Below are 55620 nucleotides of genomic sequence, written 5' to 3'. Positions count from 1 at the left end.
CACACATCCTGGAACAGAAGCGCCTGGGCAAGCTCGTCCGACCGGCCGCCCTCTACACCGGCCCCGAACCCCGCACCCCCGAGTCCGTCGACGGCTGGGTGGCGCGAAACCCATCCTGAGCGGGAAGTTGGTGGTGTGGCGCTATCGTCGTGCTGATGGCTGGGAACGTGCGGAATCCCGGGGCCTCTGTGGCCTCGCGTCTGTTGGCGTTGCTGGCCGTGTTCGACGAGAAGTCCCCTGCGCTGACACTGACCGAACTGGCCGAGGGTGCCGATCTGCCCGTTGCCACCGCGCATCGTCTGGTGCGTGAACTGGTCGATTGGGGCGCGCTCGTCCGGGGCGACGACGGCCGCTACGTGGTGGGACGCCGACTGTGGACGTTGGGATTGTTGGCACGGGATCAAGCCGATCTGCGAGAGATCGCCTCGCCGTTTCTGCACGACATCTACGGCGCGACCCTCGCCACGGTGCATCTGGCCATCCGCGACGGCGACGAAGTTCTCTATCTCGACAGGTTGGCTGGACACGCGTCGGTGCCAGCGGTCAGCCGAGTCGGAGCTCGCCTGCCTCTCTATGCGACCGGAGTCGGCAAGGTGTTGTTGGCCTACGCCCCCCGCGAGGTGCACGATCGTGTGCTGAGGAACCTGGCCCGCATCACCCCGTACACGGTGACTCATCCGGGGAAGTTGGACGTCGAACTACGCCGAGTGCATCGTGAGGGGTATGCGCAGACGGTCGAGGAGATGACGTTGGGGGCGTGTTCGGTGGCCGTACCGGTCCGCGGCGAGGGCGAGAGTGTGGTGGCTGCGCTGGGCATCGTGGTACCGAGCATCGGCCGTGATCGAGCCAGAATGGTTGCCGCTCTGCAGGTTGCCGCCCGAGGAATCGAGCGAAGCCTGCGGGGGTGAGAGGCAGCTTTTCACTGAGTGGAAACTCCGCCTTGTTCGCGGCCAGAACGCGCGGTGTACTCGATGCATGCGTACACAGGTCGCCATCATCGGTGCAGGGCCCGCGGGTCTGCTGCTGTCCCACCTGCTCGGGGAGCAGGGAATCGACTCCGTTCTGATCGAGTCGCGCACACAGGAATACGTGCTCTCCCGAATTCGCGCCGGCATTCTCGAACATTCGACGGTCCAGTTGCTCGACGACCACGGCCTCGGTGAGCGGTTGCATCGCGAAGGCCACGAGCACCGCGGAATCTACCTGCAGTGGCCGGAAGAGCGGCACCACATCGACTTTCGCACCCTCGTCGATCGAAGCGTGTGGGTGTACGGACAGACCGAGGTCACCAAGGACCTCGTCGCCGCGCGCGAGAAGGCCGGCCAGCAGATCTTCTACGACGTCTCCGATACCGCGTTGCACGACGTCGAGTCCGACGCACCGTTCGTGACGTTCACAGACGCGTCGGGAACCCCGATGCGGATCGACGCCGACGTCATCGCCGGCTGCGACGGTTCCTTCGGGCCGAGTCGCGCAGCGATGCCGGATTCGGTGCGCAACACCTGGGAACGGGTGTATCCGTACTCCTGGCTCGGAGTTCTCGCCGACGTCGCGCCGTCGACGGACGAGTTGATCTACGCCTGGCATCAGGACGGATTCGCGATGCATTCGATGCGATCGTCGACGGTGAGCCGACTGTATCTGCAGGTGCCCAACGGAACCGATATCGACACGTGGTCCGACGATCGAATCTGGGATGCGTTGGCCACCAGGCTCGGTCACGGCCAGGACGGGTGGACGCTGAACCCGGGGCCGATCACCGAGAAGAGTGTGCTGCCGATGCGTAGTTACGTGCAGACCCCGATGCGACACGGGAATCTGTTCCTCGCCGGAGACGCCGCGCACATCGTCCCGCCCACGGGAGCAAAGGGTCTCAACCTCGCGGTGGCGGATGTGGCAATGCTCGCGCCTGCATTGGCGGCATTGCTGAAACAGGGCGACGCCGACAAAGCGAATGCCTACAGCGACACCGCCCTTCGTCGCGTCTGGCGCTGCACGCACTTCTCCTGGTGGATGACGACGATGCTGCATACCGGCGACGACCCCTTCGATGCGCAACTGCAACTCTCGCAATTGAAGTGGGTGGCCTCCAGCGAAGCGGGTGCGATGGGACTGGCCGAGAACTACGCCGGATTGCCGATCGGATTCTGACCCCTCTGGAGTGCCGAACTCGAAGTTATGGATGGAATCTGCCCGGAATCCATCCGTAACTTCGAGTTCGGTGGGAAATTCACTTGCGACGATCCAGGACGTAGGTGACCGCGACACCGGCGACCAATCCCCAGAACGGAGCGCCGAGGCCTCCGACGTCGGTGCCGGAGATGGTGACCAGCAGGGTGATCAGGGGCGCGAGCACCGGGCGACCGGTCGGGTCGGAGAATGCAGCCGTGAATGCACCGCGCAGTGCCTCGAGCATGGCGAGGCCTGCGAGTGCGGCGATGAATGTTGCGGGTACCACGGCCAGGCCACGCACCAGTAGCGGAGCGAGCACACCCACCACGATGGCCAAAGCGCCGCAAGTGATTCCGGCGATGTACTGTCGCGACCGTTCGCCGACGGCAACGAGCAGCGCGTTGGTCGGGCCGGCAAGACATGTCGACACCGCACCCAGTGGAGCCACCAGAAGTGACCAGACGCCGCAGGCGATGGTGAGGACGGTCATCGGTGGGCGATGGCCCGCAGAGTTCAGGACGGCAGCGCCCTGACCGTTCTGTACTGCGACCACGGTGATGGCGAGCGGTATGACCAACTGCGCCATTGCTGCCCCACTGAACGTGGGCGCAACGAGTTCGGGCAGACCGATCAGGGGTAGTTCTGTTGCGGGGCCGCTCACTCGGGTATAGCCGCCGGTGACCGCAAGAGCGGCGAGACCGGCGACCAATGCCGCGAGCACCGGGGGTATTCGTTTCGACCACGTATCGGATCGCGTCAGGGCCAACCACGCCGCGACCATGCTGCCTGCGACGAGCACGTGGGACGAAACAGACTGCACGAGTCCGGTTCCGAACGACAGGAATGCGCCGGCCACCATCGCCATCACCACGCTGTGCGGTAGAAACGCCATCAGCTTCGAGACGACGCCGGTGGCCCCGAGCACGATGATGAGAACCCCGGTCGCGAGATAAGCCCCGACGACTTCCGGCCAGGTCAGCGAGGCCAACGACTGACCGACCAGAACGGTGCCCGGAATGGTCCAGAAGAAGCTCAGCGGCATCCGGTAGGCCCAGCTCGCCACCACGGTCAGGATGCCGTTGAGCACGAACACCCCGAACACCCATGACGCCGTCTGCGCGGCGGTGAGCGAACCGGCTGTCGCGGCACCGATGATGACCGCAACGGGCCCGGTCGCGCTGAACAGAACACCGGTTGCACCCGCGCCGACGTACTGCCCGCCGAAGTCGGCGCGCAGAGCACGCAGACCGGGCGGGCGACGGTCGGGCAGTTCGTTCGAGGTGAGACGCTCGAAAATGTCGGTCATTCAGCCACTTTCACTGGCTCGCTCGGTTGTGGATCGGATCGGCGCAGGGACCGAACAGCGGGAACGGCGGTGGTGACGAGAGCTCCGAGCACGGCCACGACCGCAAAGATGTAGAACGCCGTGGACGACGCGATGCCGGCACCGAGCAAGATGCCGCCGAGCAGGGGCCCGAGGATGCCGCCGAGACGCCCGAATCCGGCGCACCATGCAACACCTGCGGCGCGGGCGGTGGTGGGGTAGTAGTTCGAGACGAATCCGTAGATCAACACCTGGGTACCGATGGCACCGATGCCTGCACCTGCCACGGCGACGAGCAGGACTCCGAGTGGGAAGTTCAGCGTCAGCAGAACCAACGACAGCGCGGCGAGACAGAACGTGACCGCAATGACGCGTTGCGGTCCGGTCCGGTCGGCGACACGGGATGCAATCAGACCGCCGACGATGGCACCGCCGTTGAGGACCAACAGGAACGACAGTGATCCCTTCGCGTTGTATCCGGCCTCGGACATGATCTGTGGCAGCCAGGTGTTGAGGCCGTAGGTCAGCAGAAGACCGGAGAAGCTCATCAGTCCGAGGAGGGCCGTCGGGCGCAGCAGTGGTTTGCGGGCCAGTGCGGCGAACCCGACGCGATCGCCGGCGACGACAGGCTCGGCCTCGGGCATCGGAATGCCGGTCCGAGCGCAGATCTGCTGCGCATCGTCGACGCGTCCGTGTGCCAGGAGCCACCGTGGGGACTCCGGCATCCGCAGCAGGGCGAGGGGGAGCAGTACGACCAACGGGAGTGCGCCGATCCAGAACAGCCCGCGCCAGCCGATCGAATCCTGCAGGGTGATCGCGGCCAGTGACGCCAGCACACCGCCGGCCGGTATGCCGCTGTAGACGATGGCATTGAACAGGTTTCGTCGTCCGGGCGGTGCGAATTCGGCAATCATGGCACCGACGGTGGCGACGAGTCCGCCGACTCCGATGCCGGTCAGGAACCGGAGAATGCCGAACATCGTGATGTTCTGCGCCAGTGCGGTTGCCGCCATCCCGACCGAGAACCAGACGATGCACGTCAACATCGTTCTGCGGCGACCTATCCGATCACCGAAGGCACCGGCTGTCAGTGCCCCGACCATGACTCCGATCAAGGCATAGGAGCCGAGTGCGCCTGCGGTTTCCGGATCCAGCGCGCCCAGCTGGGCGGAATCGGCGAGCAGAGTCGGCAGTACGGTGCCGTAGACGACGAGGTCGTAGCCGTCGAAAACAATTGCTGCAGTGGACAGTGCGACGATCCACAGCACGCTTCGGCGGTGTCGGTCGCTGGCCCAACTGGTGGTGGCGGTGGAGTCCGGTGCAGTCATCGGGGATCCTTTTCGGTCAGGGAGTACCGCAGGGAAGCTGAATCGGCGCTGACGGCCGAGCGGGTGAGACAACTGTCGCAAACTGTGTGCCGTGTCACACCAGGGCTTTGCCTAGTGCTTACCTCGACATTGCGAAACTTGTTGTGCTCCAATCATGTTGTCGAGGATTCGTCGGTCGAACGGGCAGCGGCCAATTCGGCCCTGGAACGGATGCCCATCTTGGCGTACACCCTGGTCAGGTGAAACTGAACGGTCTTGACCGACAGGAACAACTCGGCTGCTACCTCACGATTGGTCATTCCTGTGGCGACCAGGCCGGAGACAGCGTCTTCCTGTGGGGTCAGAGCATCGTGTGCGCGGTTCTTCAGAACAGCATGCACGCCACCCGCTTTGAGTTCACGGTCGCACCGTCGAACGTACGTGGTGGCACCCAGTGCGAGATAACCCTCGCGTGCCGCGCTGACGACGGCATCGGCCTCGCGCCTCTTGCCGGCCCTGCGCAGTGTCTGCCCGTAGGCGTAGTTGACTCGCGCGCGGTCGTACGTCAGGGGCAGCGGTGCCAACGAGGCGAGTGCATCCTCGAACGATGCTCGGGCAGAGTCGAGATCGCCCATCGCGCCGTGCAGCCGGCCACGAGCGCACGCCAGGCGCGCGTGTGCCGAGCGATGACCACGATCGCGCACTCTCGCCTCGTGCGGAATCAAGAATTCGTCGGCCTGCTCCAGTCGGCCCTCGACTATCAGCGCATTGGCGTACACGTCGGGCCACGCCCAGAAACCGGGCTCGGACACATCGGCGTGAGCCCACTGCTCGGTCAACGGGGCAAGGGCGCGGAGAACTCCGGCGTAGTCGGCTTGCGCCTCCGCGATGGCGGCTCGGCCGAGAGCCGCTGGCACGCGCATGATCTCGTAGTCACGAGCGCCGGAATCGCCGCGGTGTGCGCTGGTCGCAGCGGCCTCCCAGTCTCCGCGGAGTGCGTGGATCTGCGAGGCGGTCCACTGGAGCAGAGGAACGATCAATGCGGCTCCGGAACGGTCGGCCAGGTCGGAACCCGCTGCGACCAACCGCAGGGCCGCATCCCACTCGCCGGTGACGAAGTAGGTGCGCGCCAGCCAACCGTGTGCCCACAACGAGATTCGGGTCGAACCACCGAGAAAGTCGGTCGGTGCTGCGGCTTCGAGTTCGGAGCGTGCGAGATCGATGTGGTCCGTCGCGAAGTGCAGCCAGCCTGCGCCCATCTGCACCCGTTGTCCGACGGCCCCGGTGCTCGCGTGGCCCCACAGGTCCCGATAGCTGCTCAGTGCTTCGGCGACCCGGCCGGTGCCCGCCAGGCCGAGACCACGAATGGACTGCGCCTCCACCGCTGTTGCGTGGTCGGCTCCGACGAGTTCGACTGCGCGATCGGCCCACAGCACGAGGTTGGCACCGTCGCAGCGCGCCAGATTGTGCAGTACCTGCCGATGGCAGATGACGGCAGCGACCTCGGGTTCGTGCCGCGTCCGTACCAGCTGCCAGGCCCGGGTGAGTCGAGCTTCGGCCTCGTTGGGGCGGCCGCGCAGTATTGCCAGATAGCCGAGAACGGCATTGCGAGTCGGGGTCTCGCGCAGGCTTTCGATCTCGGCGAGGTAATCCGAGGCAGTGCGCATGTCCCCGGCACCGATCAGTGCATCCACCGCGCGAACCAGACGATCCTCGCGTGCGTGCGGTTCCTGGGTGGACCTACTCGACAGCAGGTAAAGGCGTGCTGCCGTTGCCCATTCGCCTATCCCGGCACGGGTCGCGGCCAGGGCGTCCAAGCGGTCCGACAGCAGCGGATCGGGTAGTGGCGACGCTTCGACCAGGTGCGCCAGCCGATCGGCCGGGTCGGCCTCGGCTGCGGCGGCAGCTCGATGTACCTGCGCGCGCTCGACTCTGCTCATCGTCGCGAGCACCGCGGCTCGGACCGCTGGATCGTGAACCTCGAGGATGGTCGCCGCGGAGCTGCGTCGAACGGTCACCAGTGCGAACTGTTCTGCGAGATCGACAGCAGGCCAGGGATCGTCGATGCCGGCGACCTCGCACACCGTGGTCAACGGTCGGCCGTCTTCGAGAACGGCGACGGCCGACACCAGACGTCGAGCTTCGTCCGTGCAGAGAGCGAGAGTGGTCCGAACGTCTGCCTCGACGAAGGCGGGCGCAGGTAGGTCGGGTCGAACACCCTTCCAGCTCTCGCGCGGCACCTCGTCCAGCAGCGCCAAGACGTGTCGAGGACGTCCACCGGTGTGACGTGTCAGGTGAGCAGTCGAGGACGGTGACAGGATGATCCCCTGCAATGCGGCGAGTTCGGCAACGGCCGACACCGTCATTGCCGGTACGGCCAACGAGAGGTCGGCGGCGCGATCGAGAACCCGATGGGCCTCGATGTTGCCCTGGGGCAGTGGTTTTCGGGTACACACCACCGCCAGGCCCGCTGCTCGGTGGTGTCGGACCGCGGAGGCGAGCGCACGGAGCGAGTCCGCGTCGGCGTCGTGCGCATCGTCGATCAACAGAAGTGTCGGACGATCCGGAGGCAACGCGTCGGCGATTCGATTGCCCCACTCGACCGCGTCGGAACTGTCGGCACGGCTTCCGGGTACGAGTTGGGTGACGAGGCCGAACGGGAGCTGTGCTTCCCACGGCACCGCACCGGTGCGCTGCACTTCGGCGTCGACTGTCCGCTCCAGCTCGCGCAGAATCGACGATGCGCCGATGCCCGCCGGGCCGTTCAGCACCACAAAAGCCGATGCCGTCGCGGAGGCGTCGACCGCCCGAACCAGGACGTCCAGCAGTTCACCGCGGCCGATCAACGGTGAGGGGGACATGACGTCACCGTATCCGCGGCGGAAGAGTGCGTCCGGCGATCGAGCCAACACGGTCATCACTCAGCCCGGGTCGCCGCCGGCCACCGGGAGCACGGTGCCGGTGATGTACGACGCCTCGTCGGAGGCGAGGAAGCAGATTGCTGCGGCTTGCTCGTCGAGTGTTCCGTAGCGCTTGAGCAGTGAGGACTCCACGGTCTGATCGACGATGGCCTGGTACCAATTCTTTTCCTGCTCGGTCGAGGGCGCAGGGCCACGGGCGACTCGTCGCGCCGGTGCGTCGGTACCCCCGGGGGCGGTGGCAACCACTCGAACACCGTGCGGCGCTGCTTCGAGGGCGAGCGTGGCGGTGATCGCGTTGACGCCGCCCTTCGCTGCGGCGTAGGGGACCCGGTGGATGCCGCGGGTGGCGACCGAGGAGACATTGACGATGGTGCCGCCGCCGCGTTCGATCATGTGCGGGATCACGGCGCGGCAGGACCACAGCGTCGGGAACAGTGACCGGGAGATCTCCTTCTCGATCTGTTCGGGCGGGTATTCGGCGAACGGTTTGGCCCAGATGGTGCCGCCGACGACGTGAATGGACACGTCGACGCGTCCATGTACCGCGAGTGCGGCGTCGACCACCGATGACGCGCCCTCCCAGGTTTCGAGGTCGGCGATAACGGGTGTGGCCTCGACACCGTCGTGCCGAAACTCCTCGGTGAGCGATTCGACCAACTCGGACCGGTCGGCCAGGATCAATGATCCGCCTTCGGCTCCGATGCGCCGGGCGACGCATTCGCCGATGCCCTGGGCCGCGCCGGTGATCAGCACGACCTTGCCTGCGAACCGACCAGGGCTGACGAACCTGGGGCGCTTGTTCGACCGGGATTCGTGCATGGCGCGTTTCATCGTCGCTTTCGAGCGGTCGGCGTGATCGGCGATCAGCGTTCGTGCGCGCTCACGGTCCCCGGCCTCGAACGCGTCGACGATGTCGAGGTGATCTTGGGCGCACAGCGGATCACACCAGGTCGCGTTGCGCAGCACCTCCTCCATCGCAGCCTTGACCCCGAGGGCCCGATAGGCCTGCAGCAGATGCTCGTTGCCCGTCTGGGTGAAGAGGTAATCGTGAAAAGCGGCATTGGTCTCGGTGTACGCGGCGGCATCGACGAACCGATCGCCGTCGACGTAGCGGGTGGTGGTCTCGGCCAACAGCCGGTATCCGGAGATCTGCTGCGAGGACAGTCGCCCGATCACGAGTTCGAGGGCACCGAGTTCGAGGGCGCGCCTGGCCTCGAACACCGCGTCCGACTCGTGCACGGAGGGATGTTCCTCGCCGATCTCGTACCCCGAACTCGAAGCAGACACCGGGGGAGCTTCGGAACTCCGCACGACGAGCGGCTGGATATCTCGTGAGGACCAGATGCGTTGCGCTGCAACGGAGTGTGCCTCCGATGTCAGGAGCAGATCGGAGCTCTCGTCCAACCCGCCCCGGTCGGCCGTCGAGCCGACCACGGCGACGCGCTGACCTGCGATCGCACGCATGGTTTCCGCCTCGTCGGACGCAGAGAAGCCCGTGTCCCGCTTGTGCAGGGGTTCCTTTACGCGACTTCCGAACACCGCTCGTCCGAAGATGCTCCTGCCATCGAGAGCGGGTTCGAGATCCGCCGACGCCGCAGGAACGACGTCGGCATCGGCCGTGGCGACTGCCGCATCGATGGTCGATGTCCGGTCGTCGTTCGCCAGAACCTCTGTCGCAGAATCGGTGTCGTCGTCGAGACTCTCCTTCGCAGCTGCCGAGGACGGCGCGAACTTCTCGTAGTAGAAGCCGGTCGGTTCGATTCCGGCCTCGGTGAAATGCGTTCTGACGGCCTCGACCATGGGAGGCGGACCGCACAGGTAGACCGCGACATCCCCGCCGTTGAGGTGTGCGTCGTTCAACAGGGTAGTGACGTACCCCTTGTTCGCAGCGGTGGTCGAGGGGTCCGAGACACAGTGATCCCACGTGAATGCGTCCAATGTCGAGGCCAGGCCAGCGAGCTCGTCCAGCTGGACGACGTCGTCGTCGGTGCCGACGCCGTACACGAGATGCACGGAACGAGTGCTGGATTCGGCCGCCATGGTGCGCAGTATCGACAGGATCGGAGCCAACCCGGTGCCGCCGGCCAGCAGCAGTGCAGGTCGCTGGGCCTCGCGCAGAAAGAAGCTACCGTGTGGGCCGGTGAACGAGATCTTGTCGCCCACGGCCGCCGTGTCGCTCAGGTAGGTGGACATCAGTCCGCCCGGGGTGAGCTTGACCAGGAATTCCAACTCGTCCGATCCTGAGACGCAGCTGAAGGAGTAGGACCGGGTTTCCTCGGAGCCGGGGACGGTGATGTTGACGTACTGGCCGGGAAGGAAGGCGAGCGTGCCACCTGCCGGTGCCTCGACAGCGAGCCTGACCGTCGTGGGAGTGAGTTTCTCCACGGCGGTCACGACCGTGTCATGGCTTGCCGCTTGGGTTTTCGCCACCGCCGAGGTGCTGGCGATCTGCAGCACCAGATCGGACGTGGGCTTCATGCTGCAGGGCAGGCAGTAGCCCTCGTCCGATTCCGACTGCGAGAGCGCGTCGTCGAGGTAGGTACCGCCGTCGTACTCACCCGATTCGCACAGAGCCTTGCAGGTTCCGCACGCGCCGTCCCGGCAGTCGAGAGGGATGTTGATCCGCGAGCGGTACGCGGCGTCGGCGACGGTCTGTTCGTCCTCGCACGTGATGAAGCGGGTGACGCCGTCCTCGAAGGACAGTGCGACGGAATGACTCACGATGGAACTCCTCGGGATTACGGCAGGTCGATCAGAAGTGATAGATGTCGACGACGTGGTGGATGTAGTCGTTCTTCAGCACCACGGTCTTGCGCCGAATGAGTGGCGAGTCGCCGGAGAAGTCGATCGTGTAGAACGAGGTTCCGTAATACGGATCGATGGTCTTGTACCGGAAATACATGGTGTGCCAGTTGAATCGGACGTCGACGATATCTCCTCGACGTTCGATGACCTCGACGTTGCTGATGTTGTGACTGGTCCGCGGCTCGGGTATCGATGTGGCACTGGAACGTTCGGTACGGATGCGGAACACGCGGTCTTCCAGGCCACCCTTGTTCTCGTAGTAGATCAGCGAGATGTCGGTCTGAGGATCCTCGGTGAGCAGGTCGTTGTCGTCCCAGCAGGGCATCCAGTATTCGACGTCGTCCGCGTAGCACGTGAGCCACTTCTCGAACTCGCGATCGTCGAGGTAGCGCGCCTCGCGGTAGAGGAACTGCTCGATGGAGGACTGGGTGATCAGCCGAGCCGGGGCGGTCTGCCGGCTGTCGGTGTTGTCGACGGTGGCAGTCATGTCAGACCTCCTGTGCTGCAGCGGGTGCGGAGTCGGCTGCACGCTGCTTGTCGAGGGCAGCGAGCAGGGTCCTGCGCCAGTAGCCGTGTTGAACGGGGAACAGGCCCTCGTCTTCGTTCTTGACACCCGCCGAGATGACACCGGGCATATCGAGTGCCTCGGCCACCGGATCGGGTCCGGTGAGCCAGTGCTCCGCGCCGCGGCTCATGTCGTTCCACGGCGCATTGGTCGCCTGGAACGTCAGCTGGCACGAGCGGAACTCCTCCAGGTCGTCGGGTGTCGCCATGCCGGAGGCGTTGAAGAAATCCTCGTACTGCCGGATGCGATGTGCGCGAGCCTCTTTGCTCTCACCCTTGGGTGCGATGCAGTAGATGGTGACCTCGGTCTTGTTGGGCGCGATCGGCCGGAAGTGCCGGATCTGCGTGCTGAACTGATCCATCAGGTAGACGTTCGGGTACAGGCACAGGTTGCGTGAACCCTTCACCATGAATTCGCCCTTGGCGTCGCCGAACTTCTCCTTCAGCGAGTCCATCTGGTCCCACAGCGGGCGGTCCTGAGGGTTGGCCGCCCAGGTCCACAGGCAGAGATGGCCGTTGGGGTAGGACCAGTAGCCGCCGCCGGACTTGCCCCAGCCACCTGCGTCGAGCGCCTTGGTGGTGTTCTTCGATTCGCCGTTGTTGCGGCGCGAGGTGGTCGCGGCGTAGTTCCAGTGCACGGCACTGACGTGATAACCGTCGGCACCGTTCTCCGCCTGCACCTTCCAGTTTCCGTCGAAGGTGTACGACGAGGATCCCCGCAGAACCTCCAGACCCTCGGGAGACTGGTCGACGAGCATGTCGATGACCTTCGTCGTGTCACCGAGATGCTCGGCGAGGGTCGAGACATCGTCGTTCAGGCTCGCGAAGAGGAAACCACGGTAGCTCTCGAAGCGAGGGACCTTGGTGAGGTTGTGCGAGCCGTCGACGTCGAATGTGTCTGGGTAGCCGGCACCGTCGGGATCCTTGACCTTGAGCAGCGTGCCGTCGTTTCGGAACGTCCAGCCGTGGAAGGGGCAGGTGAGCGTGGTGCGGTTGTCCGTCTTGCGTCGGCACAACATCGCACCGCGATGAGCGCAGGCGTTGATGAGGCAATGCAGCTCGCCGTCCTTGTCACGGGTGATGACAACGGGCTGTCGACCCATGTGCACCGTGAAGTAATCGCCGTTGTTGGGGAGCTGACTTTCGTGGGCGAGGTAGATCCAATTGCCCTCGAAGATGTGCTTCATCTCGAGCTCGAAGACCTCCTCGTCGGTGAAGATGCTTCGGTTGGCGCGGTAGATGCCTGCTGCGACATCGTCGATCACCGCTCTGTCGATCGTGTTCTGTACGTGATCAAGCATGTCGGTCATGTCGGGTTCCTCCAGGCGCTTCGAGTTCGATTACAAGCGACTGTGTCAGGGAGTGGCCGCCGTCACACCAGGGCTTTGCCTAGGCCCAACCTGGGTGGCTATTAATCGCTGTTGCTTATCAATCGACGCAAAATAGGTCTTTGTCAACGATGGATTCCATCCCTACTGTGGTCAGAGTCACCCACCCCGTACAGAAAGGCTCGGTCATGGAACTTCGGCACCTGTACCACTTCGTGGCCGTGGCCGAGACTCGGCACTTCGGACAAGCCGCCACGCGGCTGCACCTGGCTCAGCCGGCGTTGTCGCAATCGGTTCGGCAGTTGGAGGCCGAGCTGGGTGTGACGCTGCTGGCCAGAACGACACGCCAGGTGAGCCTGACTCCGGCGGGGGAGTTCTTCTATCGAGAGACACTGCGCAACCTGGACAACCTGGAGCAGAGTGCGCGGGGAGTACGACGGATCGCCGACGGCCGATACGGACTGGTACGTATCGGCTTCACCGGTACTGCGGCCTTCGATCAATTGCCGCCGATCGCGCGTGCGATCAAGCAGAGACTGCCCGGTATCGCGCTGGAGATCCACGGGGACCTACTCACCCCCGCGCAGGTGGACGGTCTGCGCTCGGAACAGCTGGACGTCGCGGTGCTGCGGCCACCTGTTGCGGGTGACGATCTGGTGTTACGGAAGATCACCACGGAATCCTTGGTGCTCGCGTTGCCCGTCGATCACCGGTTCTCCTCCGAACCGGCGCTCGACGTCGCCGATCTCGCGTACGAGGACTTCGTCATGTACGCCGACACACATTCTGTGGTCAACGAAGCCGTGGTGACGAGTTGTCGCGCCGCAGGCTTCAGTCCCAGGCGCGAGCACGAGGCCCCGGACACCTCGGTGCTGCTCGCGCTCGTCGCCGCCGGATTGGGCGTTGCGTTGGTTCCCGAATCCGTCCGCGCCCTGCAGTTGAACGGCGTCGTGTTCCGCGACATCGCCGGCGCAAGCACCATCGATCTGGCGTTGGCCTGGTGCAGAGACCGGCCGTCGGCCCTCGTCGATGCCCTTGTCGGTGCGCTGGAGGACGCGGGCGTGCTCCCTCGACTCGAATCATCCGTACCGTCTGCACAGCCGAAGGGCATGTCATGAAAATCGTTGCAGTCGAATCGATTCCATACTCGATTCCGTACCGAAAGCCGCTGAGGTTCGCTAGCGGTGAGGTCTCTGCGGCCGAGCACGTACTCGTTCGGGTACATACCGACGACGGGGTCGTCGGTATCGCAGACGCTCCGCCCCGGCCGTTCACCTACGGCGAGACCCAGCGGGGAGTGGCTGCGGTGATCGAGACCATCTTCGCTCCGGCGATCGTCGGCCTCACCCTCGTCGAGCGCGAGGTGGTGCATGCGAGACTGGCTCGTACCGTGGGCAATCCGGTGGCCAAATCGGCAGTGGACATGGCGATCTGGGACGCCCTGGGGCAGACCCTGGACCTACCCGTCACCGAACTGCTCGGCGGATACACCGACCGGATGCGAGTGAGCCACATGCTCGGGTTCGATACCCCGGCTGCGATGGTCGACGAAGCCACCAGGATGCGGGAGACATACGGAATCGAGGTCTTCAAGGTCAAGGTCGGCCGTCGGCCCGTCGACCTCGACACAGCAGTCGTACGTGCTCTGCGAGAAGGACTGGGCGACGGCGTCGAACTCTACGTGGACGGCAATCGAGGCTGGACCGCCGCCGAATCGGCGCGTGCCATGAAAGAGATGTCGGATCTGGGGCTCACTCTCGCCGAGGAACTGTGCCCGGCCGACGACGTCCTCGGCCGCCGCTGGCTCGTCCAGCAACTCGACATCCCGTTCGTGGCAGACGAATCCGCAACCACCCCGGCCGAGGTCACCCGCGAAATTCTCGGCGGATCGGCGACCGCGGTGAGCATCAAGACCGCCCGCACCGGATTCACCACGTCGCAGCGAACCCACCACCTGTGCGAGGGCCTCGGCATCGACGTGGTGATGGGGAACCAGATCGACGGACAGCTCGGCACGGCCTGCACGGTTGCCTTCGGCGCGGCGTTCGACCTGACATCGCGTCGAGCAGGCGAGCTGTCCAACTTCCTCGACATGAGCGACGACCTGCTCACCGAGAGTCTCGAGATTCGCGACGGCGCGCTCGGTGTCCTGCCGGGATCGGGGCTCGGCGTACGCATCGACCCGGACAAACTCGCGAAATACCGCACCGACCAGTGATTTTCAGCCTCCGACAACACGTACCAGACACAAGGAGTTCACCATGAGCATCGACCATGCAGCAACGACAGACCTCCCCGCCGAGGTGGCAACAGCTGCCGCGTCGGGTGCGAACGCCACCCAGCGCTTCACCTCCGACAAGCAGGCCGCTGCCGACACCCCGCCCGAACGCGTGAGTCTGCTCGCCCGTCAGGTGATTTCGGCAATCCACGACACGGTCCGCGAACACAAGGTCACCTACGACGAGTACAACGCCCTCAAGGCATGGCTGATCAACGTCGGTCAGACCGGAGAGTGGCCGCTGTTCCTCGACGTATGGGTGGAACACGTCGTCGAGGAGGTGGCCGGAGAGTCGCGCGAGGGCAGCAAGGGCACCATCGAAGGTCCCTACTACGTTCCCGACGCACCCGAACTCGGTTCCGCGGCGATCCTGCCCACCCGCGACGGGGAGAAAGGCACCCCGCTGCTGTTCCAGGGCCAGGTGAAGGCAGTGGACGGCACACCGCTGGCGCACGCCGTCATCGAGATCTGGCATGCCGACTCCGACGGCTTCTACTCTCAGTTCGCACCCGGCATCCCGGAGTGGAACCTGCGCGGCACGGTTACTGCAGATGATCAGGGGCAGTTCTGGATTCACACCATGAAGCCGGCGCCGTACCAGATTCCGACCGACGGAGCGTGTGGAAATCTGATCTCTGCGGCCGGTTGGCACCCGTGGCGTCCGGCGCACCTTCACCTCAAGGTCGCGGCAGCGGGCCACCAGCAGATCACCACCCAACTCTATTTCCCCGGTGACGCCCACAACGACGACGACGTCGCGAGTGCGGTCAAGCCCGAGCTCATTCTCGACCCGCGTGACGTCGACGGCGGACAGGAAGTCACGTACGACTTCGTTCTCGACAAGGCCTGAGCGGCATGCTTTTTGCAGTGAAGATGGACGTCGCACTTCCGCAGAATCTGGACCCGGATGTGCGAACCGACACTCTCGCACGGGAGAAGGCCTACTCGCAGCAGTTGCAGCGCGACGGCGAATGGGTGAGCATCTGGAGACTGGTGGGCCAGTACTCGAATCTGAGTATCTTCGACGTTCGAGACAGCGAGCGACTTCACGAGATCCTGTGGAATCTACCGCTGTTCCCGTACATGAGCATCGACGTGAGTCCGCTGGCCCAGCACCCGTCGGACATTTCGGCGGTGTGAGGGAGCCAGGAAACCGTTCGCTACGAAGCGTCGGGCAATCAGTTCGTGTGTCGCCTGGTCGGGGTGAAGGTTGTCCGGCAACGGATGCTCCTCGGAATCATTGTGTCCGTACAGGTCCAGTCCGTTCAGGTAGTGCAGGTGAGGATCCTCTGCGGCGCGGTCGGCCACGATGCGGGCGAGTTCGTCGCGGATCACGGTCAGCGTGAGTTTTCCGGCCCGAACCTCGGCGGGATCGCCCGTGGCCATGAACTCGACCGTGCTCGATGCCAATGCAGCGGGGTCGAAAGCTCCTGGCCCCGGTGTGTTCTCGTGGATGGGGCACAGAAGCGCGGAGATCACGAGCAGCGGGGTGTCGGGGTGGCCGTCACGGATCGTGTCGAGAAATCCGTGTACCGCGGAGGTGAAGGCGCGCAGCCGCATCACGTCGGAGTTGACCAGGTTGATGCCGATCTCGAGGCTGATGAGATCGGTGGGCGTATCGCGAATGGTTCTGGCGACGAACGGGTCGAGCAGTGCGGACCCGCCGAAGCCCAGATTTCTCGCCTGTACACCGGTGGCGGCAGCGGCCAGTGCCGTCCAGGTGGTGCTCGGACCGACCGCGTTGGATCCCTGACCGATCGAACTGCCGTAACTGATCCAGACCGGTCGCTCGTCGACGACGGGCGACAGAGGCGCGTCGGTTCGTAGGGCGATCAGTTCGATGGTCTCGTTGTGCGGCAACCAGATCTCGACCAGCTTGTCGGTCTCGGGCAACTCCGAGAACCGGATGACGCCGCTGGTCTCGACCCGATCGGTGACCGTTCCGGTTGTCATGTCGATGGTCGTGGTGACGCCACCCGTGGTCGGGACCCGCTCGGTGAGCACACCGTCCACCCGCAGGTCGAACACACCGGCCGGTCGCGGGGGTAGGCCGACGAACGCGCGCCGCGTGGCCACGGCATCGATCTCGATGGTGGTGGCAGCGGTGGTGAAGACCAACCGAACTCCGGACGGTTGAGACTCGGCCATCGCCAGCTGCGGGTCGGTGTAGCGCGTGCGAGTATCGAGTGGAAGACGATGCGGGAGAATGCCTCTGGGAGTGCGTTCCAGCTCGGCTGCGCCGCGGAGGATCGCGTCGGAGATGTCGGTGGTGAGCATGTGTGTCGCGATCTGTCGGTACCGGGCCGGGCGGATGTGCACCCGAGGCGCTCTCGCACCTATAGGCACCATACATTTGCCTAATGTCTGTAGGCAAACCGTTCGGCGTACAGAAGGGTCGCCCGTCGCTAGGCTGACTTCATGCGCATCGACGAGTATCGACAGCACGACGGTCTCGGCCTGGCGAAACTGGTGGCCGACGGCGAGGTGACGCCCCGGCAATTGCTCGATTGTGCTCTGGCGCAGGCCGAATCGGTCGATCCATCGCTCAATTCCATCGTGCGACTCATGTCGGAGCAGGCGAACGAGCAGGTGACAGGAACGCTCGAGGGTCCGTTCGCGGGCGTACCGTTTCTGATCAAGGATCTCTCGCAGGACTATGCCGGGTTGCCCACTGCGAGTGGATCTCGTGCGTTGCGGGATCTGCCGATGCCCGAGCACTCGACTGTGGTGCAGCGCTGGCTCGATGCCGGCCTCGTCATCTTCGGCAAGACCAACACCCCGGAGTTCGGCGCGAAGGGAATCACCGAGCCGACGGTGTTCGGTCCGGCGCGAAATCCGTGGGATCACAGCAGAACTCCCGGTGGTTCCTCGGGCGGGTCGGCCGCCGCGGTCGCTGCCGGCATCGCCGCGGTGGCAGGGGCGAGCGACGGCGGGGGTTCCATTCGCATTCCGTCGTCGTGCTGTGGACTCGTCGGACTCAAGCCCGGCCGTGGGCTGGTGCCGTCGGGTCCCACCTTCGGCGAGGCGATGCATGGAGCAGCCGTGAACGGAGTGGTGTCCAGATCGGTACGCGACACCGCCGCGATGCTCGACGTGCTGGCAGGCGGGGAGGCGACGTCCGGCTACCTGCCGGCCCGTCCGGAGGGCAGCTTCCTGTCTCTGACGAGCAAGGACCCGAAGCCTTTACGGATAGGTATGTACGCGGTGACGTCGGTGAATCCGACGCCGGATCCGCAGGCCGTTGCCGCGATGGAATCGGCTGCGAAAACCCTGACCGACCTGGGCCACACCGTCGAACTTCTCGACGCCCCGCCGTACGACGACGCGAGCCTGAACCGAGAATTCCTGTTGGCGTGGTTCACCTACCTGGCCTACGAGTTGGATGAGGTCAAGCGTCGAACCGGTTGCGGTGACGACTCTTTCGAGCGCGATACGCGGATCATGGCGGCTCTGGGGAGATCCGCAGGAGGCGTCGACTACCTCCAGGCGGTGGAAGGTCGCCACGTGCACGTACGGGCACTCGCCACCTACTTCGAGACCTATGACCTGCTGTTGACGCCCACCGTTGCGGAACTACCGCCGAAAGTGGGCGCATTCGACCTTGCGAAGCCGCTGGAATTTGCGTCGGACTTGTTGTTGCGCAGTAGAACCGCTGGCTTGCTTCGGCACACCGGCATCGTCGATCAGATGATCGACGACAACATCTCGTGGATTCCGTACACCCAATTGGCCAACGTCACAGGGCGTCCCGCGCTGTCGCTACCCGGGTACTGGACGCCGAGCGGTCTTCCGATGGGTGCACACTTCACCGCTCCGCTCGGCGGCGAGGGGTTGCTCGTTCAACTCGCGGGTCAGTGGGAACGAGCAGCGCCCTGGTCGCACCACTACGACACCCTCGGGTAGCTCCGCTTCCACGGCCGTTGTTTCGAATCTTTCGAGAACTCCGTGGCTTACCATTGCCGCACAGCGCGGCACGTCCTAGACTCGGGCCGCTCGCACGCCGACGGAAGGCGATCGAATCCGATGCCTGAGCAGAGCCGTCGCGGTGTCGGAGAAGCCGAGTTCGCTTTCGCTACCCGCGCGCTGGAATCGACCGGCCAGCTGCGAGTGCTCAGATATGCGATCTGTGCGCTGTGCATGTCCATGGTGATTCTCGGTGTCATCGTGCAAGTGCATCCGCTCGGGCCCGAGGGACTCCTGGCGCGGTCGGTCCACGGCGCAGTGATGGCGTCTGCAGCGGTGGTGGGGGCGTGGTGGTTCCTGCGGCCGTGGCCTGGCTACCGCGCTGCCATCGCATTCGTCGCATGGGCGGACGTCAGCGTAGTCGTGGCCGCCGCACTGACCACGGGGTCTCCCGCTCGGTTGTGCGCCACCATCCACATGGGTTTGGTCGGCGTGTTCATCGCATTTCTACTGGGTTGGCGCATCTTGGCGGCGCACTGTGCTTTCGCCGGCGTCGTTATCGCAGGCTTCACGGTCTGGGGCGTGCAGACCGAAGATGTGGGCGTTTTCGATCTCTACATCTACTTCGCCCCTGCGCTGTCTTCGGTTGTGGTCCTTCCGCTGGTGATCCAGGCGATCCTCGAGACCGCTCGACGATCGATACGCGCGACCGCCGTCCACGCGCGCCTCGACCCGCTGACCCGACTGCTCAATCGACGAGGCATGTACTCGGCTGTCGACGAGAGACTTGCCGAAACTCCCACGCCACCCCTGATCGGAGTGGCGGTGATCGACGTCGACCGGTTCAAACTGCTCAACGACCGTGGTGGACACAGCCTGGGCGACGCGGCCCTACGGTCGGTCGCCGACCGGCTCAGGACGGCGATCGGACCGACGGACGTGGCCGCACGCCTCGGTGGGGACGAGTTCGTGGCAGTCGTCTTCCCCGCGGATCGCGACGAGCTCGACACTTTCGTCTCGGGCTGCTCGGTGTTGAGGTCGTTCGACCTCGATGGCATCGGCATCAGTACGAGTATCGGAATCGCCTGGACGCCGACCACCGACCGCCGGCTTCGTCTCGACGAACTACTGCACCGAGCCGATGCCGCCATGTACGACGCGAAAGAACGCGGGGGAGAAGTGTCGGTCGTCGATTTCGCCTAGTCGACCTACTCTCCCGAGCGCGTCTACCGGGTCGCCCCCAGCTGAGCCTTTCCCAGAATTCCCGACGGCCGTTGCCGCACACGGCCGTCCACGATGTCGACGACTCCGCCTGCCCACTCGGGATCGGTGTCGGCGGCAGCCTGGGGATCGGCGTGGGCATCGGTGCCCTCCTCGGCGGTCACGGTGATCGAACGCTCCAGGGCCTCCCGGACGCTCATCAGTGACGTACCGGGCTCGGCGAACACCTCCGTTGCCGCGTTCCCACGGCGCACCACCATGTCGTGGGTGAGGCTGTCCACCAACGAGATCACCGTGCCCGGAGGCATGGCGGTGATGGTGGCGACGGCACGCCCCACCAGGCCGGTCGGCAACAGCGGAACCGGAATCTGTACGCGACGCAGACCGGCAACGCTGCCGTACGCCTTCAGCAACTCCGGGTAGCTCATCGTCTCGGTTCCGCCGATGTCGAACGTTCCCGGGCGTGCGGTGTCACCGAGGGCACGGGCGATGATGGCGACCACATCGACGACGGCGATGGGCTGCACCTGTCTGCGCATCCAGGTCGGGATGGGTGTGAGGGGCAGACGCTCGGTCATCCGTCGCACCAGCTCGAAGGAGGTCGATCCCGAACCGAGAATGATCGCCGCCCGCAGCACGGTGGCGTCGACGGAACTGTCGAGGAACGTCTCCTCGACCTGGAGGCGAGAGCGCAGATGATCGGACAACGGGGTGCCGTCGTCGGGGATGAGGCCGGAGAGGTAGACGATGCGGCGCAGGCCGTTGCGCTCCGCGGCGGCGGCCATGGACTGCGCGGCGTGGCGATCCTTCTCGACGAAATCGCCCTCGTCCATCGAGTGCACCAGATAGACGACGGCGTCCACATTCTCGGTCGCGGTGTCGAAGGTCTCGTGATCGTCGAGGTCGAAGTGCACCGCGGTGACGTGAGCGCCCCACGCGAAGCGCGACTTCTTGCTCGGATCGCGCATGGCAGCGTGCACGTCGTGCCCCTGCTCGAGGAGCACGGGGATCAGCCGAGACCCGATGTATCCGGTTGCGCCGGTGACCAGCACTCGCATGAGATTCTCGTTTCTGTAGACAGAGGCCATACCCCGTCGGAGCAGTCTCACTCCCCGGCGTCGGAGGCAGATGACACACTGTGCGGGTGAGTGCGCGCATCAGGAACAACGTTCGGGTCGTCGGGGCTGCCGACGGCCCCGTGGTGATGCTCGCTCACGGGTTCGGCTGCGACCAGACTCTGTGGCGTTCGGTGACCGATATTCTGGCTCCGGATTTCTCGGTCGTGCTCTTCGATCACGTCGGGTCCGGAGCGTCGGACCCCTCGGCGTGGGATGCCGACAAGTACGCGCCGTTGGATGCCTACGCCCGCGACATCGTCGACATCGTCGAGGAACTCGATCTTCGTGACGTGACGTTCGTCGGTCACTCGGTGGCGTCGATGATGGGTGTTCTCGCGGTCCAGGCGGCTCCCGAAAGATTCAGAAAGCTCTTTCTCCTGACGCCGTCCCCCCGGTACATCGACGACGGTGACTACCGCGGTGGGTTCAGCCGTGAGGACATCGACGAGTTGCTCGAGTCGTTGGACAGCAACTATCTCGGCTGGTCCGCATCGATGGCACCGATCGTGGTGAATGCGCCGGATCGACCGGATCTCGAGAACATGTGGACGGCGAGCTTCTGCCGAACCGATCCCGAGTGCGCACGGGTGTTCGCCCGCACCACCTTCCTGTCCGACAATCGCGCTGATCTGGCCGGGGTTGCCCTGCCCACGATGATCGTCGACTGTGCGCGGGATTCGCTGGCCCCGCCTCAGGTCGGCCGATACGTTCACGAACACATCGCCGGCAGCACTCTGCAGACCCTCGACGCCAGCGGGCACTGCCCGCACGTCACCGAACCCGAGCAGACCGCCGAGGCGATTGCGACCTTCGTGAGATCGTCGTGATCAACGAGCTCGACATCGAGGACCTGTACGAGAACGCGCCCTGCGGCTATCTGTCGGTTCTTCCGGACATGCGGATCTTGAGACTGAACTCGACGCTGGCGAACTGGCTCGGCTTCGACGTCGACGCCCTGATCGGGACCGACTTCACCCAACTTCTCACCGCCGGTGGCCGGATCCACTACGAGACCCATTTCGGTCCGATTCTGCGGATGTCCGGCCAGCTCGACGGCATTGCGATCGATTTCGTGACCTCCGATCGACGTCGGCTGCCCGTGTTCATGACCGCGAACGTCAAGACCGACGAGACGGACACGCCGGTACTGATTCGCATCACCGCGCTCGACGCCAGGGACCGTCGCACCTACGAGCGCGAGTTGCTCGAGTCCCGAACGCGAGCGGAGCTGCTGGCGAAGACACTGCAGCGGTCGCTGCTGCCGCCAGCGCTGCTGCCGCCGTCGGGAATGACCGCTGCCGCGCACTATCACGCGGCATCGAGCGACGAGGTGGGTGGAGACTTCTACGATCTGTTCCCGCTGTCGGACGATCGCTGGGGATTCTTCCTCGGCGACGTGTGCGGCAAGGGTGCGTCGGCCGCAGCCGTGACGTCGTTGACGCGGTACACCCTGCGCGCGGCTGCGGTGTACGACCACGACCCGGTCGCGGTACTGCACAACCTGGACTCGGTTCTGCGGCAGGAGTTCCGCGAGAACAATGCGCAGTTCTGCACAGCAGTGTTCGGAGTGCTCAGCCGCTCGGCCGGAGGATTCGAGGTGTCGATGGCCAGTGGCGGTCATCCGCCTCCGCTGGTGATGCGCGCCGACGGCAGCGCGCAGTACGTCCACATGACGGGTGGGCAACTGGTCGGAATTCTGCGTCACGCGCGCTTCGTGCCTGCCACCGTGACGTTGAGCGCGGGCGACACCCTGATGCTCTACACCGACGGGCTCACCGAGGCCCGGGTGGGCACAGGTCGATACGACGACGAGGGCGCGCTGCTCGAGTTCGCGAGCGCCCACGCCCCGGCGACGCCCGCGATGATCGTCGAGGATCTACGGGTCCTGCTGAACAGCTTCGGCACCGGCTTGGCCGACGACGCAGCCGTGATGGCGCTTGGAGTGTCGTCAGTCGAGAGCGGCGAGGGCTGACGCCAGATCGGCGTGCAGTGCGAATTCCTGATCGAGGCCCATCAGTTTGATCGGGCGGCTGGTTGTCGGACCATCGGCGACGACCGAGAAGACAAGAGTGTCCCCGTGATCCTTCTGCGTCGACGCCAGCACGGTCATGGCAGCCGAGGCCAGGAACGAGACCTTGCTCAGATCGACGATCAGTGCGGCAGGTGTGGTGGAAACCTGCGCGTCGATCGCGGTCGACAGTGCGGGGGCCGTGGTGACGTCGAGTTCACCGGCGACAGCGATGACGGCCGCGCGCCCGTCGTTGCTGGACTGAATGGAAAATCCGGCGGTGTTCGTATCGGCTGGCATGTGTACTCCTGAATCGTTACCCGCCGCGCTCGTCGACGGGGCATGCGGACCATTCAATCAGTAGGTCCTAGCTGAACGTGACCTGCGTTCCTCTGAGCGCGGGAGCGCCGACCGTCGTGGTCCAGGACGGCACTGCGTCGGGCGAGATCCCCGTGGCCCCGCCGTAGACGACGGCCAGAGTCTGCTGCTCGGTGACCGAGTTCGCGTACGACGCGGGCACGGGGGAGAACTGAGGAACCGGAAGTGACGGGATGTCCTGTTCGCCGGGGTTTCTCGACGGCACCTGGTACGAGCCGTCGTTGGGGGAGCCGCCCGGGTACTGCGGGAAGTATTCGCCGGTCGAGCGGTCGAGCGAGGAGTAGCAGGTCGGCCCGCGGTCCTGCTCGAACAGTCGCGGTTCGTCCTGGTTCGGTAGGTACCGACCCTTCGGGTTGACGAACGGCATCGAGACGTTGATGCCGGGATACTCGTCACCTTCGCCGAGCAGGATCTTGCCGCGTCTGGCACCCTCGGCGAACTGACCGACGGTGCACCCGAGAGCCGGGGAGAACTCGGCGAACACCTCGAGTGCTTCGCGGGAATTCGCGGCCAGCCCGATGAGATCGGCAGAGTTGGCATCGAGGAAATCCGCGGTCGTGCTCGAGGCCGACGTGATCGAGGAGTACAGCGTTTCGAGGGCCGGCCGCTTCTCGACGACGGTGTTGCCGGTGGTCCGTAGGTTGTCCAACGCGTTGATCAACTCGGGAGCCGCATCGGAGTAGGTCTGCGAGAAGTCGGCGAGCCCGCGCAGGTCCTCCTGGATCGCGGGCAATTCGGTGTTGAGCCCGGCAAAGATGTTTTCGAGTCTGTCGATCGTGAGGCCGAGTTTCTCACCGCGACCGCTCAGACCCTGTGCGAGTGCGCCGAGGGTGTTCGACAGGTCCTCCGGCGGCACTGCCTGGAGCAGCGGCAACAGGCCGTCGAGCACCTGTCCGACCTCGATCGCGTTGCCGCTGCGATCCTGCTTCAACACCGTGCCCTCGGTGATCGGCGACCCGGGCCTGCCGTCCGGCAGAACCAACGCGACGTACCGTTCGCCGAACAGTGTCTTCGGCAGCAGTCGCGCCGTGGCGTTCGACGGAATCATCTCGGCCATGTCCGGCTCGATGGCCAACTCCGAGGTGACGACGCCACCGGCCGTCGTCGCCGATCGCACTTCGCCGACGATCATTCCGCGAACCTTGACGTCGGCGTTGCTGGGAAGTGCGTTGCCGACGGAATCGGTCTCGAGGGATACCGTCACGACGTCCTTGAACGTCTTGTTGTACGAGGTGACACTCCACCCGACGAACATGACGATGAGTACGACGAGACCGATTCCGAGGAGTCGGTTCTGGACCGGCGAGGGGGAGCCGGTCATGGATGAGTCGCAACGACGACAGCAGTCATGTCGCGAACCTTAGTGGTACACAACGTCACACTTACTACCGAAGATTGGTTTGTGAGATGGACCTAGCACTTCGGCAATAATGTGATGTGCGCCATACCGTGTCAGTCGGCAATCAGCCGGGGGGAATGGAACCAGCCGCCCTGCCCACCTTCACGCTGACGGCCGATGACGTATCGACCCGGAGCGATTCCGGTGGCTCCGTGTTCGGGGTGAATGAGGTACGCCGTCTGCGAGTTGGTCAGGATGCCCAGAGCCAGGCCCCGGACATCGTGAACGGGACTCGCCCACGAGCACCATCCGCCGTCGGCGACCAGGCTGTGCGGGTTGCCGCCTGCGGCGCTGCGCAGTAGTTCGATACCCGTCAGTGGCACGTTCTCGCGCCGGGTCTGTTCGGTGGGGACGACTATGCCGTCGAGCAGTGCGTACGGTACGACGATCAGATCGCCTTGAGCTTGCAGGCCGTCGATGACGGGCACGGATATCTCCTTGTCGAGATAGTCGAAAACGTCGAGACCGGTGAGGTCGGTCAGTGCGGACAGGGTGATGTTCGAGTTCATGTGTTTCACCTTGGGTGTGTTGAAAGGGGTGTGGTGTCGAGATGTGGTGTCAGGTTCTGCGGAGCAGTCGGCCGTAGTCGGCTCCGGCCAGACCGTAGGTCCAGCCCGCGGCGTCGACCGCGGACGAGAACGCGCCGGGGACGCGAAGGCCGTAGCGACGGCGTTCGCCGTCCCGTTCGCGAGAGCCGTTGACGGCAAGCAGTATTCGCCCCTCGTCGCCCCATCCTGCGGGTGTGGCGAACAGTTGCAGGGTGCAACCGGGATTGCCCGGATCGTCGTCGGTGTCGACCAGTCGCAAACCGGCTCGATCCAGATAGGCATCCCAGCCCATTCGTTCGATGGCGCTTCGTCGGATCTCGACGTTGCGTTCGACGGTGATGCGCTCGACCGTCGGATCGTGGATCACCCACTTGGGAACCACGGTCCCGTTCAGGACGTGGACACCGCTGCCGTCGCCGAACTCGACCGCGGGAGAGGACGAATTGTGCAGTCGCACTTCACCGTGCACCGGATCGGGAATCGGTTCGGTGTGCAGAGCCGTCGGCCGTTCGGACATCACTGCGATGTCGTCGAACGCCCACCACCATCCCGTCGATTCGACGAGGGCTGATTGAATGTCGAGAAGTTCGTTGTCCTCGCGCCCGAATGTCATGAGGCCGAAGGAGCGATAGATGTCGTAGTAGGCGACGCGATGGGCTTCCTGTTGGCCGTACCAGGTGATACTGCCGAAGGGGTGCGGCGCGAGGGATCGGACGGCCGTGGCCACGCCGTCGAAGAGGCTGGTGTGCAACGAGTTCCGCACGGTTCGGCGGATGATCGGATCGGGACTGATGCCGGCCCGGGCAGCGTCCTCCGGACTTCGGGTGGCGACGGTGACACGCGCTTCTCGATCGCCCCGCACATTCGGATTCTGGTGGAAATACCACCGCGGCCATTCGATTCTTCGTCGATCGATTCGCTGGTCCATCCGGTGTCGAGAATCGGACAGAACGGTTGCGATCCGGGCTGCCACACTTGCATTCTTCGCCAATGTCCTGGCGGTGATCAGCGCTGCAGCAGCTGGAGGAGAGGGCACCCAGACGAACTTGGGCTCCCGGTATCCCGATCGTCGATATAGTTGTGCCACAGCTGATTCCGCGGCTGTTCTGTCGGAGGGGCCGGCCTTCAGGCCGTAGTCGAGCCATCGATCGCGCTGCGCGCAGACCGCACGAATGCTCTCGGCATAATCATCGGGATTGTCACTGAATGTGCCTCGACGGGGAAATGTCGACGGCATCGGCACGGCGCTCACGTGAGGGAGGCGGTGTCCGCCTTTCCGGTTGTCATGAAGAAAAGAGTGACACGAGAATGGGATGAGCGCAAGAGGGTCAGCCGCGCGAGCGGAGGATCAACTGGGCCGCACTGATGTCGTCGATGACGAGGTCGGTGATCAACCCGCCGCGCAGCGCGGCGGTGAGGGCGTCGAGTTTGGACGCTCCTGCGACGATGCAGACTCGGCGCGGTACCACCTTGAGTCGGTCCAGGCTCGGTCCACTCGATCTGTCGTTCAACGCAATTCGATCGTGGCTGCCGTCGGACCGCAGGAACACGGTGGCGATGTCTCCGACGACGCCGTCGCGTTGGAGCTCGGCTCTGTCCTCGCGTTCGAGGTAGCCGGCGCTGTAGACGTGACTCGGAACGGCGCCGCTCATGACGCCGATGCTGAACACGGCGAGGTTCATCCGATCCTGCAGTTCGAGTACTCGCTTGATGCTGCGTTCGCGCCACAGGTGTCTGCGGGTTTCGGGGTAGTCGAAGAATGCGGGCACCGGAAATCCCTGCGCCACAGCACCGTAGGCGTCGGCGAAGGTTCGGACGATGTCGGTGGCGTAGGAGACGCCGGTGGTGCGGGTGTTCGCTGCACCGTTGAGCTGCACGACGGTCGAGTTGTGGGTTCGTTTGGGTGCGAGCTTGCGACTGACGGCGCTGACGGTGGTTCCCCAGGCGACGCCCATCACCATGTCGGACTCGAAGAACGATGTCAGCAATCGGCCTGCGAAGGTGGCGACGCGATCGAGGCGCTGCAGTTCGTCGACGGTTTCCGACACGGGGACGACATGTGCACGAATGTCGTACAGATCGGCGAATGCGCGCTCGATTCGTGGTGCCTGGCCGAGGGGGGTGGAGATCTTGATTTCCACCAGTCCTGATGCCCGCGCGAACGTGATGAGTCGCGAGACTGTCGACCGAGATACGCCCAGCTCACGGCCGATCGCCGCCATCGTCATGTCCTGAAAGTAGTAGAGGCGCGCCGCCTGGGTGGCATGGCCGGTCCGCAGATCCGATTCGGGCGCACTACGTTGGTCCGTCACCATCGCAGTGTACGACCGCTTTGCACATATGTGCATCAGCTGTGCAACGCAGTGCAGGCCGTCTACCGTGGCAAACAGCACGCAATGTGGCGTGCATCACCAACTTTGCGGAGGCTACACAATGGCTCGTAAGGAACCGGAATGGGGACTGCCGGCGCACATGGCTGCCGAGTTCGCCGGAACCATGATTCTCATTCTGTTCGGCGTCGGCGTCGTCGCGCAGGTCGTTTCGGGGGGTGAATCGGGAAGTCTCGGAGACCACGACTCGATCGCCTGGGCATGGGGGCTGGGCGTGATGTTCGGCATCTACGTCGCGGGCCGTATCACCGGCGCACACCTCAACCCCGCGGTCACGATCACGTTCGCACTCTTCCGCGGATTCAGCTGGAAGATGGTTGCGCCCTACATCCTCGCGCAGACCGCAGGGGCCTTCGTGGCCGCGCTGCTGGTGCGCTGGAACTACAACGACATGATCAACGCAGTGGACCCCGGGCACACCACCGCCACCCAGACGATCTTCTCGACGCTTCCCGGAAACGGAACGTTGCCCGTCAGCGTGTCCTCGGCACTGATCGATCAGATCATCGGCACCGCGATCCTGCTGTTCCTCATTGTGGCCGTGACCGATTCGCTCGGCACCGCACCGATGGCCAACATGGCTCCACTGATCGTCGGCCTCATCGTCGTCGCCATCGGCTTCGCATGGGCCACCAACGCCGGATACGCGATCAACCCGGCCCGAGATTTCGGACCTCGCCTGGCGTCGTACATCACCGGTTACGGTGGAGCCTGGCGTGATCAATACGGCGGCCTGTACTTCTGGGTCCCGATCGTCGGACCTCTCGTAGGCGGACCGATAGGAGTGTTCCTGTACGACCTGCTCATCGGAAAGAACCTACGCAAACAAGAAGGTTCGACGCCCGAGCCGCCATCACGACTCCCAGCAGATACCCAGACCACAGGAGAGAAGCCATGACCGAGTTCGCAGGAAAGTACGTCGCCGCGATCGATCAGGGAACCACGTCTTCACGCTGCATGATCTTCGATCACGCGGGCACCGTCGTCGCGGTCGATCAGAAGGAACACCAGCAGATCTTTCCGCAGGCCGGTTGGGTCGAGCACGACGCATCGGAGATCTGGGACAACGTGCGCGCCGTCGCGGCCGGTGCCATGGCCGCAGCGGATCTGACGCGTGAGGACATCGCCGCAGTCGGTATCACCAACCAGCGTGAGACTGCGCTGGTGTGGGATCGCAAGACGGGCAAGCCGATCTACAACGCCATCGTCTGGCAGGACACCCGTACCGATCGCATCGCCACCGCCCTCGGCGGCGGCGACGCCAACAAGTACACAGCCAAGACCGGCCTGCCCCTGGCCACCTACTTCTCCGGGCCGAAGATCAAGTGGATCCTCGACAACGTCGACGGTGCACGGGCCAAAGCCGAAGCGGGAGAGCTGTGTTTCGGCAACATGGACACCTGGGTGCTGTGGAACATGACCGGCGGGGTCGACGGCGGGTTGCACTACACCGATCCGACCAATGCCTCGCGCACCTTGCTGATGGACCTGGACACCCTGCAGTGGGACGAGAGCATTTGCGCGGACATGGACATCCCGATGTCGATGATGCCCGAGATCCGCTCGAGCTCCGAGGTGTACGGCACCGGCCGTGAGCGCGGACCGTTCAGCGGAGTGCCGATCGCAGGCATCCTCGGCGATCAGCAGGCAGCGACCTTCGGGCAGGCCTGCCTGTCTCCCGGTGAAGCCAAGAACACCTACGGCACAGGCAATTTCGTGCTTCTGAACACCGGTACCGAAAAGGTCATGAGCAAGAACGGCTTGCTGACCACGGTCTGCTACAAGATCGGCGACCAGCCGACGGTGTACGCACTCGAAGGTTCCATCGCCGTGACGGGCTCGCTCGTGCAGTGGCTCCGCGACAACCTGGGCATGATCTCCTCGGCCGCGGACATCGAGACCGACGCACGGTCGGTGGACGACAACGGCGGCGCGTACTTCGTGCCCGCATTCTCTGGACTCTTCGCCCCGCACTGGCGCTCGGACGCCCGCGGTGCCATCGTGGGATTGACGCGGTTCGTCAACAAGGGGCATCTGGCCCGTGCCGTCCTCGAAGCCACCGCGTACCAGACGCGTGAGGTGATCGAGGCCATGAACGCCGACTCCGGTGTCGATCTCGAGGTACTCAAGGTCGACGGCGGCATGGTCGTCAACGAGCTGCTGATGCAGTTCCAGTCCGACATCCTGAATGTCGACGTGGTGCGTCCCGTCGTGGCCGAAACCACCGCTCTCGGAGCGGCGTACGCGGCAGGCCTCGCCGTCGGATACTGGGCGAGCGAGGACGACATTCGTCAGAACTGGGCCGAGGACAAGACATGGACACCGTCCATGGACGAAGACCAGCGGGCGAAGCTCTACGCCGGCTGGAAGAAGGCAGTAACACGTACTCTCGATTGGGTTGATGAAGAATGAGTTCCACCACAACGGCTTTGAGTCCACAGTCGCGCGCAGATGCGCTTGCGAGGATGGAAGCCGAAGAGCTCGACATCCTGGTGATCGGCGGCGGCGTCGTCGGCGCGGGAACAGCGTTGGACGCAGTGACCCGCGGATTGAAGGTGGGCCTGCTCGAAGCGCGGGACTACGCGGCCGGCACGTCCAGCCGCTCGAGCAAGCTGTTCCACGGCGGTCTGCGCTACCTCGAGCAGTTCAACTTCGCGTTGGTGTTCGAGGCGCTGAAGGAGCGTTCGCTGGTACTGAACAAGCTGTGCCCGCACCTCGCTCGTCCGGTGCCGTTCATCTATCCGCTCGAGAAGGTGATCGACCGTCCGTACGTCGGTCTCGGCATCGGCGTGTACGACGTCATGGGTGCCGGACGCGGTGTCCCGAGTCATCACAAGCATCTCGGCAAGAAGAAGACGCTCGAATCCTTCCCGTCCGGTAAGCGTTCGGCGATCCGCGGTGCGGTGAAGTTCTACGAGGGTCAGGTCGACGACGCGCGGCACACGATGATGCTTGCTCGTACCGCGGCTGCCTACGGTGCGTTGTGCGCCAACAGCACTCGCGTCACGGGGTTCCTGCGGGAGGACGACAAGGTCGTCGGCGTCGTGGCGAGCGACCTCGAGACGGGCCGGTCCTTCGAGGTCCGGGCCAAGCAGGTCATCAACGCCGCGGGTGTCTGGACCGACGAGGTGCAGCAGATGGTCGGTGGGCGTGGACAATTCCAGGTCCGCGCCTCCAAGGGCGTGCACCTGGTGGTGCCGCGCAATCGCATCAACAGTGCCACCGGCATCATCACGCGTACCGAGAAGAGTCTGCTGTTCGTCATTCCCTGGGGCAGTCACTGGATCATCGGTACCACCGATACCGACTGGAAGCTCGACCTGGCTCATCCGGCCGCGAGCCAGAGCGACATCGACTACATCCTGGGCCACGTGAACAAGTTGCTCGCCGATCCGCTGGATCGCACGGACGTCGTCGGCGTGTACGCGGGATTGCGTCCGTTGCTGTTCGGCGAATCCGATTCCACCAGCACTCTTTCGCGCGAGCATGCGGTGTCCAGCCCGGTACGCGGACTGACCGTCATCGCCGGTGGCAAGTACACCACCTACCGCGTGATGGCCAAGGATGCAGTCGATTCCGCGGTGCACGGGCTCGAGCGGACGGTACCGAAGTGCGTCACCGAGGACATTCCTCTCGTCGGTGCCGACGGTTACCTCGGTGCGTTCAACTCCCGCGCGCTGACGGCCGAACGCACCGGGATGCGCGTCTCACGCGTCGAGCATCTGCTCGGTCGGTACGGCACTCTGATGGGTGAGTTGTTGGATCTCATCGACGCCGATCCCGAGCTCGGTAAGCCTCTCGAGAATGCACCGGAGTACCTGAAGGCCGAGGCCGTCTATGCCGCGAGTCATGAAGGCGCGCGGCACCTCGAGGATATTCTGACGCGTCGTACGCGCATCTCCATCGAGGTTCCCGATCGCGGGGAGGCAGCGGCCGAGGAAGTGGCGCATCTCGTCGCACCGATCCTCGGGTGGGACGCTCAGCACGTCGCCGAGGAGATCGAGCACTACCGGCTTCGTGTTCTCGCAGAACGGGATTCGCAGGAGCAGCCCGATGACGACACTGCCGATGCAGCACGGCTCGGGGCACCGGACGTGCGCGCCGGGGTGAGTTGAACCGTCAGTCGAGTGGTTCGGTGAGGTAGCGGCACAGATTGGGCCCTACCCACCGAACCACTTGCTCGTGACTCCGCTGCGGCACAGCACTGGTCTACCCCCCGAGTGCTGTGCGCTGCGTGGTCGAAGCCGTAGTCAGCGGCGATCGAGGACCCTGTTCAGGGCTGCGACTGCCTGCTCGGAATCCCGAGCAGTAATCACTGTGCGACTACCATCCTTCTTCTCGATGCTCACCGCGGTGCCTGAGCGCAGCACAATGCCGGTATCGCCCTTGGTGTTGAACCGAAGACCCCAGCCTGCCCAATCGCGCATCGGGTGCACGTCGGTGACAGATGCACTGTCGATCTCGTCGGCGCTGATCTGCACCCGCGGCCATCCATACGTTGCCCGCGCTTCGATGCCCGCGTCGGAGACTTTCACCGACCAAAATGTCAGGCAGCCTGCCACGAGCATTGCCAAGACCAGGCCGACCAACGCCCAATTTCCCACGTAGATCAGTAGAACGATCGACGCGATTGTCAATGCGGCGAAAGCGGTCGCGAGGGCTCTGCTGCCTGCCATTCCGCGCCAATCACTGGGTGTGCCTTTCCCTCGCATCGCAGTTGCCCTCTCCGGGTGTGCCCGCAACGATGTTCCATGCTGGCACGTCGGCTGTTTCCAGATCGCACATCGTGAATCATCGCTGCCGCCGATGCTCTCCGGGGCGTGCCCAACGGCGACGACCGCCGGTCAGCGAGGATCCAACGCCTGTAGCGTACCGATCAGTTTCGTTGTTGAGTACTTGATCGGGTTGATCCCAATGCTTCGTTGGGAAAAGCGCGGTCGGGGGTGGAACCCAGCACGCGCAACGAACACGCCCTGGTGGGACCCGCGCGCGCCGGACGCCCTGGAATCAGGCGGGTCGCAGCGCGATCTGGAACAACGAACCGATCAGCCCTGCAGCAACGTGAACGAATGCTCTCGGATCAGGATGGACGGGCCACCGGCCTCGTAGGCCTGGTCCGGGTCGCTCGAGGTCGACTGAGTCCACGCGCCCTTCGGCAGGGTGAATTCCACGGTCCCGGGTGAGGCGTTGACCATCCACGCGAACGACGCATCTCCCTCGCCTGCGCGCATCAACACCAGGATGCTGTGCGCATTACCGTCCGACCAATCCTCGTCGGACAGCTTCTCGCCGTCGGCGCGGTAGAAGTCGACGGTGTCCGGGCCGGCTCCCTCTTCCTCGGAATCGCTGTCGTGGCGGAACCAGGTGGGACGCAAGGCCGGGTGCTCGGTGCGGAGCGCGATGAGATGGGTGGTGAAGTCGATGAGGTCCTGATCGGCTGTGCTCCAGTCGAACCAGGAGACCTCGTTGTCCTGGCAGTAGGCGTTGTTGTTGCCGTTCTGCGTTCGGCCGAGCTCGTCGCCGCCGAGGATCATCGGAACTCCGGCCGAGAGCAGCAGCGTGGCCAGGTGGTTACGTTGCTGGCGGGCCCGCAGCGCGTTGACGCCCTCGTCGTCGGTCGGGCCCTCGGCTCCGCAGCCCCACGAGCGGTTGTCGGACTCGCCGTCCTGGCTGTCCTCGCCGTTCTCCTCGTTGTGCTTGTCGTCGTAGGAATTCAAGTCGGCCAACGTGAAACCGTCGTGTGCGGTGATGAAGTTGACGCTGGCCAACGTGGGTCGACGGGTGCTCTCGTAGACGTCAGGGCTGCCGGTGACGCGCTGAGCCAGTGCGGGAAGCGCACCGCCCTCGCCGCGCCAGAAGTCACGGACGTCGTCGCGGAACTTACCGTTCCACTCCGACCAGCGGGCCGGGAATCCGCCCACCTGATAGCCCTGGGTGTCCCACGGTTCGGCGATGAGCTTGACCGGGGCCAGTGTCGGATCCTGATGTACCAGGCTCAGGAATGCGCTGTGCACGTTCAGGTCCGAGTCCTGGCGAGTCAGGGTGCTGGCGAGGTCGAAGCGGAAGCCGTCCACGTGCATCTCGGTCACCCAGTACCGCAGCGAGTCCAGGATCAGCGCCAGGGCTGCGGGATGGCCGACGTTGAGACTGTTGCCGGTACCCGTCGTGTCGTAGTACGCGCTCCGGTCGTCGTCGACCAGTCGGTAGTGCGAGCCGTTGTCGATTCCCTTGAGGGAGAGCGTCGGTCCGAGATGGTTGCCCTCGGCGGTGTGGTTGTAGACGACGTCGAGAATGACCTCGATGCCGTTCTCGTGCATGGCCTTGACCAATGCCTTGAACTCGTCCACCTGGCCGCCGGTGTCCCCGCTGCTGCTGTATTCGTTGTGCGGCGCGAAGAAGCCGATGGAGTTGTATCCCCAGTAGTTCCGCCGCCCTTCCTCGAGCAGATGCGAATCCTGGACGAACTGGTGGATCGGCAGCAACTCCACCGCGGTGACGCCGATGCGCTTGAGATGCGCGATCGCGGCGGGGTGCGCCAGGCCGGCGTACGTTCCTCGAATATCCTCGGGTACATCGGGATTGGTGGCGGTGAATCCCTTCACATGAACCTCGTAGACGACCGTCTTGTCCAAGGGTGTGCGCGGTGACTCGTCGCCGGACCAATCGAAATTCGACTGCACCGCAACGGAATACGGCATGTGAGGCCCCGAGTCCTCGTCGTTGCGGGTCTCCGGCTCGGCATGCAGATGCGAGAAGACCGACTCGTTCCAATCGACCTGACCGGTGATGGCGGTTGCATACGGGTCGAGGAGCAACTTCGCCGAGTTGTGCCGCAGCCCCGACGCGGGATCCCACGGGCCGTCGACGCGCAGTCCGTAGCGGGCACCCGGCGTGACATCGGGAACCAGATCGTGGAAGACGTGGCCGGTGAGCTGCGTCAAAGGCGTTGTACTGCGCTCTGTTCCGTCGTCGTTCAGCACGACCACGGACACCGAATCCGCTGTTTCGGAGTAGACGGCAAGGTTGGCACCGTCGGTGGACAGTTGCGAGACACCCAGGGGATACGGGAGGCTTGATGAGGAGGGCATGCTGGCCGCTGTACCCCCAGGAAGGACGAGCGAAACGCCTGCATACCGGCCGTTCGGCTACTATCGATGCCGAGATTGCGCCCGTAGAATGTCCGCGGAACGCAGGTTACGAAGGACGAGGCGATGAATTCCCCACAACCCGACGGCAGTTCGGCCCAGCTGGACGAGCTGTTTCCGGGTGACAACGCCACCGACGCGCGTTTTCGCGAGCTGGATTGGACGGCGACCGATCTGGGACCGGTGGAGAGCTGGCCGCAGGAGTTGGTGACGGCCGTACGAACCGTCATGCCGTCGACGATCCCGATGCTGATCTGGTGGGGTCCGCAGCTGGTGCAGATCTTCAACCACACGTACACCGATTTCCTCGGGGCGAAGTTCCCGGACGCTGCGGGTCAGCGAGCCAGTGACTGTTGGTCCGAAATGTGGGACTACGTCGGCGGATTGTGCACGCAGGTGATCGATGACCGGAAGCCGGTTCACGGTGTTCGGCAGATGTTCCTGATGAATCGTCACGGCTACCCCGAGGAGACGTACTGGACCTTCTCGTACAGCCCGATCTTCGGAGCGGGCCGCACGGTACTCGGCGTGTTCGTCGCGACGACCGAGGTGACCATGCAGGTGCTCGGCGAACGCCGGATGCGTGCGCTGCTCGCCCTGGGGTCGCTGACCGGTGACGACATCGGCGGTCCCGTGGGGATCTGCCGGCGCGCCGTCGAGGCATTGGGCAACGAGGCACGTGAGTTCCCCCTCGTGGCGGCCTACCTGCGCCGCGGGTTGTCCGACGACGGAGAACTCGACCACATCGCGACGTCGGGTGCGGTCGGATGCGAAGCCGCAACCTGGGACCTCGCACACGTCGTCGACGTCTCGGACGGACGGCTGATCCGTTCGACCGTCGACGTCGACGGGGCCGTCGCGAGCGCTGTGGTCGTTCCGTTGGCCCTGGCAGGATCGGTTCGGCCCGTCGGAGCCCTGCTGATCGGAGTCGACGAATACCTCGCTCAGGACGACTCCGTCGAGTCCTTCCTCGTTGCGGTGGCCGAGCGAGTGTCAACCGCACTGACCGCCTCGCACGCCTTCGAGATGGAGAGACGACGGGTTGCGGCACTGGCGGAGGCCGACGAAGCGAAGACGCGTCTGCTCGAGAACGTCGGACACGAGTTCCGCACTCCCTTGACCTTGCTCACCGGTCCGCTGGATGCGGTACGGGGGAGTGTGGCGTCGACGCTGACGGAGTCCGACCGAGAGTCCCTCGATGTCGTTCACCGTGCGTCGATGCGACTGCGCAGGCTCGTCGACGATCTGTTGGACGTGGTCAGCGCGGATGCCGGTCAACTCGTCGCGCATCCCGAGCCGACCGACCTCGCCGCGGTGACGCGCGATTGCGTGTCCATGTTCGCGTCGGTCGCCTCGGATCGAGGACTCGAGCTCGTCTCCGACGCAGGGGAGGACGTGGTCGTCCTCATCGACTGCGAGATGTGGTCGAAGATCGTGTTCAATCTCGTCGCGAACGCCGTGAAGTACACCCCGTCCGGTCGGATCTCCGTACGACTGAGGGGCGACACCGACACCGTTCGCCTCGTCGTGGCCGATACCGGGCTCGGCATCCCCGCCGACGATCTGCCGCGCATCTTCGAGCGGTTCCACCGCGTCGAACGATCCGGCGCACACAGTATCGAAGGCTCCGGCATCGGGCTGGCCCTCGTATCGGACCTTCTCACCGCCCTCGGCGGGCGTGTCGACGTCGACAGCGAGGTGGGCCGCGGCAGTGTCTTCACCGTTGTGGTGCCGCGCCTACCGGTGGAGGCCGCCGCAGCCGTCGAGCGGCCCGCAGCCGCTGCCGATTCGGTGTCGGCGATCTTCGCCTCGAACGACTCGACGACGGTGACCGCCGACCGAGCGGACATCCTGCTCGTCGAAGACAACGTCGATTTGCGCAACTATCTCGTGCGCCTACTGATCGCCGAGGGCTGGTCCGTCACGACCGCGGGCGACATCGAGACCGCACTCGACAGCGCCCGATCGACGAAGCCGGGGCTCGTACTGTCCGATGTGATGCTTCCCGGTCGCAGCGGTCTGGAACTGGTGGACGAGATCCGCCGCGACGACGACCTGCAGCGGGTGCCGGTGATCCTGCTGACCGCCCGAGCGGGAACCGACTTCGTGCTCGACGGCCTCGGGCGCGGTGCCGAGGACTACATCGTCAAACCGTTCCACGACCGCGAGCTGGTGGCCCGCGTTCGAGTGCACCTCGAACTGTCCCGCATGCGCGAGCAGTTGCTCGAAGAAAGCGACAACCAGGCCGCGACACTGCGCAGTGCCCTCGACACCCGTGCGGCCATCGGCCGTGCCGTCGGAATCCTGATGTCGGTGTACCGCATCGACGCCGACGCGGCCTTCGCGCAACTGACCGAACTGTCGCAGAACTCGAACCGCAAAACTCGCGACCTGGCAACCATGATCGCCGACGACTTCACCGCTGGGCTCGGCCGCGAGGGTCAGTGATTGCGGCGGTAGTTCTCGCGTTCCCGTTCGAGTTCGGCCGTCTTCTTCTCGCTCTTCAGGTCTGCCGGTAGCCCGTGGATCTCGAGGCGTCGGGCGCGGTTCTGGTCCATGTACGCCGCCGTGTAGAACAGCGCGAGCAGCAGGCTGAGCAGGACCATCGAGGCGCGCAGCCAGATCGCTCCTGGGAAGAGGACGAAGAATCCGATGAAGATCGGTAGGAACGGAATCATCGACCGCAGGATGTGACGCGGCGTCGCTCCCGGCCCGACGAGATCGCGTCGAACCCAGTCCTGCATGGAATCGGGGAGTTTGCGGCCGAGGACGGCGTAGCCCAGCCATTGGTCGAAGCGGGGACGGGTGCGGGTCGGGCGAGTGTTCACGACAGTGCTCCTGCTGCGATGGCCGCGTCGTTGACGCGGGTGAGGACGCGTCGCAGTTCGTCGAGCTCGGCGAGTGACGCGCCGAGCTTCGCCACGACGGCGGGTGGGATCTTCTCGGCCTTCTTGCGGAGCGCGGCCCCGGCCGGAGTGAGCGCGACGAGCAGAACGCGCTCGTCCTCGGCGCTTCGATTACGGGTGAGCAACCCCATCGACTCCAGACGCTTGAGAAGCGGCGAGAGGGTGGGCGAGTCGAGCTGCAGTGCCGATCCGATGGCTTTGACCGACATCGGCGACTCGCCCCACAACGCCAGCATCACCAGATACTGCGGATGCGTCAGTCCCATCGGCTCGAGCAGTGGCCGATACACCGACAGCACGGCACGGTTGGCGACGGCGAGCGCAAAGCAGACCTGGCGATCGAGCGCGAGTAGATCTTCGGTGGTCGTCACGCCGTCGAGGCTACCAGGAATACTTAGTGCACTAACCATTAGTGGACGACTTGATATCCAAACTGAGAACTCGATGCCCGAAAGGTGTTGCGAAAAGGGGCGAATGCTCGTGCGGTGATGTGTTGTCAGAGTCCCGGTCGGTCCGAATCGAATGAGTTCTCGTTCGGCGTTTCATCCGGTCGGTTGCTGTGCAATGCTCCATGCACTTCGCCATTTCTTTGTGACAAATCCCGCCCTGTGACAAATCCCGAGAGGATCGCCATGCGTCGTCGACGCATCTTCACCCCGTTCGTCGTCGCCGCAATGCTGTCCGTGTCCTCGGTCGGCGTCGCGACGGCCGATCCCGTCGAGCCTGTGGCTCGGATCGTCGACACATCGATCGCGTCCGACACCCTACGAACTCTGAGCGTGGAATCGCCCGCGATGGGGGCCGTCGTCGAGGTCCAGGTGCTCACTCCGGCAGTGAAGACCGGATCCCGGCCGACGCTGTACATGCTCAGCGGTATCGGCGAAGAGGACCCCGACAACAGCATGTGGCTCCGCAAGGGCGGAGCGGCCGAATTCTTCGCCGACAAGAACGTCAACGTCGTGCTGCCGCTGGCCGGCCCCGGCAGCTTCTACACCGACTGGCAGCGCGACGACCCGAAGCTGGGTCGATACCAGTGGGAGACGTTCCTGACCCAGGAGCTCCCGCCGCTGATCGACGCAGCCGTGGACGGCAACGGACGCAACGCGATCGCCGGACTGTCGATGGGCGCGCAGTCGGCCATGATGCTGGCTGCACGTAACCCGGATGTCTACTCCGGGGTGGCGTCGTACAGCGGTTGTTTCGCCTCCTCGGAGCCCATGGGGCAGGCGAGTATCCGCGCGATCGTCGGAGCATTCGGCGGAAACGCCGACAACATGTGGGGTGGCCCGCTCGATCCCGCCTGGGCACAACATGATTCGGTGGTCAACGCCGAAAGCCTGCGCGGCACCGACGTGTACGTGTCGGTGGGAACGGGAGCGCCAGGGCCGCACGAAAGCTTCGACAGCGCGTCGGCACTCGACGTGGTGGTGGTCGGCGGCCTCATCGAGGTGGGCGCGAACTACTGCACCCATCGACTTGCGGATCGACTCGGCCAGTTGAACATCCCCGCCACGTTCGACTTCACCGAGACCGGAACCCACTCGTGGCCCTACTGGGTGGAACAACTGCCCAAGAGTTGGCCCACGCTGGCGGGATCACTCGGGATCTGAGCTCACCCGCGGTTGGTGTCGCGAAAGTCCTTGGGAGTGCAGCCGAAGCGGGCCCGGAAGGCGCGGCTGAAGTGGGCCGGGTCGGTGAATCCCCAGGACGCCGCCAGGGCTCCGATGGTCGTGCGGGAATTCTGGGGTTCGCACAGAGCCCGTTTGACGCCGTCGAGTCGCTGCATCCAGATCCACTCGCTGGCGGTACACGGCTCACCGGCGAACGCTCGATGCACCGTACTCAGCGACAAGTGCAGGGACGCAGCCACTTCTGTCACGGTGAGGTCAGGATCCCGCAGCCGCGCGGTCATCGCACGTTTGATCTCACCGAGTCTCTCGGAGGCCGCATACGGTGCCGGCTTCTCGACCCCGGTGAGTCCGACCAGGCCTGCGACCAGGATGTACTCGACGCTCTGCGACACGGCCTCGGCCGAGGCGGTACTCATGTCGGCGTCGTCCATGATCGACGAGATCATGCTGACGAGCAGTTTCCCTGCTCCGTGTCGTCCCGACACCGCCCGCGCGGTCAACGAACCCGTATCCCGGACGAGCGTCCTCAGCGTCGCTCCGGGGAGCATCAGGACGTACTGGGAAAACGGGTCGTCGAAGCGAAGACTGTACGGCCGAGTGGTGTCGTAGAGCGCGAAGTCTCCCGGTTGCAGGACCGCAGTTCGGTCGTCCTGGACGACGAACCCGGTCCCCGACGTCTGGACACTGACCAGGAAGTAGTCGTCACTGGTTCGGGAGATACCTGCAGGTGTTCGCAGCACGCTCTGAGCTGTCGCAGACACTCGCGACAACCCGAGAGTCGCAAGTCCGGTGGACTCGATATGCCCGGTGATGGCCGACGCGTTCTCGGGAATCGTGCACTCGAGATCGACGTACGTCCGACTCACCGCAGCGGTCCAGAAATCGACGCTGTCGGCCAGGTCGACGGAGTCGGTGCGCAGCGGATCGGCCATGTCAGGTACCTCCCGTCTCGTCACAGAGTAGAACGCTCCGCAGCGGTACGCAGCAGACCCGTGCGGTCGTGGCAGCCGAAGTACTCGAAGTACTGCTCGTCCGCCGCTGCCACGGTGACCTCGTGATAGAGCCTCAGCGACGCCGCGGGCCCCATCGTCGACAGATACTTCAGCGCAGCACCGAAGATCGCCACGTGCGTCGGATGCGACTCGGCCCACGCTTCGAGGTCGCTCAGACTGCGCCACCAACTCATCCCGAACGATTTGTCGGTATCGGTGCCGTCGTCGGTCACGACGGTCATGTACCGGTTGGCGAAGCAGCCGATGGCCAGTCCGTCGTCGCGGAGAAAGTCCATGCCGGCGCGCAACACCGGTTCGACGTCCCGCAGGTACATCTCTCGTTCGGACCCGGCCGTATCGGCCCAATCCTGCCCGGATCGGATGAGACAGAGGTTCTCCTGCGGCACAATTGTGACTCTGTCGCCGTCGCCTACGACCTGAGGCTCCCCGCCGGGAGCAAGCGAGTCGCTCTGCGACAACGGGATTCGATCCCGGACCCCACCCCAGTAGGCATGCTCCTCTATGGTTCCGCTGAGTGAATCCGTCAGAGTAGCAACACCTTCCATGCGGCCGGTGGAAGAGAAGAGTGTCTCGTAGCGGTCGACGGTCGGTCTGATGATCTCGACGAAGCGGCCTCTGACGCTCGTCCAGTGCCGACCGACGGAGTCGAACCAGCGATCGAACACTGTGACGTCGTCCCAGTAGCCGATGAACACCGTCGTGTCGATGCCTTCCTCGTCGGTGTAGCGCGCACGGTCCCTTCGAGGAGGGCCCTCGTCACCCCACGGGGAGGCGTCGGGCAGGCCTTGTATTCCGAAGTAGCCCATCACTACTCGCTCGGTGGATACCGGAAAGCGCGCGACGTACGACGGAAAGGGCGGCTGGTAGCCCTCGGGTGTTCGACGCGGACACGACCGTGGAACGACGAGATGATCGGGGATCGCGGATTCGAGTTCAGACACGGGCCGCGTCCTCGTCGCGAGCGAGCTGTTCGGTGATCTCCAGACGTACCTCGGCGGCGACGTCCTCGGTGAAGTCGTACCGCGCGTTCGCGACAGGCTGCGCACCCGACACGACGCGGTCGCCGGGAGTCTTGTCGAGCCACAGTCTCGTCACGTCCGGACGCGAATAGTGGCCGGCCGGGTCGGCGGCCGCCTTGGCGATCGAAATGAGGCTGGTGTCGATATCGGCGTAGACGATGCCTTCGGCGTCCGGTGCGAGTGGCTCGTGCATCAGTTGGCCGTCGGGCGCGAAGATGCGGGCATGACCGCCGCCTGCGGTGAGCATCGCGCGCTTGGCGTCATCGGTGCACATGATGTCGATCATCTCGGGGGAGACGGTCGCGCAAGGGCTGATGACGAAGCAGCCGCCTTCGACGGCGTAGATGCGGCTGGCAGCGGTGTTGACCTCGGGCCCGAGGGCGTAGGCCGCGCCGGTGTAGAGCGAGAAGCTGGGCCAGGCTCCGATGTGCACCTGCTCGTTCTGGGCGTACATCGCGTACTTCGACAACGGTTGCAGGTGCTCCCAGCAGCACAGTGCGCCGACGCGTCCGAGGTCGGTGTCGTATACCGACAGGTCGGAGCCGTCACCTTCGCCGTACACGGTGCGTTCGACATGCGTCGGCTTGAGCTTGCGGCGCATCGCGACGGTCTTGCCCTCGGCGTCGATGATCCACTGGGCGATGTAGAGACTGGCCTTGTATCGCTCGCTCAGGCCCATCACGACCATGATGTGATTGTCCTTGGCGGCTTGCGTAATTCGAGCTGCTTGGGGTGTTCCGTACTCCAGTGAGTTGTCGAAGTAGCGCTGCGTGAACTGAAAACCCCATGCCGGTGCGTCGAGCCAGATGTACCAGGGATAGCCGGGCAGGTAGGTCTCGGGAAACGCGATGAGCTCGGCTCCGGCGCGGGACGCGTCCTCGATCAGGCCGATGGCCTTGTCGATCGACGCGTCGAGATCGAGAAATACCGGCGCGGCCTGGACTGCTGCGGCGCGAAACTGGTGGTGTGTCATTGCGGGCCTTTCGTGTGGGAGGGCACCAGTTTTGCCTGCTGAGAGGCCGATGGATGGCCTCGATGTGTCGGAATAATTGACTCTCCGTCGCATGCCAGGGCGGCGAAACATGGCGGTAACCGGGGCCCGGTGCGTCGACACATGTTCGTCATCCCGGCCCGTTGGCTCGGGGCTGAGGACGGTGCGCATCTGCCGCACAATGTGTGCGCGATCACACAAGACCTTCTCGCCTGTCCGGGCGCAGTCTGGACCGGACACGCCACAGGTGCCGCTATCGGCGCCCGAGAAGGAGCCAACAAACATGACTGCAGTCCAGGAATCGGCCGCACCGACGTTGCCGACCGACACCGCCACCGAGCTCTACATCGCGGGGCAGTGGCACGGCGCTTCCGACGGAGGCACGTTCACCGACATCAACCCCACGACGGAACAGACACTGGCCGAGGTTGCGGCGGCCACCGCGTCGGACGTCGATGCCGCGGTGCGTGCGGCCCGCGCACAACTGGGTGGAGAGTGGGGCGCGACCCCCGGTGCGACTCGGGGGAAGCTGCTCAACCGGATCGCCGACCTCATCGAGCGGGACGGGGATCTGCTGGCGCGGCTCGAGGCTCTCGATGTCGGCAAGCCGGTGGGCCAACCGGCCATGCTCGACATCCCCAATGCCGCAGCCACTTTCCGGCACTTCGCCGGCTGGGCCGACAAGATCATCGGCAGCTCGATCCCCACTGCGGGCTACTTCGGGCAGCCGACGCACTCCTACACCGTGCGCGAGCCCGTCGGCGTGATCGGCATGATCGTCCCGTGGAACACCCCGTTGATGATCGCCGGGTGGAAGCTCGCGCCTGCGCTGGCGGCGGGAAACACCGTGGTGATCAAGCCGCCGGAGGACGCGCCGTTGTCCATCCTGCATCTGGCTCGTCTGATCGACGAGGCGGGTGTACCTGCCGGAGTGGTCAATGTCGTTCCGGGACGGGGGGAAGTGACCGGAGACGCTTTGGTCGGGCATCCGGACGTCGACAAGATCAGCTTCACCGGCAGTCCTCGCGTCGGCAAGCTCATCGCCAAGAAGGCTGCTGATACGTTCAAGCGGACCACGCTCGAACTCGGCGGAAAGTCCCCGCAGATCATTCTCGAGGACGCGGATCTCGAGGCGGCGATCAACGGAACCGCGATGGGACTGTTCTTCAATCAGGGCCAGGTGTGTGCTGCCGGAACCCGAGTGCTCGTGCATCGCTCGCTGTACTCGCAGGTGGTGGATGGTTTGGCCGCTGCGGCGTCGGCTCAGGTGTTGGGTGATCCGTTCGATCCGTCGACGACGATGGGCGCACTGGTCAATGCCACCCAACGCGACAGTGTCCTCGGGTACATCCAGGCCGGACGCGACGGCGGAGCACGGGTGGCGGCGGGCGGCGGGCGGCCCGACGGCGCAGGGTATTTCGTCGAGCCGACGATCTTCGCCGACGCGGACAACAACATGAAGATCGCGCAGGAGGAGATCTTCGGGCCCGTCGGAACGGTGATTCCGTTCGACACCGCCGACGAGGCCATTGCCATCGCCAACGGCACGGTGTACGGGCTGGCCGCCTCGATCTGGACCCGCGACGTGTCGAGGGCGCACACGCTGGCCGCGCAGGTTCGTTCCGGTGCCGTGTGGGTGAACGGTTGGGCGGCAATCGATCCCGCGCTCCCCTGGGGCGGAATGAAATCCAGTGGCACGGGCCGTGAACTCGGGTGGGCCGGTATCGAGGCCAACACCGAGGAGAAGGTCGTCACAATCGTTCTCTAGAGCTTGCGCAGGTGAGCGGAACTTCGTAGCAGGGGTCGAGGTTCCGCTCACGTGGGGTAACGCGGTGTTTACCGACGGAAGCGCGATTCGTAACGAGCAGGTCGCAAGATTTAGTTCAACGGACGTAGAACAACGTCCGAACGGATCGGAAGGCGATGATGACGATGCCCGAACCCTAGGTCCGAGCAGGGAGCCGCTACCGTAGGGCTGTGCCGAAGCTCGTGGATCACGACGAACGCCGCCGCGCGATCACCGCGGCAACCTGGCGTTTGATCGCTGCCAAGGGGATCGATGCCGCGAACATGCGGGACATCGCGACCGAGGCGGGATACACGAACGGCGCGCTGAGCCACTACTTCGCGGGCAAGGACGAGATACTTCGCACCGCATTCGAGCACGTCTTCGAGGCAACGAACCGCCGCATCGACGAAGCGCTCGGCGATGCAACGGGATTCGAAGCCCTCCGCATCTTCTGTCGAGAAGTGATGCCGACGACCGAAGAGACTCTGCTCGAGGCGAGAATTGCAGTCTCGCTGTGGCAGCGCGCGATGTACGACGAGCACATGGACGACACGAACCATCGATCCCTGGTGTCGTGGCGGGCGCGGATGGCGGAGTTTCTCGAGCAGGCTCGCGCAGAAGGCGACGCCGGCGACTTCGATGTCGATCTCGCTGTCGAAATGCTGCTCAACATGATGATGGGTATGCAGATTCTCGGCGTGCTCACCCCCGATGACACCACTGCCGGCCGGCAGTTCGAGATGCTCGACCGGTTCATAGCTCAGCTGTAACCACCCTGTGTGCGGGCGACTCATGGTCCCGCATGCCTTCGTTATTCAACGTCTGTAGAACCAACACCCGACCTCGAGGAACATCCATGCCAACCCTCACGCCCCACGCAATCGACCACGCCTTGTCGTTGCCCACCGAAGACGAGATCGCACAGGTTCGAGACATCGTCGACGCCGCCGGATTCGTCACTGCCGCAACCCGGTTCGTCTACGTCGGACTGGACGAACCGGACAAGGCCGAGCTGTATGTCGCGGAACCGACCACCCGACGCACCTTCCGGGTGCTGTTGCACGACATTTCGACACCCGACGCCGTCGACCTTCTCGTGTCCCTCGACGAGCACCAGGTGATCGGCTCCACCCGGCTCGACGCGATCCGTGACGGCCAGATGCCGGTGCTCGACGAGGAATTCGAGCTCGTCGAGAGTGTGCTCTCCACCGACCCGGACTGGCTTGCCGCACTGGCCGCGCGCGGACTGGACGTAGCCGACGTTCGAGTGGCTCCCCTGTCGGCAGGCGTATTCGACTACCCGGGCGAGCATGGTCGACGCATACTGCGCGGCTTGGCTTTTCGGCAGGACTACCCCGCCGATCACGCGTGGGCGCATCCCATCGACGGACTGGTCGCCTTCGTGGACGTGATGAATCGGACGGTGGACAAGGTTGTCGACCTGGGTGTGGTTCCCGTCCCGGAGGAGTCGGGCAACTTCGACGATCTGTCCGTCACCGGCCCGCTGCGCAGCACGCAGAAGCCCATCGAGATCACCCAACCCGACGGTCCGAGCTTCACGGTTCGGGGCAATCGCGTCGACTGGGAGAAGTGGTCCTTCCGAGTCGGCTTCGATGTGCGAGAAGGTCTGGTACTGCACCAGATCGGGTTCGAGGACGCCGGTACCGTCCGGCCGATCGTCCACCGCGCTTCGATCGCCGAAATGGTTGTCCCCTATGGCGATCCATCGCCCGTTCGGTCCTGGCAGAACTACTTCGATACCGGTGAGTACCTGGTGGGACGGTACGCGAACTCACTCGAACTCGGCTGCGACTGCGTCGGCGACATCACGTACTTCGACGCCGTGATCGCCGACGAATTCGGCAATCCCAAAATGCTGACCAACGCCGTGTGCATGCACGAAGAGGATTTCGGGGTGCTGTGGAAGCACACCGATCTGTGGTCGGGCTCGCACGAGACCCGTCGTCAGCGCCGACTCGTGATCTCCTTCTTCACCACCATCGGCAACTACGACTACGGGTTCTTCTGGTATCTCTACCTCGACGGCACCATCGAATTCGAGGTCAAGGCAACGGGAATCGTGTTCACGTCGGGGCATCCCGGTGGTGACTACCCGTACGCGACGCAGATCGCCCCGGGACTCGGAGCGCCGTGCCATCAGCACCTGTTCAGTGCGCGACTCGACATGATGGTCGACGGTATCGGCAACTCCGTCGAGGAGATCGAGACTCGCCGAGTGCCGATGGGGCCGGACAACCTGCACGGCAACGCCTTTGCTTTGCAACACACCCCACTGGCCACGGAATCCGAGGCACAACGCATCGCCGACGGCACGGTGGGCCGCGTCTGGCACGTCACCAATCCCACCTCGCTGAGCCGGCTCGGAAAGCCCGTCGGATACACGCTGCACCCCGAGGGGCAGCCGCTGCTTCTCGCCGACGACAACTCGTCGATCGCGCGACGCGCCACATTCGCCACCAAGCATCTCTGGGTGACCAGGTTCGATCGCAAAGAACGTTATGCCGCAGGTGACTTCGTCAATCAGCATCACGGTGGAGCCGGTCTGCCCGAGTTCGTGCGAGCAGACCGTAGCCTCATCGACGAGGACATCGTGCTGTGGCACACGTTCGGGCTCACGCACTTCCCGAGGCCGGAGGACTGGCCGATCATGCCGGTGGACTACACCGGCTTCAAACTGAAGCCTGCAGGATTCTTCGATCGCAACCCCACCCTCGATGTGCCGAGAACGACCTCTGCGCACTGTGCCGTCTCGAGCTGCGCGGGCGGTGAGCAGAATGTCTGATAGCCAATCGAATTCGACGGCCGGTGCGCTACGCGGTTCCATCGGCGTCGTCGGGATCGTATTCCTGGTCATCGCCGCTGCAGCGCCGCTGACCGCCATCGGTGGGGCCCTGCCGGTCATGATCGCGACAGGCAACGGAGCGGGCGCTCCGCTCGCCTACATTGTCGCGGCGATCGTCCTGCTGATCTTCAGCGTCGGGTACGCGGCCATGAGCCGACACATGGTGGACACCGGTGCGTTCTACGCCTACGTGGAGAAGGGGCTCGGGAGAACCGTGGGCCTCGGCGCCGCGGGTCTGGCGCTGCTGACGTACACCGCCATTCAAGCGGGCATCTACGGCCTTGCTGCATCGACCGTCGACAGCCTGGTCGTGAAGTACGGCGGACCCGACCTGCCGTGGTGGTTGTGGGCGCTCGGTCTCGTCGCGATCGTGGCGCTGCTCGGCTACCGCAGCATCGATCTCGGTGCCAAGGTGCTCGGGGTCCTGCTGGTGCTGGAGATCGGCATCATCGTGATCCTGTCGATCGCGGTGTTCGTCCAAGGCGGTGCCGCCGGTATCGACGTCGAATCGTTCACGCCCTCGGCCTTCTTCAGCGGATCACCTGGAATCGCCCTGATGTTCGCCATCGCGTCCTTCATCGGGTTCGAGGCCACCGCGATCTACGGCGAGGAGGCGCGTAACCCCACGCGGACCGTTCCGATCGCGACCTACGCCGCTGTTGTGACCATCGGACTGGTGTACGCGGTGTCGAGTTGGGCCGTCGTACTCGCTTTCGGCACTGCATCCGTCGCGCAGGCCGCTGCCGACGACACGGCGGGATTGACCTTCGCCGCTGCCGCGCAGTACCTGGGCCCGATGTCGGCGGACATCATGGAAATCATGTTGGTCACCAGTCTCTTCGCCGCCCTGCTCGCGTTCCACAACGCAATCGGACGATACGTATTCGCACTGGCCCGAAAGGGCGTCGCCCCGTCGATGTTGGCACGCACTCACTCTCGGCACGGCTCCCCGCACATGGGATCACTGTTCCAGACCGCCTCGGCAGGAGTGGTTCTCATGCTCTTCGCGGCAGCAGGCGCAGATCCGGTGCTGGAACTGTTCACCTGGATGTCCGGACTGGCCACCGTGAGCATCCTGGTTCTGATGATCCTCACGGGCGGCGCGATCATCGCGTTCTTCCGTCGATCGACCGTGGATACGCGCACCTGGCACACCGTCGTCGCCCCGGCACTCGGAACCCTGGGATTGGTGGCGATTCTGAGTCTCGTGCTGGACAATTTCACGCTGCTGATCGGTGGTTCGGGAGTGCTCGCTGCCCTTCTGTTGATCGTCGTCGTGGCATTCTTCGTGGGAGGAACAGTGACGGCACGAGCGACTCGGAGTCGAACTCTCGAGACGACGGAGGTCTGACACCGATGGTCATGACGGTGCTGATGGCGCTCGGTGCAGTGGGTGCTGTTCTCCCGCTGCTCGGACGTGGCAAGCACACGGGGCGGGTGCGGTGGGCTCACCTGTGCATGGGCACCGTCATGGCAGCCATGGTGGCCTTCGGTACCGACCCATCCATGGCGCTGATATCGATACTCGCTCTAGTTGCGGCTGCCGTACACGTCACCGCGGACCGGCCGAACAGAACCCGATCGATTCCATGCGCGGTGGACCTGACTTGCATGGCCGTGCTGCTGATGATGCTGCCGCCCATGCACTCCCAGTCGGAATCGCAGGCGACGACGCGGCACCGGCACGGAGTCGAGGCCGATCCGAGGATCATCGCCGCGCTGCTCCTGTTGGGGTGGATGGCCGTGACGATCCATTTGCTGCGCACGAACCCGCCTGGGCGACGAGTGACAGCAGGTTCCGCACTGATGATCCTGGGAATGGCACCGATGGCCTTCTGACCGAGGCTCCCCCCACTTGGTCGCTCCTGCAGGCTCCGCTCCCGGTGCGCATCTGACCCATAATGTGTGCGCGCAGTCACAAGTATGTGTTCGCGGACTCGGCCACTGTTGTGTCGACGGTCACAACAGAAAGAAGTAGCGCATGTCGACGGATTACATCGTAGTCGGAGCAGGATCAGCAGGAAGCGTCATCGCCAGGAGGCTTCTCGACGCAGGACACACCGTGCACGTGATCGAGGCCGGTCCCGTGGACACCGACCCGGCGATTCACTCCCCGCAGGGCTGGCCGACGCTGTTGGGCGGCTCGCAGGACTGGGGACTGTTCACCACCCCGCAGAGACACGCCAACGATCGGCGTATCTTCTGGCCGCGCGGACGCGTACTCGGCGGCAGCTCGTCCCTCAACGGAATGATCTACGTGCGAGGGCATTCCAGCGACTACGACGGGTGGGCGTCGGTCACCGGTGACGCCGGGTGGGCCTGGGAGAGCGTGCTGCCTCTGTTCAAGCGTTCGGAGTCGCACGAGCTCGGTGCCAACGAGTTCCACGGCGGCGACGGGCCACTGCCGGTGTCCATCATGGGTACCCCGCATCCGCTGGCGGCGGCCTTCGTCGACGCGGCAGTCGAACACGGCCACAAGCTGATCGACGACTTCAACGCCGACGAGATGGTGGGTGCCGGCTACAACCACACCACCACCCGTGATGGCGAACGAATGAGCGCGTGGAAGAGCTTCGTCGGACCGGTGCTGAACAATCCCGATCTGACCGTCACCACCGGGGCGCTCGTGCACAAGGTGGTGTTCGAGAACGGCCGAGCTGTGGGAATCGAGTTCAGCCGCGGCGATACCGAACCGCAGCGTGCGTTCGCCGACCACGAGGTGATCCTGTGTGGTGGGGCACTGGGCTCTCCGAAGGCATTGCTGCTCAGTGGAATCGGGCCAACAGCGCACCTCGCAGCACTCGGAATCGACACGGTCGTCGACCTGCCGGGCGTCGGCGAGAACCTGCACGACCATTTGTTGCTGAGCAACATCTACGAGTCACTCGAGCCGCTCGCCGCCGGCACCAACAACCTGCTCGAAGCGCAGTTGTATGCCCGCAGTACCGGATGGGCAGGCGCTGCACCGGATCTGCAGCCCCTGTTCATGCACATTCCGTACCCCGCCGACGGATATCCGGTGCCCGAGAACGGATACACCATTGCACCCGGCATCGTCGCTCCCCGCTCGCGGGGGACTCTGCGGTTGGCGTCCTCGGACCCCAGCGAACTGCCACTGGCGGATCCGAACATCCTGGCCGATCCGTACGACCTGGAGGCCATGGTCGACGCGGTCGAGATCTGCCGCGAGATCGGTGCCTCCGACGCGTTCGCGCCGTGGCGCAAGGCCGAGGTGGTCCCTGGACCGAGCGCGCGCACCCGCGACGACCTACGGGCCTACGTCCGACAGACCGCCGGTACGTACCACCACCAGGTCGGCACCTGCAAGATGGGAGCCGAGTCGGACGTCGATGCCGTTGTCGGAGCAGACCTTCGGGTCCGCGGTGTCGAGGGGCTACGGGTCGCGGACGCGTCGATCATGCCCACGGTGCCGTCGGGCAACACCAACGCGCCATCCATCATGGTGGGAGAGAGGGCCTCGGATCTGATCCTGGGAAGCTAGGGGACCGGACAGGCTTGTTGCACCCGCGAAACGTGGAGGTGACGTCACCGAAGTGCAGTGACGTCACCATGGATGGTGCATGCCTCGTGCGGAGGTCATCGGTATTCGAGCGGAGTCGACATGGTCGTGCACGATTTGTCCACCCACCGTCGAAGCGATCGATTCGAGGTGTGGCGGGAGGTGATCTGCCGTGAGTTCACTCCGCTCACACCCGAGACCGAGTCGATCGTCGACGGCGGTTTCGATGCCCGCGTCGAATTGAGGCCACTCGGGTCGACCAATCGCGCCGTGCTCGAGTCCGTAGGGCAACGCATCGCGCACGGAGAGAAGGAAGTAGCGCACACCGGTGAGGGCGTCTACTTCGTGAACGTCCAATTGGCCGGTACCTGTCGGGTTCGCACGGAATCTGCAGGTGCCGTCAATGTCGTGCCCGGTCAATTCACCGTTGTGGACACCACTCGTCCGTACTGGTTCGACTACGAGGGTCCCTGGCGCGTCATGTCCTACCAGGTCCCGCACAGCTGCCTGGCGCAGTCGGGCCTACCGCAGGCACCGACGATCGGACGTCCGTTGGATACGTGTGCGGGTACCGGCCTGGCACTGACGTCGATAATGAAAGCTCTGTGGGAGCTCGCCCCGGATGAGTCGACGTCGTCAGGCTTACATCTCGAGCGCGCTTTCTATGCCACTGTTGCGGCAGTTCTCGGTGAAACGTGGGGGACTGCCGCAGACTCGTCGAGCGCGATCACAGCGGCGGCGACCGAATACATCCGCACGCATCTGGGTGACCCAGAGTTGTCCGTTTCGGTTGTCGCGCGCGCGTTGTCGGTGTCGCCGCGGACCGTCCACTACGCCTTTTCCAAGGGAGCGTCGTTTGCCACGGTGTTGCGTGAGCACCGACTGGCTGCGATCGCCGCTGTGCTGAGAGATCCGAACAACTCGGCCGGTATCTCGCGGATTGCGATTCGCCACGGCATGGTCGATGCGAGCTCGTTCAGTAGGGCCTTCCGACAGCTGTACTCGATGTCTGCACGCGACTATCGGGCACAGGCGCGCCGCTCGGCGTGAGGACCCGGGGACGTTGCGCACACAGCACAGAGTCTTGCGCTGCACAGCAAGACCATCGGAGTGCTCCGGCGGTGAAATGGGAGTCTGCAACTCGCCGACTGGAAGAGGACGCCCCATGCCCATCAGTTTCGATCTCACCGACCAGCAGGAAGCACTGAAGAAGGGCGCGCGTCAGTTCGCCGACACCTATCTCCACGACCTGTCCGCACAGGTGCGATCCACGCCGGACCCACTCGAACGCGCTCTGTTGGCCCGACCGGTATTCGAGAAAGCGGTGGAAGCGGGATTTCTGAAAGGCTTGATTCCGATTCCGTTCGGTGGACTCGCCTCGAGCGGTGTGGACGCAGCGCTGTTCGTCGAAGAATTCGCCTCTGCCAGTCCAGATTTCACGATCAGTCTGGCGGGTCCCCTGATAGCTCTGGCTCCGGTGTACGAGGCCGGGACCCCGGAGCAGATCGCTCGCTTCGTCGCACCGTTCCTGGTCGACGCCGGCAGCCCGGTCGCGGCCATGGCCTACAGCGAACCCGGTGGCAGTGCCAATTTCGACGCGCCGCCGCCTGCCGAAGGCACCCGGACGACCGCAATCCTCGACGGAGACCACTGGGTCCTCAACGGCGAAAAGATCTGGGCGTCACACCTGGGAGGGTGGGACGGGCTCGGACCGGACATCATGACGGTCGTCTGCCGGACTCCCGGCGGCGTGTCGATCATCGTCGTCGAGCGCGAACAGCTCTCGACCGGATTCTCGGTGGAAGAGGTGTACGACCTGCCTGGCCTCAAGGGCTGCCTGACCTCACGCGTCACATTCGACAACGTCCGCATCCCGAGGTCCAACCTGATCGGGGAAGAGGGACAGGGAGTGCAATTGACTCGCAATGCCTTCTTGGCGAGCGGTGCATCGATCGGAACGTTCTCCGTCGCTGCCATGCGCCAGGCCTTCGCTGCGGCATTTGCGTTCGCCACGTCGGAGAAGAGGGGCGGGACGGTGCCGATCATCGATCATCAAGCGGTTGCCGACGTACTCACCGATGCGAAAGGCAAGATCGAAGCGGTTCGACTGCTGTCGTGGCGCGCGCTCGACGCGGTGATGTCACAACATCCGAGCGCACTCGAAATGGCTTTGCACGCCAAGATCTTCGGATCCGAGACCGCGGTCGCGGTCATCAACGACCTGGTCAGGATCGTCGGTGTCGAGGCGTACAACCCGAGCTTCCCGATACTGCGGTATCTGGCGGACGCCACTGCGTACCCGATCATCGAGGGCAGTAATACCGGTGTACGTCGCCGGCAGATGCACGACGTGATGCGAACTGTTGGATGGGACCCACTCGCTGCGTCCGGGATGGCGTGAGGGCTCCCGCTCACTCGGCGCGATACGCGCGCGGCGACATGCCGTAGGTCTCCTTGAACAGTTTCGAGAAGTTGGAGGAATCGATCAAACCGTGACGCGCGCAGATGGTTCCGATACTGTCTGCGGCGAAACGGGGGTCGCGGAGATCGCGGTGGCACCGATCGAGTCGCCTGGATCTGATCCAGCCCGCCACCGTGCGACCGTCGGACTCGAACAGTTTCTGCAGGTACCGTACCGAGATATGCAGTCGCGCAGCGAGAGTGGCGGTGGAGAGTGTCGGATCGTCGAGATGTGACTCGACGAGACTCTTGGCCTCGAGCAGCAGCGTGGAACCCGGTGCGTAGTCGGGTGCAGCATCGTCGAGGGCGGCGCACAGCAGATCGAGTACCGCGTTCTCGAGCATCGGTGCCGTCGGCAGTGTTCCGTCGACGGTGGTGCGGCGCAGCCCGTGCAGGAACGGCGACACCAGCGCGCCCACACCGTGATCGCCGTCGATTCGACGGGCGGCGACGGTCGTCAACTCGCGAGAGGCCAGGTGCAGTGCCTCGCGTGGGAACATCACCACGAACATCGCGAAGTCCCCGGCGAAATGCAGATCGTACGGCGCGCTGGTGTCGTACACCGCGAAGTCGCCCGGATGCAGTACGGCCTCGCGATCGTTCTGCACGATCGTCCCGGATCCGCTCAGCTGAAGGCCGACCTTGATCAAGCCGGGATCGGCACGCTTGATGGTGGCACGAGTGCGCCGGACATCGACCTCACGGCCCGCAACCTCACTCAGTTGCAGCGATCCCAGAGTCGACGACACCAGAGTGCCCTCGAACGACGACGGCCCGGTGGACACAGCGTCGAGCGGCACGAACGCCGTGGAGACGTTCTCGCGCCAGTGCTCGAAATCCTGTGCCACCGGGCTCATGTCATACGGCCGGGCGGTTGTCGATCAGCCTGCGGGCCTTGCCGATGGACCGTTCGAGGGCGGCCGGTGCCACGACGTCGACTCCGACGCTGACGCCGATGCGATCCTTGACGAGCTTCTTCAGCGTTGCCGCCGCCATCGAATGCGTGTCGAGCGCGGCGTCGGGGCGGGCCTCGACGAGGACGGTCAGGGTGTCCATGCGTCCGGCGCGTTCGAGCACGCACTGGAACTGCGGAGCGAGGGCGGGAACGGTGAGAATCAGCTCCTCGATCTGAGTCGGGAAGAGATTGACGCCACGCAGAATGATCATGTCGTCGGTGCGGCCGGTGACCTTCTGCATCCGACGCATCGTGCGAGCCGTACCTGGCAGCAGTCGCGTCAGATCGCGGGTGCGGTACCGGATGATCGGCATCGCCTCCTTGGACAAGGACGTGAACACCAATTCACCCTCCTCGCCGTCGGGCAGAACCTCGCCGGTCACCGGGTCGATGACCTCCGGGTAGAAATGATCCTCCCAGATGTGGAGTCCGTCCTTGGTTTCGACGCATTCCATCGCGACGCCCGGTCCCATGACCTCGGACAGGCCGTAGATGTCGACGGCGTCCATGTCGAGAGTCTTCTCGATCTCCTTGCGCATCTCCTCGGTCCAGGGTTCCGCGCCGAAGACGCCGGTCTTCAGCGAGGTCTTGGCCGGGTCGATGCCCTTCTTGACCATCGCGTCCACGATCGTGAGCATGTAGGACGGCGTGACCATGATGGCGTCGGGCTCGAAGTCCTCGATCAGCTGGATCTGACGATCGGTCATGCCACCGGACATCGGAATGACGGTGCAGCCCAGGCGTTCTGCACCGTAATGTGCGCCGAGACCGCCGGTGAAGAGGCCGTAGCCGTAGGCGACGTGCACCTTGTCCGACGGCTTGACGCCACCGGCCCGGAGACTGCGGGCGATCAGGTCGGCCCAGTTGCTGATGTCGTTCGCGGTGTAGCCGACGACCGTGGCTTTGCCGGTTGTTCCCGAGGACGCGTGGATGCGCGAAACCTTGTCCTGCGGCACCGCGAACATCCCGAACGGGTAGTTCTCGCGTAGATCCTTCTTGGCGGTGAAGGGGAACTTCGCGAGATCCGACAGATCCTTCAGATCGGTCGGGTGTACACCGGCGTCGTCGAAGGCCTTCTTGTAATGAGCAACGTTGTCGTACGCATGCTGCAGCGACCACTGCAGGCGCTCCAGCTGAAGGGTGGATATCCGGTCTCGAGAAGCGAACTCGATGTCGGGGGTGTCGGTGGGGGTGGACAGCACACTGGTCATGAGGGTTCTCTCGGTCTCAGGCGTCGAAGTCGACGGTCACGGTGTCGCTGACGGGGAAGGTCTGGCAGGTGAGCACGAAGCCGGCGTCGACTTCGTTGTCCTCGAGCGCGTAGTTGCGGCGCATGTCGACGTCGCCGAAGGTGACCTTCGCGCGGCAGGTGCCACACACGCCGCCCTTGCACGCGAAGGGGAGATCGGAGCGCAGCTGCTCGGCCGAATCGAGGATCGACTCGTCCTGAGGCAGTGCACCTTTCACCTCACGTCCGTCGAGGATGATCGTGACCTCACTGCTGGGCCCGGTGATGCCGGGCTCGCGGTGCTTCTCCTGCGGCGGGGGCACGTCGTCGACATAGAACAGCTCGGCGTGGATGCTGGTCTTCGCCACACCGAGGTCTCCGAGGACCTGTTGGGCATCGGTGACCATCCCGAACGGGCCACACAACCAGAAATGAT

General features: G+C 64.5%; 46 protein-coding genes (1 of these 46 only partly in view). 23 read left to right on the top strand and 23 right to left on the bottom strand.

The window, feature by feature from the left end; genetic code table 11:
• Positions 1-155 precede the first annotated feature (155 nt).
• Together CH302_RS22915 and CH302_RS22910 are read left to right on the top strand one after the other, a co-directional pair.
• A complete protein-coding gene (locus tag CH302_RS22915) occupies positions 156-908 on the top strand; it encodes an IclR family transcriptional regulator (protein WP_037188802.1) in 753 nt (250 codons plus the stop codon).
• Positions 909-975: 67 nt separating this feature from the next.
• Positions 976-2151 carry a 4-hydroxybenzoate 3-monooxygenase gene (locus CH302_RS22910; protein ID WP_037187465.1) on the top strand — a complete coding sequence of 392 codons (1176 nt, stop codon included), beginning with the start codon at positions 976-978 and terminating at the stop codon, positions 2149-2151.
• Positions 2152-2230: 79 nt separating this feature from the next.
• Here the strand turns inward: CH302_RS22910 and CH302_RS22905 are convergent, their stop codons facing one another.
• The 6 genes from CH302_RS22905 to benA form a co-directional block, all read right to left on the bottom strand.
• Complete coding sequence (locus CH302_RS22905) at positions 2231-3478, bottom strand: benzoate/H(+) symporter BenE family transporter (RefSeq protein WP_037187467.1); 1248 nt, start codon at positions 3476-3478, stop codon at positions 2231-2233.
• Positions 3475-4824: an MFS transporter gene (locus tag CH302_RS22900; RefSeq protein WP_052047317.1), complete on the bottom strand. Its 1350-nt coding sequence runs from the start codon at positions 4822-4824 to the stop codon at positions 3475-3477. Before CH302_RS22900 ends, CH302_RS22905 begins: the two co-directional genes overlap by 4 nt.
• 152 nt (positions 4825-4976) lie before the next feature.
• Positions 4977-7664, bottom strand: coding sequence for a helix-turn-helix domain-containing protein (locus tag CH302_RS22895; RefSeq protein ID WP_052047415.1), 2688 nt, complete (start codon positions 7662-7664; stop codon positions 4977-4979).
• 60 nt (positions 7665-7724) lie between these two features.
• Positions 7725-10445, bottom strand: coding sequence for a benzoate 1,2-dioxygenase electron transfer component BenC (gene benC / locus CH302_RS22890; RefSeq protein ID WP_037187470.1), 2721 nt, complete (start codon positions 10443-10445; stop codon positions 7725-7727).
• Between the two features lie 31 nt (positions 10446-10476).
• Positions 10477-11016, bottom strand: a complete 540-nt coding sequence (gene benB / locus CH302_RS22885) for a benzoate 1,2-dioxygenase small subunit (protein WP_037187472.1) — start codon at positions 11014-11016, stop codon at positions 10477-10479.
• Position 11017: 1 nt separating this feature from the next.
• The gene (gene benA / locus CH302_RS22880) at positions 11018-12403 is read right to left on the bottom strand and encodes a benzoate 1,2-dioxygenase large subunit (protein WP_037187474.1); all 1386 of its coding nucleotides are present in this window, start codon (positions 12401-12403) and stop codon (positions 11018-11020) included.
• 206 nt (positions 12404-12609) lie between these two features.
• On the opposite strand from benA, the gene CH302_RS22875 reads away from it, so the two are divergent.
• Genes CH302_RS22875 through catC form a run of 4 tightly spaced genes read left to right on the top strand, consistent with a single transcriptional unit; the run spans position 12610 to position 15839 of the window.
• Entirely contained in the window at positions 12610-13539 is a 930-nt protein-coding gene (locus CH302_RS22875; protein ID WP_037188808.1) for a LysR family transcriptional regulator, read from the top strand.
• Positions 13536-14639 carry a mandelate racemase/muconate lactonizing enzyme family protein gene (locus tag CH302_RS22870; protein ID WP_037187476.1) on the top strand — a complete coding sequence of 368 codons (1104 nt, stop codon included), beginning with the start codon at positions 13536-13538 and terminating at the stop codon, positions 14637-14639. Before CH302_RS22875 ends, CH302_RS22870 begins: the two co-directional genes overlap by 4 nt.
• Before the next feature lie 43 nt (positions 14640-14682).
• Positions 14683-15549, top strand: a complete 867-nt coding sequence (catA, locus tag CH302_RS22865) for a catechol 1,2-dioxygenase (protein WP_037187479.1) — start codon at positions 14683-14685, stop codon at positions 15547-15549.
• Positions 15550-15554: 5 nt separating this feature from the next.
• Positions 15555-15839, top strand: coding sequence for a muconolactone Delta-isomerase (gene catC, locus CH302_RS22860; RefSeq protein ID WP_082323471.1), 285 nt, complete (start codon positions 15555-15557; stop codon positions 15837-15839).
• Here the strand turns inward: catC and CH302_RS22855 are convergent.
• The gene (locus CH302_RS22855; RefSeq protein ID WP_082323472.1) at positions 15765-16976 is read right to left on the bottom strand and encodes a GDSL-type esterase/lipase family protein; all 1212 of its coding nucleotides are present in this window, start codon (positions 16974-16976) and stop codon (positions 15765-15767) included. The two genes, catC and CH302_RS22855, sit on opposite strands and share 75 nt — an antisense overlap.
• Positions 16977-17117: 141 nt before the next feature.
• On the opposite strand from CH302_RS22855, the gene CH302_RS22850 reads away from it, so the two are divergent.
• Positions 17118-18602: an amidase gene (locus CH302_RS22850; RefSeq protein ID WP_037187483.1), complete on the top strand. Its 1485-nt coding sequence runs from the start codon at positions 17118-17120 to the stop codon at positions 18600-18602.
• A 120-nt stretch (positions 18603-18722) separates the two neighbouring features.
• Positions 18723-19805 (top strand): GGDEF domain-containing protein, encoded by a 1083-nt coding sequence (locus CH302_RS22845; protein ID WP_052047318.1) that lies wholly within the window; start codon positions 18723-18725, stop codon positions 19803-19805.
• A 23-nt stretch (positions 19806-19828) separates the two neighbouring features.
• On the opposite strand, the gene CH302_RS22840 is transcribed toward CH302_RS22845, so the two are convergent.
• Entirely contained in the window at positions 19829-20881 is a 1053-nt protein-coding gene (locus CH302_RS22840; protein ID WP_170945867.1) for an NAD(P)H-binding protein, read from the bottom strand.
• A gap of 86 nt (positions 20882-20967) precedes the next feature.
• Here CH302_RS22840 and CH302_RS22835 point away from each other — a divergent pair, with 86 nt between their 5' ends.
• Positions 20968-21768: an alpha/beta fold hydrolase gene (locus tag CH302_RS22835; protein ID WP_037187486.1), complete on the top strand. Its 801-nt coding sequence runs from the start codon at positions 20968-20970 to the stop codon at positions 21766-21768.
• Positions 21765-22913 (top strand): PP2C family protein-serine/threonine phosphatase, encoded by a 1149-nt coding sequence (locus CH302_RS22830; RefSeq protein WP_094650067.1) that lies wholly within the window; start codon positions 21765-21767, stop codon positions 22911-22913. The genes CH302_RS22835 and CH302_RS22830 overlap by 4 nt, the downstream gene beginning before the upstream one ends.
• On the opposite strand, the gene CH302_RS22825 is transcribed toward CH302_RS22830, so the two are convergent.
• From CH302_RS22825 to CH302_RS22805, 5 genes are all read right to left on the bottom strand, one after another.
• Positions 22890-23249: an STAS domain-containing protein gene (locus CH302_RS22825; protein ID WP_037187491.1), complete on the bottom strand. Its 360-nt coding sequence runs from the start codon at positions 23247-23249 to the stop codon at positions 22890-22892. The genes CH302_RS22830 and CH302_RS22825 overlap by 24 nt on opposite strands.
• A 67-nt stretch (positions 23250-23316) precedes the next feature.
• A complete protein-coding gene (locus CH302_RS22820) occupies positions 23317-24648 on the bottom strand; it encodes an MCE family protein (RefSeq protein WP_037187493.1) in 1332 nt (443 codons plus the stop codon).
• Positions 24649-24779: 131 nt separating this feature from the next.
• The gene (locus tag CH302_RS22815) at positions 24780-25235 is read right to left on the bottom strand and encodes a hypothetical protein (RefSeq protein WP_037188815.1); all 456 of its coding nucleotides are present in this window, start codon (positions 25233-25235) and stop codon (positions 24780-24782) included.
• A gap of 49 nt (positions 25236-25284) precedes the next feature.
• Entirely contained in the window at positions 25285-26526 is a 1242-nt protein-coding gene (locus CH302_RS22810) for a DUF6745 domain-containing protein (RefSeq protein WP_037187495.1), read from the bottom strand.
• A 76-nt stretch (positions 26527-26602) separates the two neighbouring features.
• A complete protein-coding gene (locus CH302_RS22805) occupies positions 26603-27586 on the bottom strand; it encodes a sugar-binding transcriptional regulator (protein ID WP_094634117.1) in 984 nt (327 codons plus the stop codon).
• A 121-nt stretch (positions 27587-27707) separates the two neighbouring features.
• Between CH302_RS22805 and CH302_RS22800 the strand changes: the two genes are divergently transcribed.
• The 3 genes from CH302_RS22800 to CH302_RS22790 are packed head-to-tail and all read left to right on the top strand — an operon-like array spanning position 27708 to position 31779.
• Positions 27708-28562, top strand: a complete 855-nt coding sequence (locus tag CH302_RS22800) for an MIP/aquaporin family protein (RefSeq protein WP_032379865.1) — start codon at positions 27708-27710, stop codon at positions 28560-28562.
• Positions 28559-30076 (top strand): glycerol kinase GlpK, encoded by a 1518-nt coding sequence (gene glpK / locus CH302_RS22795; protein WP_037187500.1) that lies wholly within the window; start codon positions 28559-28561, stop codon positions 30074-30076. The genes CH302_RS22800 and glpK overlap by 4 nt, the downstream gene beginning before the upstream one ends.
• Complete coding sequence (locus CH302_RS22790; RefSeq protein ID WP_037187502.1) at positions 30073-31779, top strand: glycerol-3-phosphate dehydrogenase/oxidase; 1707 nt, start codon at positions 30073-30075, stop codon at positions 31777-31779. The genes glpK and CH302_RS22790 overlap by 4 nt, the downstream gene beginning before the upstream one ends.
• Positions 31780-31914: 135 nt before the next feature.
• On the opposite strand, the gene CH302_RS22785 is transcribed toward CH302_RS22790, so the two are convergent.
• Both CH302_RS22785 and glgX read right to left on the bottom strand, forming a co-directional pair.
• On the bottom strand, positions 31915-32340 hold the full coding sequence (locus tag CH302_RS22785; protein ID WP_052047320.1) for a hypothetical protein: 426 nt from the start codon (positions 32338-32340) through the stop codon (positions 31915-31917).
• Between the two features lie 369 nt (positions 32341-32709).
• Positions 32710-34752 carry a glycogen debranching protein GlgX gene (gene glgX, locus CH302_RS22780; protein WP_037187505.1) on the bottom strand — a complete coding sequence of 681 codons (2043 nt, stop codon included), beginning with the start codon at positions 34750-34752 and terminating at the stop codon, positions 32710-32712.
• A gap of 123 nt (positions 34753-34875) precedes the next feature.
• Here glgX and CH302_RS22775 point away from each other — a divergent pair, with 123 nt between their 5' ends.
• Positions 34876-37257, top strand: a complete 2382-nt coding sequence (locus tag CH302_RS22775) for an ATP-binding protein (RefSeq protein ID WP_037187507.1) — start codon at positions 34876-34878, stop codon at positions 37255-37257.
• On the opposite strand, the gene CH302_RS22770 is transcribed toward CH302_RS22775, so the two are convergent.
• Together CH302_RS22770 and CH302_RS22765 are read right to left on the bottom strand one after the other, a co-directional pair.
• On the bottom strand, positions 37251-37637 hold the full coding sequence (locus CH302_RS22770) for a DUF5313 family protein (protein WP_037187510.1): 387 nt from the start codon (positions 37635-37637) through the stop codon (positions 37251-37253). The two genes, CH302_RS22775 and CH302_RS22770, sit on opposite strands and share 7 nt — an antisense overlap.
• Positions 37634-38125 (bottom strand): MarR family winged helix-turn-helix transcriptional regulator, encoded by a 492-nt coding sequence (locus CH302_RS22765; protein ID WP_052047321.1) that lies wholly within the window; start codon positions 38123-38125, stop codon positions 37634-37636. The genes CH302_RS22770 and CH302_RS22765 overlap by 4 nt, the downstream gene beginning before the upstream one ends.
• 222 nt (positions 38126-38347) lie before the next feature.
• Between CH302_RS22765 and CH302_RS22760 the strand changes: the two genes are divergently transcribed.
• Entirely contained in the window at positions 38348-39325 is a 978-nt protein-coding gene (locus CH302_RS22760) for an alpha/beta hydrolase (RefSeq protein ID WP_052047322.1), read from the top strand.
• Positions 39326-39327: 2 nt separating this feature from the next.
• Here CH302_RS22760 and CH302_RS22755 read toward each other — a convergent pair whose 3' ends face one another.
• The 3 genes from CH302_RS22755 to CH302_RS22745 are packed head-to-tail and all read right to left on the bottom strand — an operon-like array spanning position 39328 to position 42351.
• Positions 39328-40278, bottom strand: a complete 951-nt coding sequence (locus CH302_RS22755; RefSeq protein ID WP_037187511.1) for a helix-turn-helix domain-containing protein — start codon at positions 40276-40278, stop codon at positions 39328-39330.
• 20 nt (positions 40279-40298) lie between these two features.
• Entirely contained in the window at positions 40299-41300 is a 1002-nt protein-coding gene (locus tag CH302_RS22750; protein ID WP_037187513.1) for a phenylacetaldoxime dehydratase family protein, read from the bottom strand.
• Positions 41293-42351, bottom strand: a complete 1059-nt coding sequence (locus CH302_RS22745; protein WP_037187516.1) for a carbon-nitrogen hydrolase family protein — start codon at positions 42349-42351, stop codon at positions 41293-41295. The genes CH302_RS22750 and CH302_RS22745 overlap by 8 nt, the downstream gene beginning before the upstream one ends.
• A gap of 301 nt (positions 42352-42652) precedes the next feature.
• On the opposite strand from CH302_RS22745, the gene styD reads away from it, so the two are divergent.
• The 8 genes from styD (at position 42653) to CH302_RS22705 (ending at position 52942) form a co-directional block, all read left to right on the top strand.
• Positions 42653-44137: a phenylacetaldehyde dehydrogenase StyD gene (gene styD / locus CH302_RS22740; protein ID WP_037187518.1), complete on the top strand. Its 1485-nt coding sequence runs from the start codon at positions 42653-42655 to the stop codon at positions 44135-44137.
• 221 nt (positions 44138-44358) lie between these two features.
• Positions 44359-44928, top strand: a complete 570-nt coding sequence (locus tag CH302_RS22735; protein WP_082323530.1) for a TetR/AcrR family transcriptional regulator — start codon at positions 44359-44361, stop codon at positions 44926-44928.
• 86 nt (positions 44929-45014) lie between these two features.
• Entirely contained in the window at positions 45015-46961 is a 1947-nt protein-coding gene (locus CH302_RS22730) for a primary-amine oxidase (protein WP_037187521.1), read from the top strand.
• A complete protein-coding gene (locus CH302_RS22725; RefSeq protein ID WP_037187524.1) occupies positions 46954-48372 on the top strand; it encodes an APC family permease in 1419 nt (472 codons plus the stop codon). The genes CH302_RS22730 and CH302_RS22725 overlap by 8 nt, the downstream gene beginning before the upstream one ends.
• A 5-nt stretch (positions 48373-48377) precedes the next feature.
• Positions 48378-48860, top strand: a complete 483-nt coding sequence (locus tag CH302_RS22720; protein WP_037187526.1) for a DUF5134 domain-containing protein — start codon at positions 48378-48380, stop codon at positions 48858-48860.
• 142 nt (positions 48861-49002) lie between these two features.
• Positions 49003-50523, top strand: coding sequence for a GMC family oxidoreductase (locus CH302_RS22715; protein ID WP_037187527.1), 1521 nt, complete (start codon positions 49003-49005; stop codon positions 50521-50523).
• A gap of 120 nt (positions 50524-50643) precedes the next feature.
• Positions 50644-51591: a helix-turn-helix domain-containing protein gene (locus CH302_RS22710; RefSeq protein ID WP_176460758.1), complete on the top strand. Its 948-nt coding sequence runs from the start codon at positions 50644-50646 to the stop codon at positions 51589-51591.
• A 115-nt stretch (positions 51592-51706) separates the two neighbouring features.
• The gene (locus CH302_RS22705; RefSeq protein WP_037187532.1) at positions 51707-52942 is read left to right on the top strand and encodes an acyl-CoA dehydrogenase family protein; all 1236 of its coding nucleotides are present in this window, start codon (positions 51707-51709) and stop codon (positions 52940-52942) included.
• Between the two features lie 10 nt (positions 52943-52952).
• Here the strand turns inward: CH302_RS22705 and CH302_RS22700 are convergent, their stop codons facing one another.
• The 3 genes in view from CH302_RS22700 to paaE are tightly spaced (at most 16 nt apart) and all read right to left on the bottom strand, a layout consistent with a single transcriptional unit that may run on beyond the window.
• Positions 52953-53858, bottom strand: coding sequence for a helix-turn-helix domain-containing protein (locus CH302_RS22700; protein ID WP_037187535.1), 906 nt, complete (start codon positions 53856-53858; stop codon positions 52953-52955).
• Between the two features lies 1 nt (position 53859).
• Complete coding sequence (gene paaK, locus CH302_RS22695; protein ID WP_037187538.1) at positions 53860-55167, bottom strand: phenylacetate--CoA ligase PaaK; 1308 nt, start codon at positions 55165-55167, stop codon at positions 53860-53862.
• A 16-nt stretch (positions 55168-55183) separates the two neighbouring features.
• Positions 55184-55620, bottom strand: the final stretch of a protein-coding gene (paaE, locus tag CH302_RS22690) for a 1,2-phenylacetyl-CoA epoxidase subunit PaaE (RefSeq protein ID WP_037187541.1). Its footprint extends 658 nt past the window's final position; 437 of the gene's 1095 nt are visible here — the last part of the coding sequence; the start codon falls outside the window, past its right edge; the stop codon is at positions 55184-55186.

The organism is Rhodococcus sp. 15-2388-1-1a (assembly GCF_002259145.1).
In the GTDB taxonomy this organism is placed as follows: domain Bacteria; phylum Actinomycetota; class Actinomycetes; order Mycobacteriales; family Mycobacteriaceae; genus Rhodococcoides.
Note: the sequence above shows the minus strand (reverse complement) of the source record. Positions and strands in the feature narration are given on the sequence as shown.

What these genes read in the sequence shown, in the direction of transcription:
- CH302_RS22915 (WP_037188802.1), top strand. Translation starts at nt 156, where the DNA reads ATGGCTGGGAACGTGCGGAATCCCGGGGCCTCTGTGGCCTCGCGTCTG.
- CH302_RS22910 (WP_037187465.1), top strand. Translation starts at nt 976, where the DNA reads ATGCGTACACAGGTCGCCATCATCGGTGCAGGGCCCGCGGGTCTGCTG.
- CH302_RS22905 (WP_037187467.1), bottom strand. Translation starts at nt 3,478, where the DNA reads ATGACCGACATTTTCGAGCGTCTCACCTCGAACGAACTGCCCGACCGT.
- CH302_RS22900 (WP_052047317.1), bottom strand. Translation starts at nt 4,824, where the DNA reads ATGACTGCACCGGACTCCACCGCCACCACCAGTTGGGCCAGCGACCGA.
- CH302_RS22895 (WP_052047415.1), bottom strand. Translation starts at nt 7,664, where the DNA reads ATGTCCCCCTCACCGTTGATCGGCCGCGGTGAACTGCTGGACGTCCTG.
- benB (WP_037187472.1), bottom strand. Translation starts at nt 11,016, where the DNA reads ATGACTGCCACCGTCGACAACACCGACAGCCGGCAGACCGCCCCGGCT.
- benA (WP_037187474.1), bottom strand. Translation starts at nt 12,403, where the DNA reads ATGACCGACATGCTTGATCACGTACAGAACACGATCGACAGAGCGGTG.
- CH302_RS22875 (WP_037188808.1), top strand. Translation starts at nt 12,610, where the DNA reads ATGGAACTTCGGCACCTGTACCACTTCGTGGCCGTGGCCGAGACTCGG.
- CH302_RS22870 (WP_037187476.1), top strand. Translation starts at nt 13,536, where the DNA reads ATGAAAATCGTTGCAGTCGAATCGATTCCATACTCGATTCCGTACCGA.
- catA (WP_037187479.1), top strand. Translation starts at nt 14,683, where the DNA reads ATGAGCATCGACCATGCAGCAACGACAGACCTCCCCGCCGAGGTGGCA.
- catC (WP_082323471.1), top strand. Translation starts at nt 15,555, where the DNA reads ATGCTTTTTGCAGTGAAGATGGACGTCGCACTTCCGCAGAATCTGGAC.
- CH302_RS22855 (WP_082323472.1), bottom strand. Translation starts at nt 16,976, where the DNA reads ATGCTCACCACCGACATCTCCGACGCGATCCTCCGCGGCGCAGCCGAG.
- CH302_RS22850 (WP_037187483.1), top strand. Translation starts at nt 17,118, where the DNA reads ATGCGCATCGACGAGTATCGACAGCACGACGGTCTCGGCCTGGCGAAA.
- CH302_RS22845 (WP_052047318.1), top strand. Translation starts at nt 18,723, where the DNA reads ATGCCTGAGCAGAGCCGTCGCGGTGTCGGAGAAGCCGAGTTCGCTTTC.
- CH302_RS22840 (WP_170945867.1), bottom strand. Translation starts at nt 20,881, where the DNA reads ATGCGAGTGCTGGTCACCGGCGCAACCGGATACATCGGGTCTCGGCTG.
- CH302_RS22825 (WP_037187491.1), bottom strand. Translation starts at nt 23,249, where the DNA reads ATGCCAGCCGATACGAACACCGCCGGATTTTCCATTCAGTCCAGCAAC.
- CH302_RS22820 (WP_037187493.1), bottom strand. Translation starts at nt 24,648, where the DNA reads ATGACCGGCTCCCCCTCGCCGGTCCAGAACCGACTCCTCGGAATCGGT.
- CH302_RS22815 (WP_037188815.1), bottom strand. Translation starts at nt 25,235, where the DNA reads ATGAACTCGAACATCACCCTGTCCGCACTGACCGACCTCACCGGTCTC.
- CH302_RS22800 (WP_032379865.1), top strand. Translation starts at nt 27,708, where the DNA reads ATGGCTCGTAAGGAACCGGAATGGGGACTGCCGGCGCACATGGCTGCC.
- glpK (WP_037187500.1), top strand. Translation starts at nt 28,559, where the DNA reads ATGACCGAGTTCGCAGGAAAGTACGTCGCCGCGATCGATCAGGGAACC.
- CH302_RS22790 (WP_037187502.1), top strand. Translation starts at nt 30,073, where the DNA reads ATGAGTTCCACCACAACGGCTTTGAGTCCACAGTCGCGCGCAGATGCG.
- CH302_RS22785 (WP_052047320.1), bottom strand. Translation starts at nt 32,340, where the DNA reads ATGGCAGGCAGCAGAGCCCTCGCGACCGCTTTCGCCGCATTGACAATC.
- glgX (WP_037187505.1), bottom strand. Translation starts at nt 34,752, where the DNA reads ATGCCCTCCTCATCAAGCCTCCCGTATCCCCTGGGTGTCTCGCAACTG.
- CH302_RS22775 (WP_037187507.1), top strand. Translation starts at nt 34,876, where the DNA reads ATGAATTCCCCACAACCCGACGGCAGTTCGGCCCAGCTGGACGAGCTG.
- CH302_RS22765 (WP_052047321.1), bottom strand. Translation starts at nt 38,125, where the DNA reads ATGGTTAGTGCACTAAGTATTCCTGGTAGCCTCGACGGCGTGACGACC.
- CH302_RS22760 (WP_052047322.1), top strand. Translation starts at nt 38,348, where the DNA reads ATGCGTCGTCGACGCATCTTCACCCCGTTCGTCGTCGCCGCAATGCTG.
- CH302_RS22755 (WP_037187511.1), bottom strand. Translation starts at nt 40,278, where the DNA reads ATGGCCGATCCGCTGCGCACCGACTCCGTCGACCTGGCCGACAGCGTC.
- CH302_RS22745 (WP_037187516.1), bottom strand. Translation starts at nt 42,351, where the DNA reads ATGACACACCACCAGTTTCGCGCCGCAGCAGTCCAGGCCGCGCCGGTA.
- styD (WP_037187518.1), top strand. Translation starts at nt 42,653, where the DNA reads ATGACTGCAGTCCAGGAATCGGCCGCACCGACGTTGCCGACCGACACC.
- CH302_RS22730 (WP_037187521.1), top strand. Translation starts at nt 45,015, where the DNA reads ATGCCAACCCTCACGCCCCACGCAATCGACCACGCCTTGTCGTTGCCC.
- CH302_RS22725 (WP_037187524.1), top strand. Translation starts at nt 46,954, where the DNA reads ATGTCTGATAGCCAATCGAATTCGACGGCCGGTGCGCTACGCGGTTCC.
- CH302_RS22720 (WP_037187526.1), top strand. Translation starts at nt 48,378, where the DNA reads ATGGTCATGACGGTGCTGATGGCGCTCGGTGCAGTGGGTGCTGTTCTC.
- CH302_RS22715 (WP_037187527.1), top strand. Translation starts at nt 49,003, where the DNA reads ATGTCGACGGATTACATCGTAGTCGGAGCAGGATCAGCAGGAAGCGTC.
- CH302_RS22710 (WP_176460758.1), top strand. Translation starts at nt 50,644, where the DNA reads ATGGTCGTGCACGATTTGTCCACCCACCGTCGAAGCGATCGATTCGAG.
- CH302_RS22705 (WP_037187532.1), top strand. Translation starts at nt 51,707, where the DNA reads ATGCCCATCAGTTTCGATCTCACCGACCAGCAGGAAGCACTGAAGAAG.
- CH302_RS22700 (WP_037187535.1), bottom strand. Translation starts at nt 53,858, where the DNA reads ATGAGCCCGGTGGCACAGGATTTCGAGCACTGGCGCGAGAACGTCTCC.
- paaK (WP_037187538.1), bottom strand. Translation starts at nt 55,167, where the DNA reads ATGACCAGTGTGCTGTCCACCCCCACCGACACCCCCGACATCGAGTTC.